This is a genomic window from Sellimonas sp., from assembly GCF_047234585.1.
In the GTDB taxonomy this organism is placed as follows: Bacteria; Bacillota; Clostridia; order Lachnospirales; family Lachnospiraceae; genus Sellimonas; species Sellimonas caecigallum.
On sequence record NZ_JBKSWG010000014.1, the window covers coordinates 1 to 57,671 of the forward strand.

The 57,671-nt window shown below is 43.9% G+C and carries 44 protein-coding genes and 1 pseudogene (1 of these 45 running past the window's edge); 41 read left to right on the top strand and 4 right to left on the bottom strand.

The genetic code is table 11. From position 1 onward, the window contains the following. Window positions 1–21: 21 nt before the first annotated feature. Entirely contained in the window at window positions 22–291 is a 270-nt protein-coding gene (locus ACLROL_RS07185) for a spore coat protein CotJB (RefSeq protein WP_087200145.1), read from the bottom strand. Then, window positions 288–527 carry a spore coat associated protein CotJA gene (locus tag ACLROL_RS07190; protein WP_087200147.1) on the bottom strand — a complete coding sequence of 80 codons (240 nt, stop codon included), beginning with the start codon at window positions 525–527 and terminating at the stop codon, window positions 288–290. Before ACLROL_RS07190 ends, ACLROL_RS07185 begins: the two co-directional genes overlap by 4 nt. A 148-nt stretch (window positions 528–675) precedes the next feature. Between ACLROL_RS07190 and ACLROL_RS07195 the strand changes: the two genes are divergently transcribed. The 24 genes from ACLROL_RS07195 (at window position 676) to ACLROL_RS07310 (ending at window position 28,938) form a co-directional block, all read left to right on the top strand. Then, the gene (locus tag ACLROL_RS07195) at window positions 676–1,860 is read left to right on the top strand and encodes an FtsW/RodA/SpoVE family cell cycle protein (protein ID WP_413067585.1); all 1,185 of its coding nucleotides are present in this window, start codon (window positions 676–678) and stop codon (window positions 1,858–1,860) included. A gap of 104 nt (window positions 1,861–1,964) precedes the next feature. Then, window positions 1,965–2,804 carry a DegV family protein gene (locus ACLROL_RS07200; RefSeq protein ID WP_087200152.1) on the top strand — a complete coding sequence of 280 codons (840 nt, stop codon included), beginning with the start codon at window positions 1,965–1,967 and terminating at the stop codon, window positions 2,802–2,804. Window positions 2,805–2,908: 104 nt separating this feature from the next. Beyond that, a complete protein-coding gene (locus tag ACLROL_RS07205) occupies window positions 2,909–3,148 on the top strand; it encodes a hypothetical protein (RefSeq protein ID WP_087200154.1) in 240 nt (79 codons plus the stop codon). Window positions 3,149–3,357: 209 nt separating this feature from the next. Next, on the top strand, window positions 3,358–3,795 hold the full coding sequence (gene mraZ / locus ACLROL_RS07210; protein WP_087200157.1) for a division/cell wall cluster transcriptional repressor MraZ: 438 nt from the start codon (window positions 3,358–3,360) through the stop codon (window positions 3,793–3,795). Between the two features lie 23 nt (window positions 3,796–3,818). Next, on the top strand, window positions 3,819–4,754 hold the full coding sequence (rsmH, locus tag ACLROL_RS07215; protein WP_087200159.1) for a 16S rRNA (cytosine(1402)-N(4))-methyltransferase RsmH: 936 nt from the start codon (window positions 3,819–3,821) through the stop codon (window positions 4,752–4,754). Window positions 4,755–4,807: 53 nt separating this feature from the next. Next, window positions 4,808–5,317, top strand: coding sequence for a hypothetical protein (locus tag ACLROL_RS07220; protein ID WP_144018234.1), 510 nt, complete (start codon window positions 4,808–4,810; stop codon window positions 5,315–5,317). 24 nt (window positions 5,318–5,341) lie between these two features. Then, window positions 5,342–7,207 (top strand): peptidoglycan D,D-transpeptidase FtsI family protein, encoded by a 1,866-nt coding sequence (locus ACLROL_RS07225; protein ID WP_087211927.1) that lies wholly within the window; start codon window positions 5,342–5,344, stop codon window positions 7,205–7,207. Window positions 7,208–7,269: 62 nt separating this feature from the next. After that, window positions 7,270–9,009 (top strand): peptidoglycan D,D-transpeptidase FtsI family protein, encoded by a 1,740-nt coding sequence (locus ACLROL_RS07230; RefSeq protein ID WP_087200167.1) that lies wholly within the window; start codon window positions 7,270–7,272, stop codon window positions 9,007–9,009. A gap of 99 nt (window positions 9,010–9,108) precedes the next feature. Then, complete coding sequence (gene mraY, locus ACLROL_RS07235; RefSeq protein WP_087200169.1) at window positions 9,109–10,065, top strand: phospho-N-acetylmuramoyl-pentapeptide-transferase; 957 nt, start codon at window positions 9,109–9,111, stop codon at window positions 10,063–10,065. Window positions 10,066–10,087: 22 nt separating this feature from the next. Further along, window positions 10,088–11,443, top strand: a complete 1,356-nt coding sequence (gene murD, locus ACLROL_RS07240; RefSeq protein WP_087200172.1) for a UDP-N-acetylmuramoyl-L-alanine--D-glutamate ligase — start codon at window positions 10,088–10,090, stop codon at window positions 11,441–11,443. A 12-nt stretch (window positions 11,444–11,455) separates the two neighbouring features. Then, on the top strand, window positions 11,456–12,541 hold the full coding sequence (locus tag ACLROL_RS07245; protein WP_087200174.1) for an FtsW/RodA/SpoVE family cell cycle protein: 1,086 nt from the start codon (window positions 11,456–11,458) through the stop codon (window positions 12,539–12,541). Between the two features lie 70 nt (window positions 12,542–12,611). Then, window positions 12,612–13,367, top strand: coding sequence for a cell division protein FtsQ/DivIB (locus ACLROL_RS07250; protein WP_221919227.1), 756 nt, complete (start codon window positions 12,612–12,614; stop codon window positions 13,365–13,367). 121 nt (window positions 13,368–13,488) lie between these two features. Then, window positions 13,489–14,706, top strand: a complete 1,218-nt coding sequence (gene ftsZ, locus ACLROL_RS07255) for a cell division protein FtsZ (protein ID WP_087200177.1) — start codon at window positions 13,489–13,491, stop codon at window positions 14,704–14,706. Between the two features lie 157 nt (window positions 14,707–14,863). Beyond that, window positions 14,864–17,017 (top strand): EAL domain-containing protein, encoded by a 2,154-nt coding sequence (locus ACLROL_RS07260; RefSeq protein WP_413067586.1) that lies wholly within the window; start codon window positions 14,864–14,866, stop codon window positions 17,015–17,017. A gap of 15 nt (window positions 17,018–17,032) precedes the next feature. After that, entirely contained in the window at window positions 17,033–18,754 is a 1,722-nt protein-coding gene (locus ACLROL_RS07265) for a diguanylate cyclase (protein WP_413067587.1), read from the top strand. 4 nt (window positions 18,755–18,758) lie between these two features. After that, window positions 18,759–19,838: a glycosyltransferase gene (locus ACLROL_RS07270; protein WP_158095380.1), complete on the top strand. Its 1,080-nt coding sequence runs from the start codon at window positions 18,759–18,761 to the stop codon at window positions 19,836–19,838. Next, a complete protein-coding gene (locus ACLROL_RS07275; RefSeq protein WP_087200185.1) occupies window positions 19,835–21,757 on the top strand; it encodes a glycosyltransferase family 2 protein in 1,923 nt (640 codons plus the stop codon). Before ACLROL_RS07270 ends, ACLROL_RS07275 begins: the two co-directional genes overlap by 4 nt. A 1-nt stretch (window position 21,758) precedes the next feature. Next, window positions 21,759–23,579: a hypothetical protein gene (locus tag ACLROL_RS07280; RefSeq protein ID WP_413067588.1), complete on the top strand. Its 1,821-nt coding sequence runs from the start codon at window positions 21,759–21,761 to the stop codon at window positions 23,577–23,579. Window positions 23,580–23,752: 173 nt separating this feature from the next. After that, window positions 23,753–24,547, top strand: coding sequence for a sigma-E processing peptidase SpoIIGA (locus ACLROL_RS07285; RefSeq protein WP_413067589.1), 795 nt, complete (start codon window positions 23,753–23,755; stop codon window positions 24,545–24,547). A gap of 5 nt (window positions 24,548–24,552) precedes the next feature. Beyond that, window positions 24,553–25,287, top strand: a complete 735-nt coding sequence (sigE, locus tag ACLROL_RS07290; RefSeq protein ID WP_405121552.1) for an RNA polymerase sporulation sigma factor SigE — start codon at window positions 24,553–24,555, stop codon at window positions 25,285–25,287. An 81-nt stretch (window positions 25,288–25,368) separates the two neighbouring features. After that, a complete protein-coding gene (locus ACLROL_RS07295; RefSeq protein WP_413067590.1) occupies window positions 25,369–26,982 on the top strand; it encodes an MBL fold metallo-hydrolase RNA specificity domain-containing protein in 1,614 nt (537 codons plus the stop codon). A gap of 120 nt (window positions 26,983–27,102) precedes the next feature. Continuing rightward, on the top strand, window positions 27,103–27,879 hold the full coding sequence (sigG, locus tag ACLROL_RS07300) for an RNA polymerase sporulation sigma factor SigG (RefSeq protein WP_087200195.1): 777 nt from the start codon (window positions 27,103–27,105) through the stop codon (window positions 27,877–27,879). A gap of 118 nt (window positions 27,880–27,997) precedes the next feature. Continuing rightward, window positions 27,998–28,663 (top strand): HAD family hydrolase, encoded by a 666-nt coding sequence (locus ACLROL_RS07305; protein ID WP_413067591.1) that lies wholly within the window; start codon window positions 27,998–28,000, stop codon window positions 28,661–28,663. Between the two features lie 11 nt (window positions 28,664–28,674). Then, window positions 28,675–28,938: a glyoxalase gene (locus tag ACLROL_RS07310; RefSeq protein ID WP_087200197.1), complete on the top strand. Its 264-nt coding sequence runs from the start codon at window positions 28,675–28,677 to the stop codon at window positions 28,936–28,938. A 34-nt stretch (window positions 28,939–28,972) separates the two neighbouring features. Here ACLROL_RS07310 and ACLROL_RS07315 read toward each other — a convergent pair whose 3' ends face one another. Beyond that, window positions 28,973–29,404, bottom strand: coding sequence for a hypothetical protein (locus tag ACLROL_RS07315; RefSeq protein ID WP_087200199.1), 432 nt, complete (start codon window positions 29,402–29,404; stop codon window positions 28,973–28,975). A gap of 180 nt (window positions 29,405–29,584) precedes the next feature. Between ACLROL_RS07315 and pth the strand changes: the two genes are divergently transcribed. The 16 genes from pth (at window position 29,585) to ACLROL_RS07395 (ending at window position 55,321) form a co-directional block, all read left to right on the top strand. Beyond that, entirely contained in the window at window positions 29,585–30,154 is a 570-nt protein-coding gene (pth, locus tag ACLROL_RS07320; protein ID WP_087200201.1) for an aminoacyl-tRNA hydrolase, read from the top strand. A gap of 16 nt (window positions 30,155–30,170) precedes the next feature. Further along, entirely contained in the window at window positions 30,171–33,524 is a 3,354-nt protein-coding gene (mfd, locus tag ACLROL_RS07325) for a transcription-repair coupling factor (RefSeq protein WP_413067592.1), read from the top strand. Window positions 33,525–33,577: 53 nt separating this feature from the next. After that, the gene (locus ACLROL_RS07330) at window positions 33,578–34,687 is read left to right on the top strand and encodes a peptidyl-prolyl cis-trans isomerase (protein ID WP_287449622.1); all 1,110 of its coding nucleotides are present in this window, start codon (window positions 33,578–33,580) and stop codon (window positions 34,685–34,687) included. Window positions 34,688–35,063: 376 nt separating this feature from the next. Then, window positions 35,064–35,282 carry a helix-turn-helix domain-containing protein gene (locus ACLROL_RS07335; RefSeq protein WP_087211896.1) on the top strand — a complete coding sequence of 73 codons (219 nt, stop codon included), beginning with the start codon at window positions 35,064–35,066 and terminating at the stop codon, window positions 35,280–35,282. Between the two features lie 11 nt (window positions 35,283–35,293). Further along, on the top strand, window positions 35,294–35,899 hold the full coding sequence (locus ACLROL_RS07340; RefSeq protein ID WP_087211893.1) for a DUF1819 family protein: 606 nt from the start codon (window positions 35,294–35,296) through the stop codon (window positions 35,897–35,899). Between the two features lie 15 nt (window positions 35,900–35,914). Beyond that, window positions 35,915–36,472, top strand: coding sequence for a DUF1788 domain-containing protein (locus ACLROL_RS07345; protein WP_413067593.1), 558 nt, complete (start codon window positions 35,915–35,917; stop codon window positions 36,470–36,472). 12 nt (window positions 36,473–36,484) lie between these two features. Next, window positions 36,485–40,021: a BREX system P-loop protein BrxC gene (gene brxC / locus ACLROL_RS07350; RefSeq protein WP_413067594.1), complete on the top strand. Its 3,537-nt coding sequence runs from the start codon at window positions 36,485–36,487 to the stop codon at window positions 40,019–40,021. Between the two features lie 18 nt (window positions 40,022–40,039). Beyond that, complete coding sequence (locus ACLROL_RS07355) at window positions 40,040–40,654, top strand: hypothetical protein (RefSeq protein ID WP_413067595.1); 615 nt, start codon at window positions 40,040–40,042, stop codon at window positions 40,652–40,654. After that, window positions 40,635–44,141, top strand: coding sequence for a BREX-1 system adenine-specific DNA-methyltransferase PglX (gene pglX, locus ACLROL_RS07360; RefSeq protein ID WP_413067596.1), 3,507 nt, complete (start codon window positions 40,635–40,637; stop codon window positions 44,139–44,141). The genes ACLROL_RS07355 and pglX overlap by 20 nt, the downstream gene beginning before the upstream one ends. Window positions 44,142–44,231: 90 nt before the next feature. Continuing rightward, window positions 44,232–46,631, top strand: coding sequence for an AAA family ATPase (locus ACLROL_RS07365; RefSeq protein ID WP_413067597.1), 2,400 nt, complete (start codon window positions 44,232–44,234; stop codon window positions 46,629–46,631). 125 nt (window positions 46,632–46,756) lie between these two features. Further along, window positions 46,757–48,274 (top strand): RNA-binding domain-containing protein, encoded by a 1,518-nt coding sequence (locus ACLROL_RS07370; protein WP_413067598.1) that lies wholly within the window; start codon window positions 46,757–46,759, stop codon window positions 48,272–48,274. A gap of 6 nt (window positions 48,275–48,280) precedes the next feature. Then, a complete protein-coding gene (pglZ, locus tag ACLROL_RS07375) occupies window positions 48,281–50,878 on the top strand; it encodes a BREX-1 system phosphatase PglZ type A (RefSeq protein WP_413067599.1) in 2,598 nt (865 codons plus the stop codon). Between the two features lie 21 nt (window positions 50,879–50,899). Continuing rightward, the gene (gene brxL, locus ACLROL_RS07380; protein WP_413067600.1) at window positions 50,900–52,963 is read left to right on the top strand and encodes a protease Lon-related BREX system protein BrxL; all 2,064 of its coding nucleotides are present in this window, start codon (window positions 50,900–50,902) and stop codon (window positions 52,961–52,963) included. 125 nt (window positions 52,964–53,088) lie between these two features. Beyond that, entirely contained in the window at window positions 53,089–53,847 is a 759-nt protein-coding gene (locus ACLROL_RS07385) for a DUF6414 family protein (protein WP_087211874.1), read from the top strand. Then, window positions 53,844–54,968 carry an AAA family ATPase gene (locus ACLROL_RS07390; protein WP_413067601.1) on the top strand — a complete coding sequence of 375 codons (1,125 nt, stop codon included), beginning with the start codon at window positions 53,844–53,846 and terminating at the stop codon, window positions 54,966–54,968. The genes ACLROL_RS07385 and ACLROL_RS07390 overlap by 4 nt, the downstream gene beginning before the upstream one ends. 2 nt (window positions 54,969–54,970) lie before the next feature. Then, entirely contained in the window at window positions 54,971–55,321 is a 351-nt protein-coding gene (locus ACLROL_RS07395; protein ID WP_413067602.1) for an MmcQ/YjbR family DNA-binding protein, read from the top strand. A 324-nt stretch (window positions 55,322–55,645) separates the two neighbouring features. On the opposite strand, the gene ACLROL_RS07400 is transcribed toward ACLROL_RS07395, so the two are convergent. Beyond that, window positions 55,646–57,121: a DDE-type integrase/transposase/recombinase gene (locus tag ACLROL_RS07400; RefSeq protein WP_413067603.1), complete on the bottom strand. Its 1,476-nt coding sequence runs from the start codon at window positions 57,119–57,121 to the stop codon at window positions 55,646–55,648. A 175-nt stretch (window positions 57,122–57,296) separates the two neighbouring features. Between ACLROL_RS07400 and ACLROL_RS07405 the strand changes: the two are divergent. After that, window positions 57,297–57,671: pseudogene (locus ACLROL_RS07405) on the top strand (DNA methylase) (it continues 1,137 nt past the right edge of the window).

Genomic DNA, 57,671 nt, shown 5'->3' on the forward strand with positions numbered 1-57,671 from the left:
GTTTTTCATAATTCCACATAATCAGCATCCTCCTTCCTGCCATGGCCACGGCTCGTTGACCCAGTTCCAACGGTCACATGCGGAAGCATCCACAGTGTCTATGGTCAGAGGGCCATAGCATGTGGCATATTCTTTCAAAGCCTTTACCCGTTTTTCTTTGTATTCGTGGAAATAGGCAAGAGCTTCCGTGTCCTCAGGATGGGTATTCAGGTAAAGCTGGATATCGTTAACGGCAAAACTTACGGTGTTAATATGGTTCAAGAGGTCTTTGCGGGAAGAAAATTCTTTCATGAGCGGCAGCCTCCTTTCCCAAGAAACGGTTTGTCAAGTTCTTCAAAAATCGTACCGCGAACAAAGGCTTTGCAGACCGGGTATGGTGCGGCAAATTTCTGCCAAGGTACGTAAGCCATTGCTACCGGAAATTCTTTTCTCAATTCTTCTGTACAGGATTTTTTTTGACAGCAGCCGGCAGGATTCTGATTTTGATACGGAGAACGCATCGGAGGGCGCTGGTAATAATTCTGCATAAGAAAACTCCTTTCATCAGTTTCTAAGATTATCATATGGGAAAATAGCGGGAAGGTTACAAGGCAATTACAAGGTTGTGGGTTGTTTTTCAAGGATAATCCGGCTATAATAAAACCATTATCGAAACAGACAGGGGAGTGTAGAAGAATGAACGGACGCCAGAAAGCAAGAAGACAAATACGGTTCCAGAGATCTTCCAGAACGGGGACGCAATACCAATATTTTGATTACGTACTTATGGCTGTACTGCTCTTTCTTGTTTGCTTTGGGCTTGTCATGCTGTATAGTACCAGTTCATATGACGCCCAGGTAAACATGGGAGGAGATGCTGCTTTCTATTTTAAGAGACAGATTCTATTCAGCAGTGTCAGTCTGGTGGGGATGTATTTTGTGACAAAGATCGATTACCATATTTATGCAAAGTTTGCAAAGGCTATTTACTTTGCTTCGCTCATTCTCATGGCACTTGTAAAGACGCCTCTTGGACTTGAACGAAATGGGGCAAGACGGTGGTTAAGGCTGCCGTTTGACCAGCAGCTTCAGCCGGCAGAATTCACGAAGGTTGCAGTCATCATTTTTATCCCTTTTGTCATATGTGCCATCGGCAAAAAAGCATACACAAAAAAAGGAATGATCAATGTCCTGACATGGGGAGTTATCGCAGCAGCGGGAGTATTTTTTCTCACAGACAATCTGAGCACAGCCATCATTGTCATGGGGATTACATGTATTGTATTTTTTGTCGTATATCCGAAGTCAAAAAAAATTGCCATTGCGTTTGGGATTCTGGTAGTAGGAGGATTGATAGCAGGACAGATTATTGGCCGGCTTCTGGAATCCAGCGGCAACTTCCGGCTTCAGAGGATCCTGTCATGGGTGGACCCGGAAAAATACGCGCAAAGTGGTGCGTTCCAGACGATGCAGGGACTGCTGGCTATCGGAAGCGGAGGACTTTTTGGAAAAGGGCTTGGCAGCAGTGCCCAGAAAATGATTATTCCAGAACCGCAGAATGATATGATTTTATCTGTCATCTGTGAAGAGCTTGGGATTTTTGGTTTGATCGTCGTCCTTGTGCTTTTTGGAATGCTTTTGTACCGGCTGATGTTTATTGCGCAGAACGCACCGGATCTCTACGGTTCTCTGATAGCTACCGGAATCTTTGCACATATCGCGATTCAGGTCGTTCTGAATGTGGCAGTTGTATTGAATGTTATTCCAACGACTGGGATCACGCTTCCTTTTATCAGTTATGGAGGAACATCTGTTGTATTTTTGATGGGAGAAATGGGGATCGCACTGAACATATCACGGCAAATCCGATTTCAGTCATAAAATCCTTTCTTTTCCGCAAGATTTGTGTTAAGATAAAGAAGTAGTATTAAAAACTACATATAATAGAAATAAACAACACACAATATCATGTGGGAGGAATAGATATGAGCTATAAAGTGATAGTTGACAGCTGCGGAGAACTGACTCAGAATATGAAGAAAACCGGAAGATTTTTTACCGCACCGCTTGTTCTGGAAGTGGACGGACATCAGATCGTCGATGACGAGAGTTTTGATCAGGCAGATTTTCTTCGGAGAGTGGCAAAAAGCAGTGAGTGTCCGAAATCATCCTGTCCGTCTCCGGAATCGTATATGGAAGCATTCAGAGGCGAGGAAGATCATGTCTATGCTGTAACACTTTCTGCCGAATTGAGTGGATCGTACAACAGTGCCGTGCTGGGAAAGAATCTGTATTATGAAGAGTACGGAGAAAAAAAGATTTATGTTTTTAATTCCCGTTCTGCTTCCGTGGGAGAGACATTGATCGCACAGAAGATTGCAGAATGCGAAGAGAAAGGGATGTCTTTCCAAGAGGTTATCGATACAGTCGAAGCTTATATCGACGGCCAAAATACGTATTTTGTGCTGGAATCACTGGAGACACTCAGAAAGAATGGACGACTTACAGGATTGAAGGCACTGGCGGCCACGGTCTTAAATATCAAACCGGTTATGGGAGCTACAAAGCAGGGAGTCATCATCCAGCACGGGCAGGCAAGAGGAATCAAAAAAGCGCTTGTGAAGATGGTAGATAAGGTAGTCGAGGAGCTGAAAAATCCAGAGGAAAAGGTACTTGCCATCTCACACTGTAATTGCCGGGAACGGGCAGAAGGGGTAAAAAAGATGCTTCTTGAAAAAGTAAATGTAAAAGAGATCATTATCCTTGACACAAGAGGAGTAAGCAGTCTCTACGCCAATGACGGGGGTGTCATCATCGCTGTCTAGATAAAGAAGTGTGTCGGAAGTGTGAAAAAAGGCTCTTTTTCTTGTATTTCATCGGGCAGTGTGGTATGATAAGTACCAGTCGAGTGCAAAAGGAGTTAGAGAATATGAGCCAGGCAAAAGTAGATTCCTATAAAAAATATAAAGGACAGATCCAGAAGCAGCAGAAGAGAAAAAAGTTTTTTAATTATCTGAAGCTTGCTGTCGCTCTGATCATCATTGCTCTGATCATCGTATGGATTGGTTACTCTGCATATGAGAAGATTGAAGAGAGCCGTCCGAGAGAAGAAGTGACAGTAGATTATACAGCATTTGATGAGTATCTCCAGGGCTTAAGTCAGGAGTAAATATTGTCGAAAAAACGGGAGAGATTGCGTGTTATACGCAGTCTCTTTTTTTTTCGCTTTTTTCCACCCTTAAAAAAATCTTAAATTCCAAAAAGGGCTTGAAATGACGAGGGAAGTGGGTTACAATGGTTTCAAGTGGTAGAAAGTGGAGAAAAGTGGTACGAAATGGTTTGAAAGAATCATGCCATTTTAAGAGAAGGTGATTCCTGATGTTAAACGGAGAATTCAATCACAGTATTGACGCAAAAGGCAGGTTGATCATTCCTTCAAAATTTCGCGAAAGTCTGGGAGAACATTTTGTGATAACGAAGGGGATGGATGGCTGCTTATTTGTGTATCCGGATAACGAATGGAGTGCTTTTGAAGAAAAACTCAGAAACTTGCCACTTACAAACAAAAAAGCCCGAGACTTTAAACGCTTTTTTCTTGGAAGCGCAGTTGACGGGGAACTCGACAAACAGGGTCGGGTACTTATCTCTTCTGCCCTTAGAGCATATGCCGGATTGGAAAAGGAAGTCGTTCTGGCAGGTGTCCTGGATAAAATAGAGATTTGGGACAAAAAGGCCTGGGATAAACATAATGCTGAAGTCGAGATGGATATCGAAGATATCGCAAGTGACATGGAAGAATTGGGCCTTAGCATTTAACAATGACACAAATGGAGGGAACCATGACATTTGAGCATAAGTCAGTATTATTGGAAGAGGTCGTAGATGGTCTGAACATCAAGCCAGACGGCATTTACGTAGATGGAACGCTTGGTGGAGGCGGACATGCTTATGAAGTGTGTAAGCGGTTAAACAACAAGGGGAGTTTTATCGGAATAGACCAGGATGAGGCGGCTATCGAGGCTGCCGGAATCCGATTACGTGACTTCGGGGAGAGAGTTACAATAGTCAGGAGCAACTATTGTGATATGAAGTTGCGGCTCCGGGAATCAGGCATTGACAAAGTAGATGGGATCGTCCTTGATCTGGGCGTATCTTCCTATCAGCTGGATACGGCGGAACGGGGATTCTCATATACAAAGGATGCGCCGTTGGATATGCGCATGGACACGCGTCAGACGATGACGGCGGCTGACATTGTCAATGGATATGGTGAGATGGACCTTTTTCGTATCATCCGTGATTACGGCGAAGACCGTTTTGCAAAGAATATAGCAAAACATATTGTGGCAGAACGGGAAAAAGGTCCGGTTAAAACCACCTTACAGCTTAGTGAAATCATAAAAAGTGCCATTCCGATGAAATATCAGAAAATGTCTGGGCATCCTGCGAAAAGAACCTTTCAGGCAATCCGGATTGAATTGAATCAGGAGCTGACTGTTCTTCGGGAATCGTTGGATGACATGATTGATATGTTAAATACAGGCGGACGGATCTGTATCATTACGTTCCATTCGCTGGAAGATAGGATTGTAAAAGAAGCATTCAGAAGAAATGAGAATCCATGCACATGTCCGAGCCATTTCCCGGTCTGTGTGTGCGGAAAAAAATCCAAAGGGAAGATTATTACCAGAAAACCGATACTGCCGGGCGAAAAAGAATTGGCGGAAAACAGCCGTTCCAAGAGTGCAAAACTTCGCATTTTTGAACATATTTAGGAGATATGCGGGGAAAGAACGACGAAGCTCGCAAAGGAAATGAGGTAACGCGTATGATAGAAAGAGAAAAAAGAAGAACAGCAAACATACGCGGACAGTTGTATGTTTATGATGGCAATACGATAAAGCAGGGGCAGGCGATACCGGAGGTAGATATTCCGGCAGCCCCAAAAAAGCAAGAGAAGAAGGTAAGTAGACAAACGAGAAAAAATCAGAAAAGAGCAATGAAACTAGGATTTGGATATGTATCTTTCCTGGGGGCAGCCGCAGCGATTGCACTGTTCGTCTGTTTTCAGTATATAGGAGTACGTGCGGATCTTAGCAGACAGTCAAGGACTATTGAAAAGCTTCGGACGGATATATCGGAAATCCGTGAGAGTAATGCGTCAGAGTATAATTTTATCACAAATTCCATCACGTTAGAGACAATACGGAAGAGAGCAGAAGAACTTGGAATGGTGTATGCAGATCCTTCCCAGGTAGTTACATACCAGAGTCCGGGGGATGACTACATCAAAAAATATGAAAATATCCCTGAAGATGGGATTGTAGATGAGAATTAATGCAAAATTGAAAAGGTGAAGTGCATGGCTAAGAGGAAAAGAAAGGGCAGATATCAAAATCTTTACAGAAAATTTCCTAAAAAAATGCAGATTAAGCTGGTAGGAGTGTTTGCGGCAATCATACTGGCTTTTGTTTTTTTTGTGGGAAGGGCTGCATTTATCAATATCGTTAACGGAAAAGAATATAAAAAACAGGTAATGAGTCAAATCCGTAATACAGGCCAGACGATCCCATTTAAACGGGGAGATATACTGGACACCAATGGGACAAAGATAGCTACCAGTGAGAGGACGTATAACGTGGTTCTGGATGTGAAAGGGCTGTTGGAAACAAAGAAACAGTATAAAAATCAGATGATCGATGCGACTGTCGATGCACTGTGTGAAGCGTTCGGCCTTGAGGAGACACAGCTTAGAGAGCAGATTCAGGAGGAGAAAGAAAACAGATATCTGACACTGATCAAAAATGCTGGCTATGAAGAAGGGCAGGCATTTAAAAAGCTGGAGAACGAAAATAAAATGATCGGAGCGGTTACCCTGGAAGATACATATGTAAGAAAATATCCATACAGCACACTTGCATCGGACGTGATCGGATATACATCTTCCGGAAATGTGGGAACCATTGGACTGGAGGCATATTATAACGAAGAACTTAACGGGACAGACGGAAGAAAAACGGGATATCTGAATTCAGATTCAGACTCCGAAAATGTGATTCAGAATGCGGTGGACGGAAATAACATTGTCACGACCATCGATGTGAATCTGCAGGCCATTGTGGAAAAGCATATCAAAGAACTGAATGATCGGCTCAAAGACAATGCGTACGAAGGAGAAGGCACGAAAAATACAGCTGTCATCATGATGGATCCAAATACAGGAGCGATTCTCGCAGAGGCGAGCTATCCGAATTTTGACCTGAACAATCCGAGAGATCTCAGCCAGTACTATACAAATGAGGAGCTGGAGGCAATGTCCAAAGAAGAAAAGTTGGATGCTATGAATGCTCTCTGGCGGAATTTCTGCATCAGTGATACGTTCGAACCGGGTTCCACTATGAAGCCTTTCACGATGGCAGCAGGATTTGAGACTGGGAAACTGACCGGGAATGAGACTTTTGTATGTGGTGGGTCGTACAAGTACGATGGCGTGCCGCAGCCGGTAGCATGTATTGCTACAAGCGGACATGGAACACAGACGCTGAAACAGGTGCTTGAGAACTCCTGCAATGTCGGTATGATGGAAATCGCCGAAAAACTGGGGGCTGAAGATTTCAGCAGATATCAGCATATTTTCGGGTTTGGCGAATATACCGGGATCGATCTCCCAGGAGAAGGGGATACATCGAGCCTTCTCTATTCTCCGGAAAATATGAAACCGATCGACCTTGGAACAAACTCTTTCGGACAGAACTTCAATGTGACGATGACACAGCTTGCAGCAGGTTTCTGCTCTCTCATAAACGGCGGAAACTATTATGAGCCATATGTGGTAAAAGAGATTCAGGATGCCAACGGAGATGTAGTCTACACAAAGACGCCTGTTCTGGCAAAGAAGACAATATCAAAAGAGGCAGGCGAGATACTGAAAGATTATATGCTGGGTGTTGTAGAGGAAGGTAGCGGAAAATCCGCTCAAGTGGCTGGATATGCGATCGGCGGAAAGACAGGGACTGCCGAAAAACATCCACGAAGCGAGGGGAAGAACTTAAACTCCTTTATCGGATACGCACCTCAGGAGAATCCGGAGATCATGATCTATGTTGTTGTAGATGAACCAAATCTGGAACAGCAGGCAGCCAGCTATCTGGCTACCGGTCTTGCGGCCGATATCATGAAAGAAGCGTTCCCGTATCTTAACATTACGAAAACAGAACAAACGCAATAAAAAAGAATAACCTCACAAAAGGATTAATAATCTGTATTAATCGCTTCTGTGAGGTTTTTTGTATGAAGAACAAAACATACAATAAAAGAAAAATCTGTATTGTATTTGCGCTGGCAGTCATCATGATCGTGGGGCTGATTGGAAGGCTTTGTTATCTTATGATTTTTGAAGCGGAATATTATCAGAAAAAAGCGGAGGCTCTCCACGAAAGAGAAAGAGATATTAAGGCGGCAAGAGGAGAGATTGTAGACAGAAACGGGAAAGTGTTAGCGACTAACAGGACGGTGTGTACGGTGTCTGTCATACACAGTCAGATCAAAGAGCCCGAGAAGGTCATAAAATTACTCTCGGATACACTTGGGATGGAAGAGAAAGAAGTAAGGAAAAGAGTGGAAAAAGTATCTTCCATGGAGCGGGTAAAAACGAATGTGGATAAGGAAACAGGAGACAAAATCCGGGAGATGGAGCTTGAAGGGGTAAAAGTCGATGAGGATTTCAAAAGGTATTATCCGTATGAAGAACTGGCAAGTAAGGTTCTGGGATTTACAGGGGGAGATAATCAGGGGATCATAGGGCTGGAAGTAAAATATGAAGATTACCTGAAAGGAGAGAATGGAAAGATCCTGGCTACGACAGACGCCAGAGGGATTGAACTTCCAGACATTGCGGAAGACCGGATTGAGCCCCGGGCAGGGAACACGCTCCGGATTAGTCTGGACTATAATATACAGGAATACGCTCAGCAGATGGCACAGAAAGTTATGGAAGAAAAGCAGGCAGACAAAGTGGCAATCCTTCTGATGAATCCGCAGAACGGAGAAATACTGGCTATGGTTAATTATCCGGAATTCAATTTAAATGAGCCGTTTGAGCTGAACACAGGAGGCGATGTGCAGATGGATGATGAAAAAAAGCAGGAACTTCTCAACCAAATGTGGAGAAACGGGTGTATCAACGATACATATGAACCCGGTTCTGTTTTTAAGATCATTACAGCAAGCGCCAGCCTGGAGGAGGGAGTTGTGGAGACGGACGACCAATTTTTCTGCCCTGGATATAAGATCGTGGAAGACCGCAGAATCCGCTGCCATAAAGCAGGAGGACACGGAAGCGAGACTTTTGTTCAAGGGGTTCAAAATTCCTGCAACCCGGTGTTTATGGAGGTTGGGCAAAGGCTTGGATCGGAACGGTTTTGTGATTATTTTGAACAGTTTGGCCTCATGGAAAAGACAGGGGTGGATCTGCCGGGGGAGGCAGGAACTATCATGCACCGAAGAGAAGACATTGGGGAAGTAGAGCTTGCAACCATGTCATTTGGACAGTCTTTTCAGGTTACGCCAATCCAGATGGCAGCTACGGTAAGTTCTCTCATTAATGGCGGAAAACGGATTACTCCTCATTTTGGTATGGAGGTAAAGAGTGCAGAAACAGGTAAGACGATAAAAGAATTTCCTTATAAAAAAGAAGAACGGATCGTGTCAGAAGAGACATCCGAGACAATGCAGAAAATTTTGGAAAGCGTGGTATCGGAAGGATCCGGAAAGAATGGCTATATCGAAGGATACAAGATTGGGGGAAAGACAGCCACATCCCAGACACTGCCGAGAAGCGCCAACAAATATATCTCCTCGTTTCTGGGATTTGCCCCGGCAGATGATCCGCAGGTGCTGGGAATGTGTATCATTTACAATCCGCAGGGAATCTATTATGGAGGGACGATAGCAGCTCCGGTCATGAGGCAGATTTTTGATGCAGTTCTCCCGTATCTTGGGATTGAGAAGACCGGAAACGGCAGAAAGTGAAAAATAAGGGGGAATTTCTTGTAAACAAAGCTTAAATACGGTATAATTGTACGCAGGCATTGTGCCTGTTTAGAAACAGAAGGATGAAGAGGTGTGGATATGGATTATACGTTTGTAATTCCGGTACTGGTAGCCTTTGGGTTAAGTGTTGTCATGGGACCGATTGTGATTCCGATACTCAGGAAGATGAAGATGAAACAGACTGAACGGGTAGAAGGGGTGGAGTCTCATCTGAAGAAAGCAGGGACGCCGACGATGGGGGGTGTCATGATACTTGCTTCGATCGTGATCACGTCTCTGCTCTATGTGAAAGATTATCCCAAAATTATCCCGATCCTGTTTGTGACACTTGGATTCGGACTCATCGGATTTCTGGATGATTATCTGAAGGTTGTGATGAAGCGTTCAGATGGACTTTATCCAAAGCAGAAATTTGCGCTTCAGATCGTAGTAACGGCAATTTTTGCCTATTATCTTGTGAAAGTGACGAATATTCCGCTTACACTTTTGATACCATTTTCAGGAGGAAAATACTGGGATATTGGTTGGGTAGCGATACCGCTGCTTTTTGTGGCCGTGATCGGTACGGTAAATGGAGTCAATTTCACAGACGGACTGGACGGACTTGCATCCAGTGTGACAGTTCTCGTAGCAACATTTTTTACTGTGGTAGCTGTTGGGACGAAGAGCGGGATTGAGCCAATCACATGCGCAGTTGTAGGAGCTTTGCTTGGGTTTCTTCTATTTAATGTATACCCGGCCAGTGTCTTTATGGGGGACACAGGTTCTCTGGCACTGGGAGGTTTTGTGGCGTCCACTGCATATATGCTGCAGATGCCGATTTTTATTATCATTGTAGGGCTTGTCTATCTTGTGGAAGTGGCCTCTGTTATGATACAGGTTACTTATTTTAAAAAGACAGGCGGCAAAAGAATCTTTAAAATGGCTCCTATCCATCATCATTTTGAACTGTGTGGATGGTCGGAGACGAGAGTAGTCGCAGTGTTTTCCATTGTGACCGCAATCTTATGTCTGATTGCTTTGATGGCGATCTAAGGTACGAAAGGACGGAGACGAAATGTTTGAATTTAAAGGAAAGACGGTACTTGTGTTCGGTTCTGGGAAAAGCGGGATCGGTGCGGCAACACTTTTGGACGCGAAAGGTGCCGCCACGATATTATATGACGGAAATGAGAATCTGAATGCGAAGGACATCAAAGAGCGTCTTCCGGAGTATGCAAAGACACAGATTCTCCTGGGAGAACTCCCGGAAGAAGTGATGGATACGCTGGATCTTGTTGTTATGAGTCCCGGAGTTCCGACGGACCTTGCGGTTGTTGAAAAGATGCGAGCAAGGAATATTCCGATCTGGGGCGAAGTGGAGCTTGCGTACTGCTGCGGAAAGGGAGATGTGCTTGCGATCACAGGTACCAATGGAAAGACGACGACAACGACACTTCTGGGCGAGATCATGAAAGCGTATGCAGACGAAGTGTATGTAGTGGGTAATATCGGGAACCCATACACGCTGGAAGCTATGAAGATGACGGAAAAGGCAATAACCGTTGCGGAGATCAGCAGTTTTCAGCTTGAGACGATCCATAGTTTCCGCCCGAAAGTGAGTGCTATATTGAATATCACGCCGGATCATTTGAACCGGCACCATACGATGGAAAATTATATCGCGGCAAAAAAAGCGATTGCATCCAACCAGACAGAGCAGGAAGCGTGTGTGCTGAATTATGAGGATGAAGTTCTGCGTGAGTTTGGGAAAAATCTGAGTGCAAAACCGTTCTTTTTCAGCAGCAAGCGAGAACTGGAAGAAGGAATCTATCTGAAAGATGGAGCCATCGTATATCGGAACCCTGAAACGGTCAAAGTGTGCGATGTACAGGAACTGAAACTGCTCGGAATACACAACTACGAAAATGTGATGGCTGCTGTAGCTATGGCGGCTCTCTACGGGGTACCGATGGAAACTATCCGCGTTGTCATCCGCAATTTCCAGGGTGTGGAACACCGGATTGAGTATGTGACAGAAAAATACGGGGTAGCTTACTACAATGATTCCAAAGGAACCAATCCGGATGCCGCGATCCGTGGAATCTGTGCGATGAATCGCCCGACTGTACTCATCGGAGGAGGATACGATAAGCAGTCGGAGTACAAAGAGTGGATTGAAAGTTTTCAGGGAAAAGTGAAAAAGCTGATTCTCATCGGGGAGACAAGACAGAAGATCGCAGAAGATGCCAAAGCATGTGGATTTTATGACTTTATCTTTGCAGATACCTTCGAGGAGGCGGTAAAGATGGCAAGTGAGATCGCAGAGTCCGGCGATGCCGTTTTGCTTTCTCCGGCATGTGCAAGCTGGGGCATGTTTAAGAATTATGAAGAACGGGGAGAGAAATTCAAAGAATTAGTAAAATCTCTGTAAGGAGTGGATAGAGTGGAACAAGAGGAAAGACGGAGCCAGGGAAAGACTGACAAAGTTCTCCTGGTCATAGTTTTCTTACTTGTGATAACAGGACTTGTCATCCTTTACAGTACAAGTGCCTATAATGGCAAGACAAAATTCGGCGACTCCTTTTACTATTTGAAAAAACAGCTGTTTGCCACATCACTCGGACTGGCAGGAATGTACGCAGTGGCAAAAACAGATTACCATATGTGGGAAAAACTGGCAGTGCCGGCATACATCGGAGCAGTGTTGCTCTGTGTGGCCGTAATGCTTGTCGGAGATGAATACAACGGATCCAAGAGATGGCTTTCTCTGGGTCCGTTTTCCTTTCAGCCGTCTGAGTATGCCAAAATTGCGCTGATCATCTTTCTTTCATGGATCGTAACGAAAAACGTAAAGAAGATAGGAAAGCTTGGCACACTTCTGAAAATCATGCTTTGGGTACTGCCGGTTGTGGGACTTGTGGGGGCAAGTAACCTCAGTACCGCAGTGATTATCCTTGGGATTGCTGTGATACTGATATTTGCGGCCAGTCCTAAATATGCCCAGTTTGTGTGGATGGCTGTACTTGGATGTGGATTTATGGGAATCTTTCTGGCACTGGAAAGCTACCGCCTGGAGCGGATTGCTATCTGGCAGAACCCGGAAAAGTACGAAAAAGGGTATCAGACACTCCAGGGACTTTATGCTATCGGTTCAGGAGGGCTTTTTGGAAAAGGGCTCGGAAGCAGTATACAGAAACTGGGATTTGTACCTGAGGCGCAAAATGACATGATATTTTCTATTATATGTGAAGAATTAGGTCTTGTAGGCGCCTCCTTTATTGTCATTTTGTTTCTTTTGCTCATATGGCGTTTCTTTGTGATCTCCACCCATGCGAAAGATCTGTTCGGCGCCCTTATTGCGGCGGGAGCTATGGCGCATATGATGATCCAGGTCATTTTGAATATTGCTGTTGTGACCAATACGATCCCGAATACTGGGATCACACTGCCGTTTATCAGCTACGGAGGTACTTCTGTTGTGTTTCTTCTCGTGGAAATGGGGCTTGTATTCAGTGTAGCCAGTTGGTAAAATAAGAGTTATCATTGGTCTACAATGTACAATATGGATGTAAAACAGTACAAAATAAGGAGGAACAGCCATGAGCGATCGTATCGCACAGAGGGACGGGACGAGGAAAAGACTGAAAAAAGCCCGGAGAAAACAGCTTTTGATAAGACTTGGAACCGCCGTTGGAGTGGTGGCTCTTTTGATTGCCCTGGCACTGATTTTTCAGGTCAGGACGATCCATATTACAGGAAATTCATTTCTTACGAAAGAAGAAATACTGCAGTATATAGAGAAGCAGGGGGGAGCAGACAATTCCCTGATTCTTCTTGCCAGGACCAAATTTGGATCATTTCCGGTTCCGGATACGGCAGAGTCGATACAGTTTACCATGAAAAATCCGTGGACGATCCAGGTAAAGGTGACAGAGAAGACGCCTATCGGCTATGTGGAATCAGATGGAAAATATGTGTATTTTGATGAGGAAGGATATGTTCTTGGAATACTGGAGGAACTAAGGGAAGACGTCACAAAGATTGAAGGACTGGATGTAAAGAAGGCGTCCAAGGGAAAAAAACTTTCGGTAAAAGATGACGCTGTGTTCGGATATCTTGTCCAGGTAATCGACCTTCTGGAAAGGAAAGAGCTCGCCAGTGACAGGATTCTCTGTGACGGGGAAAATATCACACTGTATTTTGGAGAAATCTGCGTTGAGCTTGGGAGCGGGAATCCGGAGGAAAAAATAGCACAACTTCCAACGATACTTCCTATGCTGGAAGGACAAAAAGGGACGCTTCATCTCGAACATTTTGGAGATAGTACAGACACGATCAGCTTTGAAAAAAAGTAGAAAATTCGTAAAAATTCTATTGAAATTTGCTGTGAAAGACTATATTATATTGTATATATGGCAGAAATATATATACTTGTGGGTGTATAAATAATAAAGCATGACAAAGGAGGAGACACTCTTGTTAGAAATCAAGACAAATGAATCAGAAGCTGCAGCAAAAATTATCGTTGTTGGTGTAGGCGGAGGCGGTAATAATGCTGTAAACCGTATGATAGATGAACAGATTGCCGGAGTAGAGTTTATTGCGATCAATACTGATAAGCAGGCACTTCAATACTGCAAAGCACCAACACTGATGCAGATTGGAGACAAGATCACAAAAGGTCTTGGCGCTGGAGCAAAGCCGGAAGTTGGGGAAAAAGCAGCAGAAGAAAGTGCAGACGAGATTGCATCCGCATTGAAAGGTGCAGACATGGTGTTTGTCACATGCGGTATGGGAGGCGGAACAGGGACAGGAGCGACGCCGGTTGTAGCACGTATTGCAAAAGAACAGGGTTCTCTTACAGTAGGTGTTGTTACAAAACCGTTCCGTTTTGAATCCAGGACACGTATGAACAATGCACTTGCAGGAATTGAAAAATTAAAGGAAAATGTAGACACACTTATTGTGATCCCGAATGATAAACTGCTTGAAGTTGTCGATAGAAGGACAACAATGCCGGATGCTCTGAAGAAAGCGGATGAAGTTCTTCAGCAGGGTATCCAGGGTATCACAGACTTGATCAATGTACCGTCACTGATCAACCTTGACTTTGCAGACATCCAGACTGTCATGACAGATAAGGGTATCGCTCACATCGGTATCGGTCACGGAAGAGGAGATGACAAGGCGCTGGAGGCAGTAAAACAGGCTGTTGCAAGCCCGCTGCTTGAAACGACGATTTCCGGTGCTTCTCATGTGATTATCAATATTTCCGGAGATATCACTTTGATGGATGCAAGCGATGCAGCAGAATATGTACAGGAACTTGCAGGAGAAGAGGCAAACATTATCTTCGGTGCGATGTACGATGAATCAAGAACGGATGAGGCTACTATCACAGTCATTGCGACAGGGTTACATAATGCGGAGAATTCCGGATCCAGACTGAAATCCAGAATAGAAAGCGCAAAACAGAACAGTTCTATGTTTGCGGAGACAAACGAGACACATTCCCAGGCATCTTCTCCGAAGACAGACATGGGAAGAGTAACACGCATGCCACAGCAGCCAAGAACTGCAAGAACATCTGACAATATCACACGGACAGTACCGACACAGACAACTTCCCAGACAGCGACAGGAGGAAGGGTAAAAGAGCAGTCCATCAAGATTCCAGATTTCTTCAAGAGATAGATAAAAAAGAAAAGTGAAATTATTTAGGCGTGCCCGCCAAAAGTGGGCGCGCTTTTTTGTTGTCTTAAATCAGAGATTCTCTTTTTTCTGTATAGACGAACTTCCTCTGAGACATTCTAAATGTGAAAAGGAGCAGATTTTATGGAGGATATCAATTATGAAGGAAATAAAAGAAGATGCGGTCCGGATTTCAAGAAAAGCAAAGATCCTGATGGCGTTTGTTCTTTTGCTTGTCGTTTTGGCTGGTGCATTTACGTATTTTCATTTTCAGAGAAGAATATTGTCAGCGGTTAAACAACAGGCAGACTATACACTGCAAAATGTGAGCATACAAAATGCCAAGCTTGTGGAGACCAGGTTTTATGATCTGAAGAATCTGCTCCGCTCCATTGCTGAAGAAATCGGAAGGACAGAAAACGAAAATACGGAAAGTATCGTGGATACATTGAAAAGTTATGCCCGGCATATGGGAATGTACAATATGGGGATCATTGACAGAGAAGGAATGTGCCGTACAACAAAAGGAGAAGTGCTTGATTTGAGCGGACAAGCTTACTTTAAGGAAAACATGGAAGGCAAGGAGGTTGTGACAGATAAACGCCTTTCCCAGGGAGGGAAAGAAGAAGGCCATATTTTTACTGTGCCGGTACGAAAAGATGGAGAGGTAAAGATGGTTGTTTCTGCGGTCTACCGTGCTTCGGACTTTTTACGCCTCATAAATATTCAGTCTTTTGACGGAAAAGGCGGAAGCCTTATCCTGACGGAAGAAACGGATAACGGAGAAACCAAAGAGGGAACATTGTTTCGGTTTCAGAAGGGAAAAGAGTCCTATATGGCTTGTGAGCATGACCTTTCGATCAACAACTGGAGACTGCTCTCATACGTACAGGAAGATTACCTGTATCGGCACACAAAGACTCTGAAGGAAAATATATTTGTGCTTGTCTTGCTTTTGTATTTACTTCTCGTAGTGGTTTCTGTCATGTATATGACAGTATATCAGAAATTTCAGAAAAGGATTCTGGATATCGTATTTCGGGACAGACTGCTGGGAGAGTGGAATTATCGTTATTTTCGGCAGCAGTTTAGCAAATTGAGCAGTGAGGATAAGAAGGACAGGTATCTGGTCAATTTTGATGTGGACAAATTCAAGATGATGAATCTTCTGTATGGAAAAGAAAAAAGCGATGATGTTCTGAGAAAGATTTATCAGATTTTCCGGAATACATTGCCGGAGGAAGCACTTTATCGCTATCACAGCGATATATTTGTGGCTGTCATAAAAGGAAATAAAAAAGAAGAAGTATGCTGTAAACTGGAATGTTTTTGGAAAAAAGTGCAAAAAGAGATGGATGAAGGAAGGATTGTACAGTGTACAATGTCGTTTGGTATTTGTCCACTCTGTGAATTTGGGGATATTGGGATCATCTACAGCAACGCAGTTTTAGCAAAGCACAAAGCAAAAAGGAGTATAACTGAAAAATATAGTTTCTATGAAGATGTGGTAAAAGAAGAGATTGAATCCAAAAATATTGAGATGGATTTTAAGGAAGCGCTGAAGGAAAAACAATTCCACGTAGTCTATCAACCCCAAGTGGATATGCGCACAGGCATGATTTGTGGTGCCGAGGCCCTTGTGCGATGGAAGAAAAAGGATGGCACCCAGGTTTCTCCGGCAAAATTCATTCCGGTTTTCGAGGCGACAGGACAGATTGTGGAGCTAGATGAGGAGGTTGTCCGTCTCGTCTGCGCTGATATCTGCGAGGCAAAAAATCAAGGACTTTCTATGGGAATTGTATCGGTAAATCTTTCCAAACTCCACATTATAAAAGAAGGAATTGCTGACAGGATCAGTCAACTGACAAAATTATATGGGGTAGATGCGGCGGAACTATCTTTTGAAATTACGGAAAGTGCTGAAAAATGCCATGGTAAGAAAGAGATGGACAAACTGGTTGACAGCCTGCACCAAATGGGATTTCAGGTGGAAATGGACGACTACGGGACAGGAAGTTCGACTTTACAGTCGCTTGCGGATACACATTTCGATGTTCTGAAACTCGACAGGTCTTTTGTAAACCTGATTGGTATAAGAAAAATGAATATCATTTTGCAGTCTACGATCAGGATGGCAAAGGAGCTTCGGATGATAGTTGTGGCGGAAGGTGTTGAGACGAAGGAGCAGGCTTGCTTTTTGGTGCGTAATCATTGTTTCATAGCTCAGGGATATTACTTTTACCGGCCTCTTTCTAAAGAACAGTATTTGGAAAAGCGAAAAAAGCAGACGTGGAAGGAACACGAAGAGAACTGACAGGAGGTAAAATTTATGAAAAAATTATATCGAAGACTGGCCATCATCCTTCTGTTTTCCACAGTCCTGATTCTTCTATTTTTTACGATAAGCCTGTATGAGAGGAGCAGAAGAGGAAACTATCAGTATTTGAGCCAACTTTTGGGAAGTGTAGAGACGAATATCCGCAATGCATCGAATGAGTATGAAGAGCGTCTGGAACTTTTAAAAGATGATTACCTCAATCGTGCTCTGGCCGTAGAATATATCCTTTCCAGTGATTCCCAGATGATTTCCGACCGTGGGCTTGATATAGTAAAAGGGCTCATGGAAATCAAGTCCATAAGCGTATATGATAGTTCGGGAAAAATGATAGGCAGTACAGAAGATAGTATGAAGGAGAGAAGCGCAAAACAGGTAAAATCGGAGGAATTTTGGCAGGAAAAAGACGGAAAGCCCTACCATATTCACATTGATCAGGCAGAATTTGACACAATCCCCTCTTCTTTCTACGTCATCGTGCAATCAGATTCCCCATATTTTTCATTCGTACGGATTGATATGGATACAGAAAATCTGGAGTTTTTAAGCCGAAAGGAACTGATTGAGAAGACACTTAAGCAGGCGACGACAGAATATGATACAAGTGTCATTGCTATTGGAAGAGACAGCGGAAAGATCGTGGGAATGACAAAAAACAATCAGCAGGTAATCAGGATCAGTGGAGGAGAAAATGCGAAAGATCTGCTTTCACTCCTGGAATCGTTGGAGGAAGATAAACCCATTCTTCTGCGGATCAATGGAAAGTACCAGAGAACGGTCATCACAAAACAGGAAGGAATGTTTCTTGCCGCATTTACCGATTTAAGTCAGCTGTACGGCGATATTGCATGGACTTTTTTTGAAGGTCTTATTGGAATCGGCACGATCAGCGTTCTTACGATTGTGATCGTGAGAGTTTATTTGAAAAAATATTTGTTTGGACATTTTGAACTCGTAAAGACGAGTATCCGGGGAATACTGGAAGGTGGAAATGATACGGATATCGAGGAGGCTGGCATACCGGAACTGAAGGCTCTTGTGGAGACGATACTGGAGCTGGAAAAAGGATATATCAGTAAGTCGGAAGGCATCAGCCGAATGGAAGATCAGCTTTCCGTCGCTCAAAGTGAGGCAAAATCCGACAGGCTGACCGGACTTTACAACCGAAATGGTTTTGAACGCCATGTGGAGGAATATCTGCTGCAGCCGAATCCGTCAGGGGTACTTGTACTTTTTGATCTGGACAATTTTAAGCGTGTCAACGATATGGAAGGACATCCGGAAGGCGACAGGATATTGGAACGGTTTGCTGAATGTTTGAGCGCAGGGTTTCGCAAGACAGACTGTATCGCGAGACTTGGTGGGGATGAGTTTATCGTACTCGTGCAGAACCGGGTATCCCAAGGGATATTGGAAGATAAATTTGAAGGAATCCTGACGTCTGTGAGGGCTGCGCTTGGAAATTATTATGCAAAATATGGGGTGTCGGTCAGTATCGGTGCCGTACCTGTAGATGGAACGATAAAAAGCTATGAAAAACTGTACCGCTGTGCGGATACGGCTTTGTATATTGCAAAACATCTCGGGAAAGACCGGTTTTATGTCAATTACAAAAAGATTTCGTGTATGAAAAGAAAATGCATTCAGTGCAGAAAGGACTGTCCAAGAAGTAAAGTGTTGGAGCTGAAAAATGAGAAAAAAGCAGAAGAGGAGTAGGAAAATGGAAGGAATTTATATCATCATACCGGCTCTGGAACCGGAGGAGAGACTGTGCAGTTACGTTTCTGAGCTTTGCAGGAAAATACAGGGACATATCATTGTAGTGGATGACGGATCAGGAGACAGGTATCAGCCGATTTTTGACAGGATTCGGGCAAAGCAAAAATGTACGGTACTAACTCACAGCGAAAACAAGGGAAAAGGAAGAGCGCTGAAGACAGCCTTTGGTTACGTAAAAGAAAAAGGCGGTAAGGGGAGCAGAATCCTCTGTGTGGACAGTGACGGTCAACATGCAGCTGTGGATGTGTTCCGGATACTGGGAAAAATGTGTGACGAGCCGAAGGGAGTTATCCTTGGAGAGAGGGATTTTTCGCGTGGAGGAATTCCCTTTCGTTCCTGGATTGGAAACCGGGTGATCTCTCTTATGTTCTGGCTGGAAAGCGGTAAGTGGCTGCGGGATACACAGACTGGGCTGCGCGCCTTTGATGGAGAGTATCTGGATGTCATGCTGGAAGTGCCAGGTGAGCGGTTTGAATATGAGATGCAGGCACTGCTGACCTGTATCCGGGAGAAGATACCGATAAGGACAGAGAGAATCTGTACCATTTATGAGAACGGAAATGCAGGTTCCCATTTCCGTCCTATACGGGACAGTGTCCGTGTAGTAAAGGTATTGTGTCCTACGCTGTTTCGTTTTATCTTCTCTTCCATATTTTGTACCTTTCTGGATCTTTTATTGTTCTGTGTCAGTTTGCAGATATTGAAGAGGACATCCCTTGCGGTAGTTTTACAGATTACGGTTGCTACATATGTTGCAAGGGCCGGATCTGCAATGTCCAACTACATCTTAAACAGGATTGGAGTTTTTGGATGTAAAGACGAGGGGGCTTCTTTTCTGCGATATTTGTTGCTTTGCTTGTTTTTGGGAGCTGGTTCTGCGGCATTTGTGTCTGCAGTAACTACATTTTTCTCGGTAAATCCGGTTTGCGGGAAAATACTATGCGACACGATCCTTTTTTTCCTGTCCTATCGGATGCAGAAAAGCTGGGTATTTCAGAAAGGAACGAGGGGAAATAGATGAAGAAGGAGACCAAAAGAAAGCTCTTGTTTTTATGCACTATGGTATTTTCCGCCAATTATTTAATCTGGAGGTTTTTCTGTACGATTCCGTGGTCGGAGGGAAAGGTACAGGTGGCGGCAGGTATCCTTCTTGCAGCAGCAGAAGCTGTCACGATCCTTGGTATGTTTGAGTTGATGGTCAGCAAGATGGGGACGGAGGGGAGTGAACTGTGCCTACCGTCTTTACCGTACACAGAATATCCAGATGTGGATGTGCTGATCGCTACACATAATGAGCCGGCGCGTCTCCTGTACAAGACCGTCAACGCATGTACTTTCCTGGAATATCCGGATAAGAAGAAAGTCCACATTTACATCTGCGATGACGGAAACAGAGCCGAGATACGCAAGCTTGCCGAAAGTATGGGAGTCGGTTATCTGGGACTTTCGGACAATCGGCACGCAAAGTCCGGAAATTACAATCATGCCCTCTCAAAGACGGGCTCTCCTCTTGTTGCAACGTTCGATGCGGACATGATACCACGCAGGAAATTTCTTCTGAAGACAGTGCCTTATTTTTTCATTCCGGATAAAAAAATCGGACTTATTCAGACTCCTCAAAGTTTTTATAATCAGGATCTGTTTCAGTTCAATCTGTTTTCAGAGAAAGATATACCAAATGAACAGGACTTTTTTTCCAGAGAGATCAATATTATGAGAAATGCTTCCAACTCAGCCGCCTACACAGGAAGCAATACTGTGATTTCACGGGAAGCATTGCAAGAAATCGGCGGCTTTCCATATGGGACCATTACGGAGGATTTCGAGACAAGTCTGCGTATGCAAAAAGCCGGCTATATCACGTACGCCACATCCGAGGCGCTGGCTTCCGGACTTTCCACAACCACGGTAGAAAGCATGATTGCCCAGAGGAGACGCTGGGCCAGGGGAGTGATTCAAAGTATACGAAATACCAATGCGGTGTTCACGACAAAACTTTCTTTGGCAGGGAGGCTTTCCTATTTGAACGCATATCTGTACTGGTGGTCATTTTTTAACCGGATGGTATTCATCATGGCTCCCATCATGTTTGCCCTATTTGATATAAAGCTTGTGGAATGTGGATTCCTGGAATTATTATGTTTCTGGCTCCCATATTACCTGACTTACAATATGTCCGTAAGATATTTAAGCACCAATATAAGAAATATGCGTTGGAGTCAGGTTATTGATACGATTTTGGCCCCTTATCTGATTGTTCCGGTATTTCTCGAATCTATAGGCATCCGGCAGCAGAAATTTAGAGTTACGGAAAAGAGAAAAACAAGTGGGAGGACGACATCGGCTGCTTATATCATTCCTCACGGGATACTGATCGTTCTTACGCTGGCGGCCATTTTCCGATATGTGCACGGAAAATATGGTATGGCACTTGTATACAGCAGCGTTATTTTATTTTGGCTCTTCCACAATATGATTACCCTTGTCTATGCGGCATTTTTTATGCTTGGGAGGGATTCGAAAAGAAAATACGAACGGATCCGGGCAGAAGAAGAGGTCCGCATTGAAATACGGGGAGATGTATTGTACGGAAAAAGCGAAGATGTCTCAGAAGAAGGAATCGCGTTTCGCATGGAAAAGATGCGAAAAATAGCCTCTGGAGAACGATTCCGGATCCGTGTGAGGACAGAATTTTATGAGACGTCTCTGTCGGCCAGGCTGGTATACCAAAAAGAAACGGAAGGGGAATATCTGTATGCGGCGATGGTGGAGCCGGAAGAAGAAAAAAGCAGGAAAAACTGGATGCAGATCATTCATGACAGAGAACATTCCTTGCCAAAAGAGATCGATCCGTGGATGACTGTCTACGATGAAATAAGCCGAAATATCCGGATGCGGATGAAAGACTGGAAAAAAAATCAGGAGAAGGGGGTGCGATAAAATGGAATGGATAAAAGGAGCGGGATTTCTGTTATCATTTTTAGGGTATTTGTATATCGGACTTCAAAAACAGAAGAAAGAGACGTTCTTTGTTCCCATATCGGTTATTGCGGCTCTGGGACTTGTCTTGTATGCGGGAGCGCTTTTAGGGTTCCTTAAAACAACGGCCTCGATTTTGTATGTGGGAGGTTTGGGATGCTTTGGATGGCAGATGATACACGGAAAGGTCTGTCTGCCAAAATGGAATACATTTGGGGTTTGTTTTTTTGCCGGAACGATCGTTTTCGGAAGTTTGATCCTGAGCATGAGGCTTCTCCACTATGACAATTTTTCCCACTGGGCTTTGATAGTAAAATATTTGCTCTCTGTAGATGCGCTGCCGGAGGCAGACAGCGTACTTGTCTCCTTTCGCGATTATCCGCCTGGATGTTCACTTTTTATTTACTATGTGTGCCGCTTTCTCGGCCGCTCTCAGTCAGTCATGCTTCTTGCACAGAACAGCATTCTCTTTTCGTGTTTTCTGGCAGTATTCGGAATTGTCAGGGAAAAGAGGAGATTTCTTTGTTATTCTTTTCTTGGGATGGGGTGCTGCATGCTGTCGTATCTGAACCTGACAATACGGATCAACAATCTTTTGGTTGATTTCCTCCTTCCGCTTCTTTCCATGGCAGCGATGGCGGCTGTCTGGCGTTTTGGCGAACAATGTATGAGAGCGTCCGTGACTGTGGGGCTGATTCTTGGATTTACAGTCATCGTGAAAGATACAGGAATTCTGTTTGCTTTGGTTCCGCTTCTTTTTTATCTGTCTGTTTATTGGAAAAAGGAAAAACGAAGTGTAAAAACGGTCACTGCTTCCAGTCTTACAGCCGCTTTTTCCTTGCTCCCTTTTTTTTTGTGGCAGCTGCATGTGAATGAGCGTTTGGCCGGGGTAAACCGGAAGTTTGGCGCTTCTTTTGGGCAGCAGACGACAGGTGCAGTTCCGAAAAAGCTTTATGGACAGGTCATCCAAGAGTTTGTGGAAGAGGCGTTTGACTTGTCAGACCGGGCGTTTCAGGTGTTCGTATTATGTAATCTGGCCGCTGCTATAGCTATTATCCTTGTGAAGACTTTGCTGAAAAAGAAATGGAAACTTGGGAAAGTATTGATTTTTGCAGATATTCTGGTCCTGATATACTATTTGGGAATTTTATGGCTGTATCTGTATGACATGCCGGAGAAAGAAGCACTCAGACTGGCGGGATTTGAGCGATACGCCTGCAGTATCATGACCCTTTTTGCAGGGATTCTCCTCCTGTGTGCAGAACAGGATCTGGAGAACTCGTTTTCAGTGGGAATCGATGAAAGGGGCCCTTACCGGGCGTTTTTTTCCCCGGAGACGAAGCGATATTATCAATATGGTGTGCTTGCAACTCTTCTGATAGGAATCAATTTTTTGTATTCGGAATGGAATGGGCTTGTGTTTATCAGAGAGTCTTACACAACTTCTCTTCCTGGGATAATGGAATCTGTCACAGGAGACAGATGGTATGAGGGCAGTCAGGGAGATACGGGAACATATCTGATAGCTGCTTCAGATGAGAGCGGAAAGGTATCGGACTGGAGTGTACAGTATGTGGGAAGATATTTCCTCTATTCGGATAACGTGGATGTGACGGAACAGATTGATTCGGGGAATATTGAACAGATCGTGGACGCTTACGACTGTATCATAGTTCTGGATAGAGAGACGGTACAGCTTGGACGCAAGGATCCCGGATATGAGATTTTACAAGAACCTGGGATGTATCCGACGAAATCGATCGCGTCAGACTTCATGCCTTGAAAAAGCAAAAATACAGCAGACAAATCCGGAATGCAGAGAGTATTTCGGATTTTTTTGTCGAAAGAAAAATCATTTCTCTGTCAGCTTCTGACAAATTTTCAAAATCACATTTTTTATAATATGGGTTGTTCGCACAGAATCGATTTGGCAGCGAAAGGAAAAGAGGGTAAGACGTGTATTACGAAGTGTACATCGATCTGTTGTTCCTGATCAATTTTATGATGGACTATCTCCTTCTTCTTGCAGTCAGGAAGATAGCAGTCTTTGACTCGCCACGCGTACGGATTTTACCGGGGGCGCTTGTGGGAGCCTTTCTGACTTGCCTTACGGTGGCGGTCCCGCTCCCTGCTGTTGTAAAGATGGTCTGCTTTCATCTGCTTATAAACAGCGCTATGATTCTGACAGGGCTCCGCATCCGTTCCCTTCGACAATTTGTGCGTGTGTACCTGATGCTTTATGCAGGTGGATTTTTGCTTGGAGGAATTTTTGGATTTTTCCGGCAATATATTCGTACAGGAAGTCTCTTCTTTCTCTTTGCAGTCATCAGTTATGAGCTGCTTGGAATCATCTGGAAGCTTATGAGGCATATGCAGAGAATGGGGACATATACATGCAGGATCCAGCTTCGGATAGGAGACAAAATGACAGAGATTACAGGACTTTTTGATACGGGAAACAACCTGGAAGATCCCCAGACAGGTAATCCTGTCTGTGTGGTTGAGAAAGAAGCGGTCAAGGATCTGCTGACAGAAAAGGGAGAACGGCCGGTCCGGTATATATGTTGTCGGTCTATAGGGGACGAAAAGGGGCTTCTCCCTCTGGTAAAGTTTGATTCTCTACATATTTCAGGAGAAGAAGACCGAACGATAGAGGACGTATGGATCGGAATTTCCGACACGAAGATCTCAGCGAATGGAATTTACAAAATGATTTTAAATCCAGATATTTTAGTAGGAGGGGTAAAATAATGATAATGAATCTTGCAATTGCATATCCGTTTCGGCAGAAAATACTGCCTGCGGTCCGGACATGGCTTTTTCCGGAAAAACTGGATATTCACTACATAGGAGGTTCAGACATCCTTCCGGCTCCGCTGGAACTGGAAGAAGAGACGAAAGCCATTGAAAAGCTTGGATCCGAGCAGAACGAGTATGCAAGAAAACAGCTGATCGAGCATAATCTCCGGCTAGTCGTATACATCGCCAAGAAATTTGACAATACAGGGGTAGGAGTGGAAGATCTTATTTCCATAGGGACGATCGGTCTGATCAAAGCCATCAATACATTCAATCCGGAGAAAAATATCAAGCTTGCCACGTATGCATCCCGGTGTATTGAAAATGAGATTTTGATGTATCTCAGACGAAACAGCAAGACGAAGCTGGAAGTGTCAATCGATGAGCCGTTGAATGTAGACTGGGACGGAAATGAGCTTCTTTTATCCGATATCCTTGGAACAGAAGAGGATACAATATATAAAGATATGGAGACAGAGGCGGAGAAGACGATGCTCATAAGAGCCGTGGGGCGGCTGTCGAAGAGGGAGAGGATGATCGTGAAGATGCGTTTTGGACTTGGCAGAGCAGACGGAGAAGAGATGACGCAAAAAGAAGTGGCCGATGTACTTGGGATATCACAGTCTTATATTTCCAGACTGGAAAAAAAGATCATGGTAAGATTGAAAAAAGAAATTGCAAAATTCGAATAAAATTTCAGAAAAATAAGGAAAATCAATCCGAAAAGTGGTACAATATCTACAAATACCAATGACAGGAAGTGGGGCGATTTTATGAAACTGAAGTTTATCGGCGCGGCACATGAGGTGACAGGAAGCTGCCATGTTCTGGAAGCATGCGGCAGGAATATTCTGGTAGACTGCGGAATGGAGCAGGGACCTGATCTTTATGAAAATCAGGAACTTCCGGTATCCGCGTCTGAGGTTGATTTTGTCCTTTTGACTCATGCACATATCGATCATTCCGGCAACCTCCCTCTGCTTGTAAAAAAAGGATTCAAAGGGGAGATTGTAACTACGTTTGCCACAGCAGATCTCTGCAGCATCATGCTCCGTGACAGTGCTCATATACAGGAGTTTGAAGCAGAATGGAGAAACAGAAAGGCAAGGAGGAGCGGGGCGCCGCTTTATGAGCCTGTTTACACTATGCAGGATGCTGTCGATACGATGGAATTGTTCGCTCCCTGTGACTATGGACAGAGAATTACGCTGTGCCAAGGTGTGGATGTAAGATTCAATGATGTGGGACATCTTCTTGGATCGGCAAGCATAGAGGTATGGATTACGGAAGAAGGAGAGACAAGAAAAATCGTATTTTCCGGAGATGTGGGAAATATCAATCAACCAATCATCAAAGATCCGTCCAATGTATCGGAAGCAGATTATGTTGTGATCGAATCCACTTACGGCAACCGGATCCACGGAGAAGGGATACCGGATTACATAGGAGAGTTCACAAAGATCGTGAGGGAGACATTTGCCGTAGGAGGCAATGTTGTGATTCCGTCGTTTGCTGTGGGACGTACCCAGGAAATACTGTATTTTCTCCGGGAGATCAAGGAGAAAGGACTGATACCGGAAAATCCGGATTTTGAAGTATATGTGGACAGTCCGCTTGCCATCGAGGCGACGAACGTATTTAACAAAAATATGTACGGGTGCTTTGATGAGGAGGCGCTGGCACTTGTGAAGCAAGGGATTAATCCACTGCGCTTTCCAGGTCTTAAGCTTGCAACTTCGACGGAGGAATCTAAGCAGATTAATTTTGACGACCGCCCGAAGATCATCATTTCGGCATCCGGAATGTGTGAGGCGGGCAGGATCCGACATCATCTGAAGCATAATCTCTGGAGAAACGAATGCACCATCCTCTTCGTTGGATATCAGGCCGCAGGGACACTTGGCCGCAAGCTGATCGAAGGAGCCGAGTGTGTCAAACTTTTCGGAGAAAACGTGGAAGTGAATGCAAGAATCTGTTCTCTGAAAGGGATCAGCGGACATGCGGACAAGAACGGACTTTTAAACTGGCTGTCCGCCTTCGAGACGCCAATTCGTCACGTATTTGTCGTTCACGGCGAAGATCAAGTTACAGATGAATTTGCAAAAACGATCACAGAGACATTAGGGTACCCTGCTTTTGCGCCTTATTCCGGAGGCTGTGTGGATCTTTTGAAGGATGAAGTTATAAGCGAAGGAATCCGGATACCGAAGAAAGCAGCTGAGAAGCCGGCAAGGATCCGGGCAAACATGGTATTTAACCGTGTTGTGGCAGCAGCCAAACGTCTGATGGAAGTGGTCATGAAAAACGAAGGCCTTGCCAACAAAGATTTGGCAAAATTGGAAAGTCAGATCTTAAACCTGGCCGACAAGTGGGACAGAAACGACTAGAGAAAGAAGAATTGTCAAGGGTAAAAACTTTTTTTATTTTTTCGAAAATCGAATAAGAGACCGTGCGTATGTACATCATTCTAAGTAGAACGGCAGTATGCCGATGCAGGAGGATGTACAATGGTGCCAAACAAGGTAGAAATATGCGGGGTCAATACATCAAAGCTCCCGCTTCTGAAAGAAGAGGATAAAGAGGCGTTGTTTGCCAGGATCAAAGCGGGAGATGAGCAGGCGAAAGAAGAATATATCAAAGGCAACCTGAGACTTGTGCTTAGTGTGATCAAACGTTTTTCGGGAAGCAATGAAAATCCGGATGATCTATTTCAGATCGGATGTATTGGCCTTATCAAGGCTGTCAACAATTTCAATACGGAACTGGACGTAAAGTTTTCTACTTATGCGGTTCCGATGATCATCGGCGAGATTCGGCGCTACATGAGGGACAACAATTCCATCCGGGTAAGCCGCTCTTTGAGAGATACGGCCTACAAGGCCATATACGCAAAGGAAAACTATGTGAAGAAAAATTTGAAAGAGCCAACGGTTCAGGAAATCGCGGAGGAAATCGGAATCTCCAAAGAAGATATCGTTTTTGCATTGGATGCCATTCAGGCTCCGGTAAGTCTGAATGAGCCGGTCTATAACGACAGCGGAGACGCACTTTATGTCATGGATCAGATCAGTGACAAGAAGAACAAAGAGGAGAGATGGGTGGAAGACCTGTCTTTGGAAGCCGCGATGGAGCACTTGAATGAGCGGGAAAAATACATCATCCGGCTTCGGTTTTTTGAAGGTAAGACGCAGATGGAGGTGGCAAAAGAAGTTCATATTTCCCAGGCGCAGGTAAGTCGTCTGGAAAAAAATGCCCTGAAAACGATGAAGCAGTATCTTGTGTAAAAAGGAAGAGGAGACAGAGTATAAGAATACTGTCTCTTCTTTTTTTGTTGAAATTTTTCTTGTGTTATATTATGCTTTATGTGTACAGAAAATCCAAAACAGGAATGAGGCGACAGAGATGATTAAGACTTGTATATTTGATCTGGATGGAACGCTGACGGACACACTGGAGTCCATTACCTATTCGGTCAATCTGACTTTGAAAGAGATGAAGTTACCTGCCATTACGATGGAACAATGCCGTATGTTTGTAGGCAACGGTGCAAGAGTACTGATGGAAAATGCGATGAAGGCGTGTGGGGATACCGATCTTTTGCGGATTGAAGAGGCAATGCAAATATACGGGAGAGTGTTTTCTGAAAACTGCACTTACCGCGTAAGGCCATACGACGGAATAACGGAGACTTTAATGAAGCTCAAAGAAGAAGGAGTCCATCTGGCGGTACTGTCCAATAAGCCGGACGGACAGGCGGTGGATGTCGTACATACCTTTTTTGGCAGAGAGTTGTTTGATTACGTACAGGGACAAAGAGAAGGGATACCAAGGAAGCCGGATCCGGCAGGAGTTTTTCTGATCATGGACAGAACAGGATCAAAAGCATCGGAATGCCTTTATATCGGGGATTCCGATGTGGACATGCATACGGGCAAAAATGCCGGAATGAAAACGATTGGTGTAAGCTGGGGCTTTCGTTCCAGAGATGTACTGACAGGAGCGGGGGCGGATGTGATCATAGACCGTCCGCAGGAACTTCTCTCGTTTACAGAAGAAAAAAAGGAATAGGAGGGATTTGCATGTACGAGTACAGCGAAGAATGTCTGCAGACGTTTTTAAAAAAGCAATCTCAGCTTTTTGATGAGCCGGTGGCAGAGACACAGGAAGAAGCAGAAGCATTTTTGGAAGACTGTATGGCGGTTGTTCTGGATTCACTGGAAGAAGTAAAAGAATATCTGGAAGAGTCCGGAGCCGATGTGGATGGAATGACACTGGATGAGATCGAGGATGCATCGGAAGTATTTTCACTGCCTGGCGGACAGTACCTGGTAGTAGAAGGGTAGTATGACAAAGTAAAGAAAGCAAAAAAAGCCGGGATCACTTCTCCTCGGCTTTTTTTAATGCATCGTTTATGGCATCTGTGATGAGTTTGGAAGTATAAGAATCTTCCGAACTGGATGTGATATTGTCGGTGGACTGGTTCTTTACTACCTGATCTGCGACGTCCTCCATGGCAGGCTGGATCAGAGGGTACATGGTTGTTACCGTCTCATCAAGATTGGAAAATCGTACGGAGTTGATGTGATGCTTATCTACCGAGACTTCCACCTGGAGTGGTGTGTTGTTCAATGTAATGCTGGATGTATAGATGCCTGGCATATACTCTTTGGAAGAAGATTTCTCCTTGGAATCATCGGGGAGAAACATGAAAAGCAGGATGAGTATGAGCAGGATGCCAAGCAGCGCAAACACTGCGGTGTAGATTATTTCTTTCATGTGAAGTACAACGATCTTTGTTTTGGAACTCATGGGATAGATTGCCTCCTTTGGTAAAATGATTTCCGCTTGTTTGGATTTCCCTTTTTATACTATATGATGGGAAAAGGATCCTCATGCAAAAATGTACATAAATACGTAGGGAAACGCCGTTGCCAAAGAGATGGTTTTGGTTTACAATAGAAAGACAGCAAAAAAGGAGAGATGAGAAAGATGTTTATAATTGTAGGGTTGGGGAATCCATCCTCCCGCTATGAAGGCACGAGACATAACATTGGGTTCGATGTCATAGACAGGATTTCGGAGGAATACCATATACCAGTTGACACAAGAAAACACCGGGCGCTGATCGGAAAAGGTGTGATAGACGGGACGAAAGTCATCCTGGCAAAACCTCAGACATTCATGAATCTGAGCGGGGAAAGCGTGCGGGAACTTGTGGATTACTATAAGATCGATGAGGAGAACGAACTGATCGTGGTCTACGATGATATCAGCCTGGATGTGGGAAAAATCCGCATTCGCAAAAAAGGGAGTGCCGGCGGACACAACGGCATCAAAAATATTATTGCGCATTTGGGACATGATGTATTTATGAGAGTGAAGGTCGGCGTGGGAGAAAAACCAAAAGGGTATGATCTTGCAGACTATGTGCTTGGACATTTCTCAAAAGAAGAAAGGGAAGCCATGGATGAAGCCTGCGAAAATGCGGTTCAGGCAGTAAGCATGGCAGGCCGCGGCGAAGTGGACGAGGCCATGAATAGGTTTAACCGAAAAGGATAAGGAAGGAGAACGTTCGATGAAAGCTTTTACGGAACCTCTTCTGGAACTGGCAGAATTTGAGACCATTCAGAAAACAAAAAAGCAAAAAGCGGGATTGATGCAGATTGCGGGCTGTACAGGTTCCCAGAAGACGCATCTTGCTTACGCCCTGGCTGAGGATGGAACACGCAGCCTCTATGTTCTTTCCAATGAAGAACGTGCAAAAGAGGTGTACGAGGAATATCGCTTTCTGGATCCGGATGTGTACTTTTATCCAGCCAGAGATTTTTTGTTTTATCAGGCAGACATCAGAGGTATTTTTCTGACAAAGCAGCGCATGGAAGTAATGCGCGCACTTCTTGAAGAAGAACGCGCTACAGTCATCACCACCATTGACGCTTTGATGGATGCCGTCGACTCTCTGGAGGCTATCCGGGCAAAGGTGTTTTGCATGGAAGTAGGACAGACTATGGATTTCGAAAAGCTGAAAGAGACGATGGTCTCCATGGGGTACCGCAGAGAGGAACAGATTGAAGGGCCAGGGCAGTTTGCGGTTCGAGGCGGAATTTTGGATTTCTTTCCGCTTACAGAGGATCTGCCTGTCCGGATTGAATTTTGGGATGATGAGATCGATTCCATCCGTTCCTTCGACACGGATACGCAGCGATCTGTAGAAAATATGGAGAGAATCACTGTCTTCCCGGCTGGAGAAATGTCAGATGATAAGGATAAAGTATCGTTTTTGTCTTGTTTTGAAAGGGAAGAAACTCTTATTTTTCTGGATGAACCTCTCCGCCTCTCAGAGCGTGGAAGTGAAGTGGAGGAAGAAGTGCGCCAGGCGGAGGAAAACCGGAAAAATGCAGAACAGACAAAGGCTCAAAGTAAGAGAGAACCAATCTGTATCTTCCGGATAAAGGATGTCATACAGGAGCTGAATCTTTTCCCGTCCATCGGATTTACAGCCCTTGAAGTAAAAATAAAAGAATTTCAGATGCGTGCGGCATATAGTATCCAGGCGAAAAATGTCAATCCGTATAACAGTAGTTTTGAGGTGCTCACGAAGGACCTTGCGAGGCTGAAACGCAGCGGATACCGGGTCATTTTGCTTTCCGGATCGCGTACGAGAGCCAGACGTCTGGCAGAAGATTTGAGAGATTATGGACTCAACAGTTTCTACGATGAAAATCTGGATCGGCTCGTGAAACCAGGAGAGATCATGGTCTCTTACGGACATGTGACGACCGGATATGAGTACCCGCTTCTGAAATTCAGTGTGATATCGGACACGGATATTTTCGGAAAAATCCGGAAAAAAAAGAGGCATAAAGTATATGAAGGGGAAAAGATCCACAGTTTTACAGAATTAAAGCCCGGAGATTACGTCGTACATGAGAATCATGGTATCGGCGTATACCAGGGGATAGAGAAAGTGGAAGTGGATCGTGTTGAGAAAGACTATATGAAGATCTCATACGCGGGAGGCGGGAATCTCTACATTCCGGCAACACAGATGGATCTGATCCAGAAGTATGCAAGTGCGGATGCAAAAAAGCCGAAGCTCAACCGTCTTGGAGGACAGGACTGGGGACGGACAAAGACGAGAGTAAAAAAGGCGGTTCAGGAGATCGCAAAAGATCTCGTGAAGCTGTACGCAGCGCGGCAGCAGAAAGAAGGGTATTCTTATGAGCCGGATACCGTCTGGCAGAAGGAATTTGAGGAAATGTTCCCGTTTGAGGAGACAGATGATCAGATTCTTGCTATCGAAGCAACAAAAAAGGATATGGAAAGCCATAAGATCATGGATCGTCTGATCTGTGGGGATGTGGGATTCGGAAAGACGGAGGTGGCTATAAGGGCTGCCTTCAAAGCGGTGCAGGAGAATAAGCAGGTGGCTTTTCTTGTGCCGACTACGATTTTGGCCCAGCAGCACTACAATACACTCATCCAGAGGATGAAAGACTTTCCTGTCAGAGTAGACCTTCTGTGTAGGTTCCGTACGCCTTCTCAGCAAAAGAAAACCCTCTCGGATCTGGAGAAAGGGCAGGTGGACATTCTTGTCGGGACACACCGGATCCTAAGTCAGGATGTCCGTTTTAAAGACCTGGGACTTTTGATCATTGACGAGGAACAGAGATTTGGAGTCCAACATAAAGAAAAGATCAAAAAACTGCGGGAAAATGTGGATGTTCTGACACTCACAGCCACACCGATCCCAAGGACACTCCACATGAGTCTCATCGGAATCCGTGATATGAGTGTCTTGGAGGAAGCTCCTATGGACAGAATGCCGATTCAGACGTATGTCATGGAGTATCAGGATGAGATGGTGCGGGAAGCTATCACAAGAGAATTGTCGCGACAGGGACAAGTGTATTATGTGTACAATAAAGTCAAAGATATTGCCGAGATCGCCGCAAAGATCCAGAACCTTGTGCCGGAGGCGAGTGTGGCGTATGCCCACGGACAGATGAAAGAACATCAGCTGGAGCGGATCATGTACGATTTCATCAACGGAGATATCGATGTTCTTGTGTCTACCACAATTATTGAGACCGGGCTTGACATCTCTAACGCAAACACAATGATCATTCACGATTCCGACAAGCTGGGGCTTGCCCAGCTTTATCAGCTGCGGGGAAGAGTCGGACGATCCAACCGGATGGCCTACGCCTTTCTTCTGTACCGGAGAGACCAGCTTTTGAGAGAGGTGGCGGAGAAGCGTCTCGCAGCAATCCGGGAATTCACGGATCTCGGATCCGGGTTCAAGATCGCCATGAGGGATCTGGAGATCCGGGGAGCGGGGAATCTTCTTGGAGAAGCACAGCATGGGCATATGGAGGCCGTTGGGTATGACTTGTACTGTAAGATGCTGAACGCGGCAGTCAAGAGCATGAAAAACGGGGAAGAGGAGGACGAGATCGAAAGCTACACTACCACGATTGATCTGAATGTCGATGCTTTCATTCCGGCATCCTATGTGCCGAATGAATATCAGAAGCTGGATATCTACAAGCGGATCGCCGCCATCGAGACAGACGAGGAGATGGACGATATGATGGAAGAACTCATCGACAGGTTCGGAGATATCCCGAAAAAAGTCCAGAAGCTGATTCTGATCGCGAGGCTTAAAGCACTTGCACACTCTGTCTATGTCACGTCAGTGGAACAAAAAGGCAATGTGCTGAAACTTGTCATGTACGAAAAAGCAAAGGTAAAGGTAGAAGAGATACCGAAACTCCTGGAAAGAAGAAAAGGAGAGCTTGTGTTTAAGACGGATTTGGCACCTTATTTTCTCTATGAAAAGAAAAATAAGAACAGAAAAGAAAAAGATCCGGATATTCTGGAAGTCGTGAAAAATCTGTTAAATGATATAAAAACATTGATTGTATAGAGGAAAAAAGATATAATAAGAAGGCTAAATATACGAAGGAGGCTTTTGGAATTATGAAAAAGCGTTTTGCAGCACTTCTGCTTGCGGGTACTCTCGCGATGAGTACACTTGCCGGATGTGGAGGGCTTGAAGATAGTGATGTTATGGCTACGGTAGGAAAAGAAGAGATCACAGGAAATGTGGCGAATTTTTTTGCAAGATACCAGCAAGCCATGTACGAGGCCACCTATTCATCCATGCTTGGCGATAATATGTGGGAAACACAGATTGAGGCGGGAAAGAGCTACGAAGAAACTACAAAGAAAAATATCATGCAGTCTCTGGAAGAGCTCTATCTCATCGATCAGCATAAAGAAGACTACAATGTAAGCCTTACGGATGAGGAGAAGAAGAAAATTTCTGATGCGGCCGATGCTTTTGTGAAAGGCAACAGCGAAGAGGCAAGGGAAATGATCTCAGGAGACAAAGAGACGATCGAAAAGATTTTGACACTTTTGACAGTCCAGAATAAAATGCAGCCGGAAATGATCAAAGATGTGGATCAGAACGTATCTGACGAGGAGGCGGCACAAAAAAAGATGCAGTATGTCTATTTCCCTTATTCCGAGGATGCATCTGCAGAAGACTCTTCTGAAGAAGGCGAGACAGACACCGATACTAAGGATGAGGCAAAGACAAAAGCCGATACTTTCTTAAAAGCAGTCAAAGAAGGAAAAGATTTCAGCAAGGCTGCCGAAGAACAGGGAGCCAATGCTTCGGAACTCACATTTGATTCTTCCTCACAGTCTCTGGACGAAAAGGTTATAAAAGCGGCAGATGCGCTGAAGGCTGGAGAAATGACAGATGTTATCGAAACAGATACCGGATTTTATGTGGTAAGATTGATTTCCGACTTTGATCGGGAAGCAACGGACAGCAAGAAACAGCAGATCATTGATCAGAGAGAGCAGGACAGATACGACGAACTTCTGAAAGAATGGAAAGAAGACACAGAGATCAAAGAATACGAGAAAGAATGGAAAAAGATCGATTTTGTGAAACAGGGAGTGAACGTAAAGGCCGCTGAGACGACGGAAGATACGTCTGAGAACACAGAGGAAACTACGGAAGAAAACACGGAAGATACAACGCAGGAAAACTCTGAGAACACAGATGCAGAATAAAGATCAAGTCTATGGATATAAAGGGTATCGATGGATAGAGAAGTATCCCAAAGTTTGTGTAAACCTTCAAACTGATGTAAGATAACGTATCAGTTTGGAGGTTTATTTTATGGAAAGATTAAAAATGCAGTGTTCAAGCTTTTTTGTACCACTACGTGGCTATGCCATTGACAAAACCCGCCATCCTCGACCGATTCTCTATTAATCTCGTATATAGATAAAAGATTTATCTAAACTAAAGAATTTGATTTGGCTTTTAGGGAAATAATTCCCTGATTGGCAAAATTTATTGAGTGTTTTTGAAAATCTGTGCTATGATGTAGATTAGAACACTCTCAATATGCGTAAAGTAGATAGAGTCGTAGGAGGAAATAACATGGATGTAACCTACAATAAACTTTTCAAGATGTTGATTGATAAAGAATGGAATAAAACTGAATTTGCGAAAGAAGTCGGAATCAGCACAAATACTCTGGCGAAACTTTCAAGAAATGAATTTGTCTCGATGGAGATTCTCGTGAGAATTTGCCGGAAGCTGAACTGCACGCCAGATGACATCATGGAGATTCTTCCTGAAACAAGAGAACGGTCATGAGGAGGAGTGGCATGGATCATACATATCCGTATATCGCATCTTTGACAAGAGAGCCTTTTTTGTTTTATGAGATGCGAACAACGGCAAAATTATTGACCAGTGGATTAAGCGATGAAGAAACTGTGGTACAGATTACCGCAGATAATCTTTTTCAATATCCGACCGAAAAGTCGATTGCCCGTATGGCAAAGGCTTGCATTAAACGGCTTCAAGCAATGGAAGATGCGGACTTGATCCATGCGATTGCTACACAGCCGACAGAGATCGCAAAACAGATTTGTTTGTATGCGATGATGAAACAAAGCCGTTTGGTTTGGGAATTTATGCTGACCGTTATCGGGGAGAAATACCGATTAAGGGATAGCTCCTTTGGCAGAATTGATTTGAATACATATTTTATTCGCTTGCAGGAACAGGACGATACGGTAGCATCCTGGAGCGAAGGAACGGTTACGAAGTTGAAGCAGGTGCTTGCTAAAATTCTGGTTGAAACGGAGTATCTGGATGATGTCCGTGCAGACCATCTGAATCCGGTGTACTTACATCCGATTTTAGAAAATGCAATCAGAAGTCATGGCGATTTGGCGGTTCTGCCAGCGTTTAACTGTTTTTCATAAGGGAGGTGCAGCGAGATGAGTCATATTGAAGAACGTTTAGATCATGTCAGGACTTTAATTCAGGAACCTGAATTTTTAGAAGGAAAAGGATTGAGCAACGAGGTCAATATCCGCATTTTCTGTTATGAGCCAGAGGATGAGATGGCGGTTCGCCATTTTGTCGATCAGCTTGAAACAGACCATTCCCTTTCCTGCCGGTTGAAAATCTGCAACCTGTACCAGACCTTCCTTTCGGTTTGCGAGGATATGGATATTATAGATGCGATTCCAGATATGGAGGTGGAAGATGGAAGTATTTTTCTCCTGGAGCAGCTTCATTCTGCCATTGGCGAAGGAGAGTTTATTGATAAAATCCAGTATGAGCCGCACGAAAGCGGTGATGTGCTGATGCTTACTGGTGTAGGGGAAGTTTTCCCGTTTATGAGAATCCACGCTCTGCTGGAAGCATTGCAACCGCATTTTTCGGACGTCCCCATTCTGGTGATGTATCCTGGTGAGTTTGACGGACGTCATGTGAAATTGTTTAACCGATTGCAGCCCAATGATTATTACAGGGCGTTCAATGTTGTATAAGGGGGTACGATTGTGATTATTCGTGATATGTTTGCCGATGACATCAACCGTAAAATCAATGGTGTCATCAAAGTCGATCAGGCTGCTGATGAAGTGATTGAGCAGGAATTAAATGAGTATGTCATTACCAAAGAACTGAAAAAACACTTCATCACCTTTTTCAACTATTATAGTGATGCTTTGGATGAGCCTACCGCTGATACCGGCGTGTGGATTTCCGGATTCTTTGGAAGTGGTAAATCTCATTTTCTGAAAATGCTCTCCTATCTGCTGGAGAACAAAGAGGTAAATGGCATTCGCAGTGTGGAGCGTTTTCGCAAAAAATTTGAGGACGATCCGGCAACCTATATGATGATTGACCGTTCCACAAAGGTAGAAACGGAAACCATCCTGTTCAATATCGACATTGAAGGGTCTATCAACAAAGACAAAACTGCCGTCCTTCGTGTTTTTGCCAAGACTTTCTACAATCATTTAGGCTTTTTCGGGGATAACCTGAAAGTTGCAAAGCTGGAGCAATACATTGACCAGCAGGGGAAAACGGAACAGTTCCGTCGTACCTTTGAAGAAAAGAAAGGAATGTCTTGGCTGGAATCCCGCAAGGCGTTTGCGTTCAACGGAAAGTATATTATCCCTACCCTGATGGAAGTTCTGGATATGAGTGAAGAAGATGCCAGGGCGTGGTTTAATGACAAGTCTGCCATTGAATTTTCCATTGCTCAGCTCGTAGAGGACATCAAAGATTATCTGAAAACAAAGCCAAACAACTTCCGTCTGCTATTCATGGTGGACGAAGTTGGTCAGTACGTTGGTACAGATACCGATATGCTTTTGAACCTTCAGTCGCTGGTTGAGAAAATCGGAAGCGAATGCGGCGGCAAGGTGTGGGTTGTCTGCACCGGACAGGAAGCGATTGATGAGATCATCAAAGTTCGTGCAGATGAGTTTTCCCGTATCCAGGCTCGTTTCAAAACCCGCCTGAGCCTTTCTTCTTCCTCTGTGGATGAAGTGATCCAGAAGCGTATTCTGAAAAAGAACAAAGACGCAGAAGCAGAACTGGAAAGCGTTTATAATAAGAACGACTCTGTTCTCCGCAATCTGTTCAGCTTCACTGACTCGATCCTGGATATTAAGGGCTACTCTGGTTCCGGAGAATTTGCGGCAAACTTCCCGTTTGTACCGTACCAGTTTATCATTATGCAGAAAGTATTTGCTGAAATCCGGAAGCACGGCAACTCCGGCAAGCACCTTTCCGGTGGTGAACGTTCCATGCTTTCCGGCTTCCAGGAAGCAACACAGAAAATACAGCAGAAGGACGAGTATGCCCTTGTACCGTTCTTCCGTTTTTACGATACCGTACATACTTTCCTGGATGGTTCTATCCGCCGTGTCATTGAACGCTGCCAGAGGGCTGCGGACAATGGGGATGGCATTGAAGCACTGGATGTGGATGTGCTGAAACTTTTGTACCTGATCCGGTATATTGATGACATTCCCGCCAACCTGGATAATATCGTGATTTTGATGGCGGACGATATTCGCATGGACAAAATCACCATGCGTGAAACCATCCGTGACTGCCTGAACCGTCTGATGAGCCAGAACTACATTGGCAGAACAGGCGAAGTTTATAATTTCCTGACCGATGAGGAACAGGATATTCAGAGAGAAATCAAAAGCACTCCTGTGGATACCGCCTCTATTGTAGACCGTATCGGGCAGATGATTTTCGCAGATATTTTTACTACAAAGAAATACCGCTATGGAAAATACGATTTTGCCTTTGATCAGATGGTGGACGGTATTACCATTGGAAATATTACAGGCGGGATGCGTCTGCGTTTCCTGACAGTTGCCACAGATACTGCGGAAAAATCGGAGCTGCGCCTGATGACGGAATCCAAAGGCAAAGAAGCGATTGTTGTGCTTGCTGAAACGCCGTACTATGAATCTCTGGAAAGTGCTATGAAGATTCGTAAGTATGTCAAGCAGCGAAATGTGAATCAGCTTCCGAAGTCGGTTCAGGACATTATCCGTGACCAGCAGGAAGAAGCGACCAAGTATGAACAGACGGCAATGGAGGATTTGGTAAAAGCCATTGAATCTGCACAGTTCTATGTGGACGGAGAACACATTGAAATCAAAGGCGGCAATGCAAAAAGCAAGATTGAGCAGTCTTTGGAATACCTGGTTTCTCATGTATATAGTGAGTTGTCGTTGATTGAGAAAAATGCGGATACTGATGCAGACATTATTGAAATTCTGACCGGTGCGGATAATATGATGCCTGGTATGGAACCGAACCGTGGTGCTGCTACCAAAATCGAAGAATATCTGGAAATGCAGGCAATGAAAAATCTTCCGACTTCGATGGCAGATATTCAAAGCCGATACAGTGCAATTCCATACGGCTGGAAAGAAATTGACATTGCGGCAGTGGTTGCCCGATTGATCTATGACCAGAAAGTTACCATCAAATATGCAGGCTCCACCATTCAGCCGGACAATCCGAAACTGCCGGATATGCTCCGTAAAAAGAGTGAAATCGGCAAAACCAGCATCAGCAAGCGCCAGATGATTACTGCCACCAAGATGCGGGCTGTAAAAGAACTGCTCCGGGAATACTTTGACGTGATGGATGTGCCGGACGATGAGGACGGTCTGGTTGCATTTGTTGTGCAGAAATTTACCATTCTGAAAGACCATTATCTTGAACTGAAAGGCAGATACGAGGGTCATAAGTATCCGGAACAGAATCTTGTCCTTACTTCCATCGAGCAGATGGACAAAATCCTTTCTCAGAGAAAAGATAACATCGCCCTGATTGAGGCGATTTTGAAAGAGGAAGATAACCTCTTTGACAATAAAGAAAAAATGCAGCGTGTGGAAGGCTTCTTTAAGAATCAGGTTCAGGTGTTTGATGCCGCAGTTAAAACGGAGGAAGACCTGAAAAATGACCTGAACTATCTCAGAAAAGAGGAGGAAGCAAACGAAGCACTGAACCAGATACGTTTGATTACTGTGGTGCAGAGCGACCCGAAAAGCATTTACCGCAGAATCCCAGAACTGAACGGGTTGATGGATAAAGTACGGGAGGGACATGGCAGGCTGCTGGACGGCAAGCGAGCTGAGCTTCTGGAAATCATCCGGCAGTGTATGGCGGAGGTTCATATCATTTCGGATGGAAATAGGGACTGCGCCGAACTTGTGAAAAAGGCGGATACTTATTTCGATCAGCAGAAAACAAAAATCAATGAGCTTCAGAGCCTTGCCCTGCTGGATGGTCTGGTACCTCAGATTTGGTCTTACAAGGATGATATCTGTGAGCGCATTGAAACCGCAAAACAGCCGCCGGTTATTGCCGAAGAAAAAGTAGCTTATGGCGAGAAAAAAACAGTTCCGAAAAAAGTGATTAAGACAGTATATCGCCAGATGGCGTTTCCAGCAAAGATGCTGGAAAGCCAGGCGGATATTGATGCTTATGTGGAGCGCATGAGAAGATATCTGACGGATATGTTGAGGGACTGTGATGGGATTAAGCTGAATTAAGTAGTGAAGGGTTAATATATGAATGAATTAGAAAATCTACTTGCTGAGCCTATTCTAAAAAGAAATGTTGAATTCGCTGCACTTTTTGTATTAAATTATGAATCTTTGAAGCAATATGTTGTAGATCAAGTCAGAGGTTTTTATGCGGAAGCAATAACTTTTGATGGAGATGAGATAAAATATAAAGAATCTGATGAATACAAGAAACAAGTACGTAAGCTGGACACACAAATAGACACTGCTTCTATGAAGTGGTTTATGAATGCAGGAGCTATTACAGAACAAGAACTTGATTTGTATCATACATGTAGAAAAAGACGAAATGATATAATACATGAACTGTTGAAAAACCTGAGTTCGGGTTTCCATGAAAATGATGTAGCACTTTTTAGTAATATGGTTCATTTATATCAAAAAATTGATAATTGGTGGATAAACGAAATAGAAATCCCTACATCGGCTGACGAAATTCCTGCTGACTATAATCGTGATCAGGTGTTTAGCGGACAAGCATTTATTCTATCAGCCATTAACGATATTATACTATTGAATGGTTCAGATAATTACAGTGAGATTTTAAAATTGTTCAGAAAAATAAAGAAGGAAAAAACTAATGGACAAGAATGCAATTAAAAAATTCGCTGTCTGGGCACGCAGGGAATTGATTGAGCGTGTGTCCCAGAAGGCGATGCAATATGGAATTGAAAAGGATAATATCATTGATGCTGCAGCTGACAGCATCAATGATACAGTCCTGACAGATGTTCAGAAAAATCAGCGCAGAGCGTTAATTTCGCAAATCAACCATAAAGGTTTTGAAGAAGTGATGGAGGAGGTTGCCTACACCTGGTTCAACCGCCTGATTGCTCTACGGTTTATGGAGGTCAATGGTTACCTCCCTACCCGTGTGCGTATATTCACGGACGAGGAAAACAACTTTAAGCCGCAGATTATTGACGAAGCCCTGCATCTGGATTTGGATGGCTTGAACATGGAGAAAGTCTATGAGTTCAAGAACGCCAACCAGACAGAAGAACTCTACAAATACCTGCTGATTACCCAGTGCAATGCCCTGAATAGCGTTCTGCCGGGAATGTTTCAGCGTATTTCCGACTACACTGAGCTGCTTCTTCCGGACAACCTGCTTCGTGAAGGCAGCGTTATCGAGCAGATGATTTCCACCATCCCAGAGGAAGATTGGCGGGATGCGGTGCAGATTATTGGCTGGTTATATCAGTATTACAATGCTGAGAAAAAAGACGAAGTTTTTGCGGCGCTGAAAAAGAACGTCAAAATCACAAAAGAAAATATTCCGGCTGCAACCCAGCTGTTTACTCCGGACTGGATCGTCCGCTATATGGTGGAGAACTCCCTTGGTCGCCTGTGGGTGGAGGGACACCCTAATGATGAGCTGAAATCCACTTGGAAGTATTATCTGGAGGAAGCCGAGCAGGAACCGGAGGTACAGGATCAGCTTGCAGAAATCCGCAAGGAATATGCTGCAATGAATCCGGAGCAGATCAAGTGTATTGACCCTTGCTGCGGTTCCGGTCATATCCTCGCCTACCTGTTTGACGTGTTGGTGCAGATTTACGAAAGTTATGGCTACACCACCCGTGAAGCGGTGGAGAGCATCGTGAAAAATAATCTGTATGGTTTGGACATTGATGACCGTGCCGCCCAGCTTGCCTATTTTGCGGTGATGATGAAAGCCCGCCAGTACGACCGCCGCTTCTTTAGCCGTCAGATTCAGCCAAACGTCTATGCGATTCAGGAAAGCAACGGTATTGATTGCTATGCGCTGGAATACTTCTGTAATGGCGATACCAGGCTGAAAGCAGCGATGGACAGCATTATCAAGGAAATGCAGGATGCCAAGGAGTACGGTTCGATTTTGAACATTACTCCTGTGGATTTTGGTGCCCTTTATGCCCGTTTTGACGAAGTACGGGACGATATTAATATGAGCCGTGAGGTGGTTCTGAACAATCTGTTGCCGCTGGTGCAGGTGGCGGTTGCTCTGGCACAGAAGTATGATGTGGTAGTGACGAATCCGCCGTATATGGGCAGTTCCAGTATGGGAGGAAAGCTGACAGATTATGTAAAAAAGAATTATCCAAACAGCAAAAGCGATCTCTATGCTATCTTTATTCAGGCTTGTGGAAACTTTGGAAAAAAATCTTCTTATCAGGCAATGATAACTCAGCATTCTTGGATGTTTTTGGGAAGTTACGAAAAGCTTCGAGAAGATGTTTACCGAAAAACGCTTGTTAATATGGCGCATCTTGGTGCAAGGGCGTTCGAAGAAATTGCTGGCGAGGTAGTTCAAACAACAGCATTTATTCTGTGTAATGTGGATATACCAGGATACACTGGAGCTTATGTGAGATTGGTATCGGAAAATTCTCAAAATGATAAGGAACTAAGTTTCCTTGAAAGGAAACAGGTGTACTATAAAAGTCAATCAAATTATACCAGCTTACCAGCTGCCCCGGTTGCTTATTGGGTTGGAGATCCAGTCTTTAAGGCTTTCTCAAAGAACCCTCATGTTTCTGATATTGGAGAAGCAAAGGCGGGTATGACAACAGGCGATAATGATCGCTTTTTAAGGCTGTGGTTTGAAGTAAAACAATCGGGTATCGGTCTTGGATACCACAATTCAGATGAAGCAAAACAATCAGGAAAGAAATGGTTTCCATACAACAAGGGAGGCGGATTCAGAAAATGGTATGGCTTAAATGATTATGTCGTACTTTGGGAAAATGATGGTTATGCCATAAAAAATGCAACAAAGCAGGGAAGAAAAATTGCAAGTGTCAGGAGTGAACGCTTGTATTTTCATAAGTCGATTACATGGGCAACACTAACTACTGGAATGATTTCTTGCAGAAATTCAGAATATGGACATTTGTTTGATGATAAAGGATCGAGTTGTTTCATGCCCGAAAAAGCACATAACTATGTGCTTGCGATGATAAATTCGGTAGTTGGCGATTACTTTCTTCATGTATTGAATCCTACGATGTCTTTCCAGTCTGGAAATATTGGGGCTTTGCCAGTTGTAAAGGAAAAGGAAAGTGATTCCAGGATTGTTGAGCTTTCTAATGCAGATGTAGAACTATGCAAGAGAGATTGGGATTCATTTGAAACCTCTTGGGACTTTGCAAAGCATCCCCTTGTCCGTCTGAAAGACAGTATGAAATTTACTGATACAGATGGTGATAGAAAAATAGAATCCTATTTCTTGCAGGGTGCATATCGTGCATGGGAAAATGAATGTGAAGAACATTTTGCTCAGTTAAAAGCCAACGAGGAAGAACTGAACCGTATCTTCATCGACATTTACGGCTTGCAGGACGAGCTTACTCCGGAAGTCGAAGACAAAGATGTGACCGTCCGCAAAGCTGACTTGCAGCGTGATGTAAGAAGCCTGATTTCTTATGCTGTGGGCTGTATGTTTGGTAGATACTCTCTGGATGTGGAAGGGCTTGCCTACGCTGGCGATGAATGGGATGCCAGCAAATATACCACCTATCCTGCGGACAAGGACAATATTATTCCGATCTGCGACGATGAATACTTTGATGATGACATGGTTAGTCGTTTTGTAAAATTTATCGAAACGGTTTACGGCAGCGATACTCTGGAAGAAAATCTCAAGTTTATCGCTGATGCTTTGGGTGGAAAAGGTCAGCCGAGAGAGATCATCCGCAATTATTTCCTGAATGATTTCTATGCCGACCACTGCAAGATTTATCAGAAGCGCCCGATTTACTGGCTGTTTGACAGCGGCAAAAAGAACGGTTTCAAGGCGCTCATCTATATGCACCGCTATCAGCCGGATACCATTGCCCGCATCCGCACTGACTATGTGCATGAGCAGCAGAGCCGCTACCGTACCGCCATTGCGGACATGGAAAACCGCATTGCCAATGCGTCTACTAGCGAGCGTGTGAAACTGAACAGAGCACTGAGCCGCCTGAAAGACCAGGACACTGAACTGCGGACTTATGAGGAAAAGATTCACCATCTGGCAGACCAGATGATTTCCATTGATCTGGATGATGGTGTGAAGGTAAACTATGCAAAGTTTCAGGATGTTTTGGCGAAAATAAAGTAAGGAAGCAGATAGATGACTCTTAAAAGAATTACGGATCGTTTGCCGAATACCATAATCCCCATATGGATAGAGTGAAAGGAGGAGTAGTTTTTGTTTGAAATAACTAGGAATCTTGTTTTTAGTGGAGCAGCATTTTCAGAAAAGACATCGTTTCCACTTTTTCCGTCGATGGATCATAGACTATGCTTAATCTATGGTAAAAACGGCACGGGAAAAAGCACAATATCCAAAGCCTTTTTAAAAATATCAGGTGTTGATTTGCCGGAGATTACAGATGCTTTTTTGGAAGATTTTTCTGGGAAAGCTATAGCGTACCCGGTTGATGGACAGTCCGGCAAAGTGTTTGTTTTCAATGAAGAATATATTCAGAGTAAAGTTCGGCTTAAAGAGGATGGTTTGGGTACAATAGTGATGTTCGGCAAACAAGCTGAATTAGAAACGTTGATTGAGGCTGCTCAAAAGGCATATGATGATGCATTAGCTGAACGGGAAAAAGCAGAAGCTATGGTAAAACCTTTTAATGACAGAACTTCGCTTGTTTCTCCAGATTATTATCTCTCAAAAATGAACCTTGCGTTGTCTGGTGACCAAAATTGGGCCGGAAGAGAACGAGTAATTATCGGTGGTCGGAGGAATGCCTCTGTAAACAATGCAACATATGAAACTATTGTACGAACTAAACCGGAGAAAAATTTTGAGGAAACAAAGGTCGAGTATCAGAGACAATATGATTTGCTTTCTGCCGCTAGGAGCGGAAATGCTAAAATAACTACTTCCGCAAACTTGAGAATTGTTGTTCCGGATAATGAAGATTCTGCGAGAAGCTTATTAGCCCAATGCATTGAAAAACCGGAATTATCTGAGCGTGAAACTTATTTGCTTTCGCTGTTATCGAAAGGGAAAACTCAGCAAATTGAAAAGATGCAAGTAATATTTGAAAATTCAGAGACTGCAGTTTGTCCATTTTGCCTACAACCTGTATCTGAAGAATACAAAAACTCACTTGTTCAGAGCATTAAAAAGATCCTGTCAAAAATTGTTGAGGAACATAAAGCAGCTCTGTTAGCGTTGAAAATATCTCCTGTTGTAATTGATTTATCGCCATTTCAAAAGTTGGAAAAAAAAGTTCTTGAAAAATGTGAGATTGCCCTGTCTGCATTGAATATGGCTATTGAGGAATTCAACGCAACATTAGAGGCAAAAATTGAAAATCCCTATTCTTCGATTGAACTGAAGCAGTTAAGTATCAGTGATAAGGCATTAGCACTCAAGACAGCCCTTGAACAACTTGAAGCTGCCCGAATTGAGTATAATAAGCCACTGAACAATATTCCAGAGCTTCAGAGGAAGCTTCAGAAATTAAATGCTTCAAGGGCATATTATGAAATTGAAGAATATTATACCACGTATCTTAAGCAAAAAGAGGAAAAGACAAAGATTGAATCTGCACTATCAGCAAGAATATCAGTAGAGAAGGAAAAAAAGAAGGTCTTAGATAAACTTCAGGCTCAAAGAAAAAGCATAAAAATTGCCATAGATATGATTAATGCTAGATTGAGATATGTGTTCTTTGCTACTGGACGGTTAGAAATCGAGTCAGATGACAGTGGAACCGTGTATACGCTGAAATCAAACGGTGCAAGTGTGAAACCATCGGATATTTCTGTGGGAGAACGAAATATCCTTGCATTATGTTATTTTTTTGTGGAAATGCTGGATAACACAGAGGCAGAGAAAGCATTTTCGAAAGAAGCATTTGTTGTTATTGATGATCCCATTTCTAGCTTTGATCATGAGAATCGAATCGGAATAATGTCATTACTTCGAAGAGATTTGGAGAAGATTGTTGTTGGAAATAGCAACTCGAGAATTGTTCTTCTTACACACGATTTGCAGTCTGCTTTTGATTTACAAAAAGCTTTTGACGAGATAGTGAAGGTGGTTAAAAATCAGACGCCGGGAAAATGTAATTCTGGTATTTTTGAATTGAAGAACCGAATGCTTTCGGACTTTCGATATCATAAGCGTCACGAGTATAGTGAATTACTTGCAGATGTATATCGCTTTGGTGTTAATGCCTCTGAAGATGCTGAGACAACCATTGGGAATGTTATGAGAAGAACTCTGGAAGCATTTTCGACATTTGTTTACAAGAAAGGTATCGATGAAATCTCTATTAGCTGCGAAATATTGGGGACTATTGGAAATGAACAATACTCTGAATATTTCCGTCATCTGATGTATCGCCTTGTTCTTAACGGCGAAAGTCATAGTGAAGAGCGCATTCGTTCGTTAACGGATGATAATGATTTTCTTGAGATGCTTTCAAAAGCAGAAAAACAAAGAACTGCTAGAGATATTATATGTTTTATATATCTTTTAAACCCAAGCCATGTAAGGGCGCACTTAGGAAGTTCTGGACTCTCTGATTTTGAAAATGTAATAGAGACATGGTGCAAAGATATATTATTTTTTGCTGAAGGAGTATAATCTCTATTGCTCTGCAAAGACTGTGCCTCTGGTACCATCGTGAGGGCTGAGATACGTTGAATTAGCTACTCTTACATTACAGCTTTACAATACAAGCTATAGTAAATTGAAAGTGAGGTGTTAAGATGACCATAGAAGAAATCCTCACCGGGGAATCTAAAAATGTGGAATTTAAGGAAAACTTGCCAGAGAAAAGTATCAAATATATGAAGTCTGTGGTTGCCTTTGCAAATGGAACCGGGGGAAAGATTATTTTTGGAATTGCTGATAAAACCAGAGAAGTGATTGGCTTTGACAAGGAAGATGTGTTCCGAAAAATGGATGCCATTGCCAATGCAGTGTCAGATAGCTGTGAACCGGCGATCATTCCGGATATTACTCTACAGACGGTTGACAGTAAAACGATCATTGTAGTAGAGGTTTCCGGGGGCAGACAGCGACCGTATTATATCAAAGCGCTCGGCAAAGAGGCTGGCGTATATGTCCGTGTTGCCGGAACGACCCGCCCCGCCGATGAGTACATGATAAAAGAGTTGATGTTTGAGGGCAGCAACCGCTACTTCGACCAGGCTCTGTGTACCGGGCTGAATGTCACAGATGAAGATATTGACGCTCTTTGTAAAGCCATGAAGGAGCAGGCAATCAAGAACGCCCATAATGAGGAGCAGAAAGCAGCTGTCAAAGATGTTGGAAGACAGCAGCTTCGTTCCTGGGGAGTTCTGATTGAACGTGATGGAAAGGATTATCCGTCCAATGCCTATACTATTTTAACCGGATGCGGAGGACTTCATGTTGCAACGCAATGTGGCGTGTTCAAGGGAACGACTAAAGAAGTTTTTGTTGATCGTCGGGAGTATACCGGTCCGATTTGGGAACAAATTGAGGAAGCATTTCAGTTTGTTCTACGGAATATTCATCTGGGTGCTACCATTGTGGGTATCTATCGTCAGGATGTTTATGAAATTCCGCCGGACGCTATTCGTGAGCTGATCATCAACGCAGCGGTGCACCGCAGTTATCTGGATCATGGCAATATACAGGTTGCGGTGTATGACAACCGGTTAGAAATCACTTCCCCTGGGAAATTGCCAATGGGACAAACTTTGGAGCGTATGAAAGAGGGCTATTCCCAGATTCGTAACGAAGCTCTTGCGTATGCGTTTTTATATATGAATTTAATCGAGCATTGGGGAAGCGGTATTCCGAGAATCATCGGTAAGGTAAAAGCGGCTGGTCTGCGGGAACCGGAGTTCATTGGCGGTGAAGTTGATTTGCGCATCAATATCTATCGGGAACAGATTGACAATGCCAGTGGCGATAATAATACTGACAAAGTGCCGGATAGTGCTGATACAGTGCCAGATAGTGCCAGTATGATGCCGGATAGTGTTGGTAAAGTGCCGGATATCAACCAAAAAATGCCGGATACTATCGAAAGACTGCCGGATAATGAGCAGGAACGGAAGATTTATCAATATGTATTGGAAAATGGCTACATTACAACCTCTATGGTTGCAGAACTTTTAGAAGTAAAACAGCGCAGAGCAAGAGCTATTTTACAGGATATGGTTGAAGGCAATTATCTGAGAAAAGAAGGTGCGGCACGTAGTACAATTTATGTAAACAATATGGAAGGGAGGTAACGCAGCATGGACATAGAAAAAGTAATACAGGAATTAAACGGCAGGTTTGCGTTGCCGTTGCCGGAATATTATCACCGCCGCATTATCTTCTGGCATGACGAGGATCGGGAGTTTGAGGATAAGCTGGATGAGATTCAGCTGAATAATGCGAAGATGGTTGCTTTGACAGGAAACAATACTTTCATGGTGAAAAAGCTGCTTTCCCATGATGATCTGACTTCCAATTATCTGATCTATAATCCCCTGTCTTTTGACAGACCGGACGATGACTGGCTCATAGATATAAAACTGTACAGCGAGGAGTTCCGTGCTGACCTCATTTCCATTTGGATGGATGAAATGGGGCTGGTATCGAGCCTTGCGATGCGGAAACAGGTAAAACATTACCGCAAATTTTTTAATGCAAAAGACCGCCGTGCAAGGATTGTGGCACAGACCAAAGTGCCTTCCAATCCGGCACAGCTGCACCTGGCAGTGATGGCGGCAATCTGTGGTTTGAAAGAAGCTCAGCCGAATCAGATCATACAGAGCATCTTCCGTGCTGGTTTTGATAAAAACAGCAATGCTTTGTATCAAGAGTTCGTGAACTATGGAGCAAACGATGCATTCTGGGCAATGGTTCGCCAGGGAAGCGGTTATTGCGAGGTGGACGGGGATATTGGTCAGCTTGCGATCCATTTGCTGCTGACTGCATCTACCCGCACGTTGTTCCAGGAACATCTGGAAGGGCTGGACAAATTCCTCTCCCTTCCCCATCAGGCATACTGCTATGATTTTGTATCGGACTGGCTGAGGAGTGACGATGACCGCCAGCTTTATGAAATCGCCCGTTATGTGGAAGAAGAAGCCCATCTGCCCCAGCGTTTTGGACAGCTGCCGTTAGAGGATCTGGTGGATACGGAATGTTTCCCTTGCATCAATGAAATCATCCTGATAAAGCTGATGACGGAAATCAGCAATCAGATCATTGATGCAGATTTGATTACGAAAGTAGTGGAAAAACGCCGTACCTGTGCCTGGTATGAAGGCTTTGCCAACTTCTATGATGGTATTTTGCAGGTGGCGAAGATGCAGGAGTTCTTCAAAGAACATTCTGCCGGATTCCATTTGGCACAGGCTCGTGAAATCTGGAAGAACTATACGGAAGATTATTATCAGATGGATCGTTATTACCGGCAGTTCCACCTTTGCTTCCAGAGAAGTCTGGAAACCTCCAATATCCTGCTGGACGATCTGTTTAAGCACGTCGTAGACCAGGTGGAAGGGCTGTATTCCCACTGGTTCCTGGGCGAACTTGGGAATAACTGGTCGGATGTCTGTGCGGAGGAATTGGCTGAATATGGGAAAATCATGGAAATTCCTCATCAGGAAGATTTCTACCGCAGCCGTGTGAAAAATGCAGATTCCAGAGTGTTTGTGATTATTTCTGATGCGATGCGGTATGAAGTGGCGGCTACTCTTGCTGAAGAACTGCAAAGAGAGAACCAGAGCCAGGTGAAGCTCCAGAATATGCAGAGCATTTTCCCGTCTATCACCAAGTTCGGGATGGCGGCTCTGCTTCCGCACTCCAATCTGTCTGTCGAAGTGAAAAACGAATTGCTTTCCGTACTGGCAGATGGGCAATCCACTGCCAGCACCAACCGTGACAAAGTTTTGAAAGCTGCCAACCCGGCAAGTGTGGCATTGCAGTACAAGAACATCATCGGCATGAAACGGGCTGACAGAAGTGCTCTGGTAAAAGGCATGGAAGTGGTCTACATTTATCATGATACCATTGATGAAGCGAGCCATACCTCCGATACCGCTGTCTTTTCGGCTTGCGAAAAGGCAATTTCTGAGCTGAAAAATATGGTACGCATTATTGTCAATGAGTTTGGCGGAGCCAACATTCTGATTACTGCCGATCATGGTTTCTTATATACATACAGTCCTTTGACTGAGGACAGCAAAGCAGATAAGACCAGCTTTAACAGCCTGGATGTGGAATACGGCAGACGGTATGCCATCATGCAGAAAGGTGCGTCGCCAGATTATCTGATGCCGGTGAAGTTCCTGGATGGTGAAACTGATTTTGATGGATTCACACCGAGAGGAAGCATCCGGATCAAGATGAACGGCGGCGGTTTGAACTTCGTTCATGGTGGTATCAGCTTGCAGGAAATGGTAGTTCCAGTGATCGACTATCACCATTTGAGAAACGACTCGATGGAATACAAGCGAAACAAACAGAAATACGATACAAAGCCGGTTACAGTGAGCCTGCTGTCCGCAAGCAGGAAAATCAGTAACATGATTTTTAACCTGAACTTCTATCAAAAGGATGCGGTGGGAGCGAACCGAGAAGCTGCAACTTATCAGGCTTACTTTGTGGATTCTAACGGCAAGCAGATCAGCGACGTTCAGAAGATCATTGCGGATAAAACAAGTGAGAATGGAACAGAGCGTACATTCCGGTGTACCTTCAATTTGAAACCGTTAAAATACAGCAATACCGAAACCTACTACCTCGTGATTGCGGATGAACAGGGACTTCAGCTTCCGCAGCGTGAGGAATTTCAGATTGATATTGCTTTTGCGGTGGATGAGTTCGACTTCTTCAGTTAAACATCGCAGGAGGAATAGAGAATGGAACAGATGAATGAGTGTGAAAGCACCCGTGAAGAAATAAAAGAAAAACTCCGCCAATATTTTGACGGAAAGATCGTCCGCAAGGACTTGACGAAAAAAATAAAAGAAGGTGCAAATGTCCCGGTTTATGTTCTGGAGTTTCTACTGGGACAGTATTGCAGCTCCGATGATGAAGAAGTGATCGAGGACGGCGTTCAGAAGGTCAAACGGATTCTTGCTGACAATTTCGTCCGTCCGGATGAAGCACAGAAGATTCTGACTAAACTGCGGCAGAAAGGCAGCCATACGGTTATAGATATGATTACCGTCCATCTGGATATTAAGAGGAACTGCTTTTTTGCTTCTTTCTCCAACCTTGGTCTGACCAGTGTACCGATTGAAGATGAATATCCGGAGAAATATGACCGTCTGCTTTGCGGCGGTATCTGGTGTATCGTCCAGCTGGATTATGAGTATGTGGAGGAAGAAAAGCAGAATGGTTATCCCATTCAGATTCGCAAACTGACGCCGATTCAAATGCCTCACATTGATATAGCGGAACTGAAACAGGGACGAAAAGCGTTCTCAAAAGACGAATGGATCGACATTTTGCTCCGTTCTATCGGTATGGAGCCAGATGCACTTTCCTATCGTGAAAAGTGGCTACTCTTGACCCGTATGATTCCATTGGTGGAAAATAACTTTAATCTCTGCGAACTCGGTCCCCGCAGCACCGGTAAATCTCATCTGTATAAAGAGATTTCTCCGAACAGCATCCTGGTTTCCGGCGGTCAGACGACCGTTGCCAATCTTTTCTACAATATGGGAAGGAAAACGGTTGGTCTGGTCGGTCTGTGGGACTGTGTTGCTTTTGATGAGGTGGCAGGCATCCGATTTAAGGATAAAGACGGCATTCAGATCATGAAAGATTACATGGCATCCGGTTCTTTTGCCCGTGGCAAAGAGGAAAAAGCGACTTCTGCTTCTATGGTATTTGTCGGAAACATCAATCAGAGCGTGGATGTTCTTCTGAAGACTTCCAGCCTGTTTGACCCATTCCCGCCAGAAATGGGAACAGACACAGCCTTTTTAGACCGTATGCACTGCTATCTGCCTGGATGGGAAATCCCGAAATTCAGACCGGAGCATTTTACCAACGATTACGGATTTATCAGCGATTATCTGGCAGAGTTTATCCGGGAGCTGCGTAAGGAACAGTATGGCGATGCCATTGACCACTACTTCCGCCTTGGCAAGAATTTGAACCAGAGAGATACTATTGCAGTCCGCAGAATGGTAGATGGATATTTGAAGCTGGTTTATCCTGATGGGGAGTTTACGAAAGAAGAACTAGAAGAAGTTCTCAAACTTTCTCTGGAAATGCGTCGCCGGGTAAAGGAGCAGCTGAAAAAGCTGGGCGGCATGGAATTTTACGATGTCAACTTCTCTTACATTGACATGGATGATATGTCCGAGCATTATGTATCTGTTCCGGAACAGGGCGGCGGAAAATTGATTCCGGAAGGAATGTGCAATTCTGGTCAGGTATATACAGTTTCTCAAGGGAAAAGCGGTATGATTGGAGTATTCCGGTTGGAATCCCAGATGCTTCCCGGAAATGGGAAATTTGAGCGAACTGGTATTGGAATAGACCGTGACGCAAAAGAGTCCACCAATACGGCTTTTAACTTCCTGAAGGCAAATGCGAACCGGATCAGCGGCAGCATCAGCACTACGATGAAGGACTACATCATCAATTATCAGGATTTGCAAGGTATCGGCATGACCGGTAAATTGGCATTGCCTACTTTGATTGCACTGTGTTCTATTGCATTGGGGAAACCGGTGCAGAGTTCTCTTGTTGTATTGGGGGAAATCAGTATCAGTGGCACGATGATAAAGGTGGACGAACTTGCAAGTACATTGCAGGTCTGTCTGGATAGCGGTGCAAAGAGAGTGCTGATACCGAGCACTTCTTTCGTTGATTTTGCGACAGTTCCGCCGGATTTGATGAGCGCATTTCAGCTGATTCCGTATCAAAGTGCGGAAGATGCGGTATTTAAGGCTTTGGGGGTGGAGTGATTACACGGAAGAGACAAAAGTGTCTCTCCGGTTGCTGGAGGCATTGTTCGTACTGAATACTGAAAGGGAAAATAAATCTCCCAAAAAAGAAATGATAAACTAAAAATTACAAGGAGAAGGGCAGAATGGGAAAAAATAGTCCAAGTTTTCTCAAAATTGCATATTTCGATGAAGCGGCTGCACAGGATTATTTGGATATTACAAATGGTGGAAGGCTTGACTGGAGCAAAGAAGAAAATAAGCAGCGTGTAGCGCAAATTTTAGCCGAAATCGAAGCTCAGGCAAAGGGAGGATTTAATATTATCAGCTTTTTGAAGGGAAGCATCTCCGGGAATCTTGATGCAACGGGAAAAGGAGAAGTTTCAAAATTATTGGATACAACGATAAAAAATACATTGCTGACAGATTATATATCTGTGGCTTGCACAGATGATAAAATCATAAAATTTGAAGATTCCGGAGTTTATGCTCCTCAAAATTCAGTGACACTATACAAGATGTATAGTTCTTATCTTTCTGTCATCCCAAAGGAGCAATTACCATTTGATATCGAAAAATTAAATGAAGCTGTGCTCAGTGAACGAGGATATTATGCTATGTTATTGAAAAAGGAAAGTACACCTGCTTCTGTGCTTAGATTTAACATCAATGCATTCAAAAATGACTATAGCCTTGCAGATTTAAGCAAAATGAATCTTACATATTACGGTGTTCAAGTTGGGACATGTAAACAGAGAGAATTAGGTATAGATAAAGAATTCGAGTTTCAAAATAAACCAGCAGAAGTGACGGCTGAGAGTATCTTAGGTGCAAATGGGGAAACTCCAAAGCAGGAAGATAGCCTTGCAGTGTATGACATCGTACTGGCGGGGGTTAAAGTATGAAGCAAATTGTTATGTTTTACGGATCAGCCAGAGCTTTTGCAGAGATAATCCCCAAGGGGCACAGAAACTTGTTAAGTGTTGCCATGCAAATGGATGATGAAAGCAAGAAATTTGTAATGGAAATAAAAGGATTACCTAAACAAGATACTGAGACGGAAAAACCTAAAAAAAAGAAACCTCGTATTTCTAATTTAGTAATATATGCGAATGAATACAATAGTGTCAAAGAGCATGTTATAACAAATTTTGTTGATTTTATGGCGCAGATCAATGTGACCAATATGTATATTCAAAATCCACCGGCATTATTAAGAGATCAGGTCGAAAGGATATACGGCGAAAGGAACATAATCAAGGTCGATGAGCAAAAGTATAATATCATAAGCGAAGACATTGTTAAACGAATATATCTCGGATTTGATAATAGAATTATCGGTCAGGAATCTGTCAAAATGAAATTGTTAAAAGCGCTCTATCCCATTATGGATAATCGGCAGTGCAAACCTGTCGTAATATTATTCTATGGAGATTCCGGACTTGGAAAGACTGAAACGGTTCAATATTTGACAGAGCTGCTTGGCGGTGTTTTGCTCAGAAAACAATTTTCTATGTATCAGAATAATGAATTTTCGAATTATCTTTTTGGTGGAAAGTATAATCAAAAGAGTTTTGCAAAAGACTTATTAGCAAGAGATTCTAATGTTATTCTGCTTGATGAATTTGATAAAGCTAATCCTGTTTTTCATAGTGCGTTTTACCAACTGTTTGATGAGGGAACTTTTGAAGATCAAAACTATAAAGTAGACGTTAGACATGCTGTTATTTTTTGTACATCCAATTATCATTCGGAAGATGAAATTAAAGATAAACTGGGACTCCCGATATATAATAGATTTGATGCAATCATAGAATTTAAGCAACTTTCCCAAGATGCTAAGATGAAAATTGCAGAAGTAGCTTTGATGAATACGGATCATAGTGACATTTTGCCAAGTGAAATTAGGGAAAAACTTGTTTTAGCATCAGCTGGATTAAGTAATGCCAGAGAAATTCAGAGATTGATCAAGGATACTATCTCCCTGTATGAAATAAACAGAATTTGTAGTGGATTGAAAACTTAAAAATGGAACGAAGCAAATTATTTGAGTGGGTAAAAGAGACCAATGGTACAGAGCCTGATTATCCTTGGAATGACTGGAACGCAGTTCTTCGCCACGCTGAAAGTAAAAAATGGTATGCTGTTATCTTGGAAGTGCCTGTTCAAAAATTAGGGTTAACAGGCAATCAGATCATAGATATTTTAAATGTCAAAAGCGATCCCCTTTTGATTGGCTCTCTTCGCAGCAAACAAGGATATTTTCCAGCATATCATATGAATAAAGAAAAATGGATCAGTATTGCTCTGGATGGAAGTGTTCCGGATGATGAAATTAAAAATCTTCTGGATATGAGTTATAAACTTACTCGAAAATAAAGTATGTGCCAGACCGGGGGTAGTGTAAAGTAATCTATGAAAAACTGAGCCGAAAAAAATAGGCTCAATAGAACCTTGAAAATTGCAGATATCGATGCTGAAAAGCTCTCCGAGGGCTTAGGGCGTTGCCCTAAGAACCCGCAAGGGACCAGTCCCTTGACCCAATATCGGGCGCTGCCCGAACCCGTCCTCGCCGGAAGGCAGGAAAAGGGCGCAATTGCCCCCTTTTCTGCTGGAGAGGATGCTCCGCGAGCCTTATATCAATAGACTTTCGCGGCATATCCTCACAGCCGGCTGCGCCGCCTGCTCCGGTATTCCACGGTTCTATTGACAACAGCTCCGCTCCAATCCGGCAGTTCCGGTTTTCTGCATGTTCAGGATGGTCTGCTGGCCAAGGAAGATAAGCAGCTGCCACTTGCCCGGCATGTTGTCAGCACCCTGGAGCATTTCCACTTCGTTAAGAACTTTGTATTTATTGTGTTTGTGCGGGCGCAGGAAGTTGTAGTAGGCAACCCAGAGAGCCAGGTCATAGTTGGCACCTTCGATGTTGTCAAAGCCGTTTGTTTTCCGGTAAGAAGCCTTATAGGTCCGGTTCAGTCGTTCTACGATCTGTTTGAACGGACGGTGTTCCTTAGACACAGCATCGTCGTTGGTAAGTCCGATCACCTGGGTGATCTGGAAGGTAAAGTCTTTGCCAAACTTTTTTGCGAATTCCATGGCGGCAAGCGGGTAGGCGCTGTAGCCGTCAGCAATGAATTTGAAGTTTTCAGGGAGCTTCTTAAGCCCCTGGAAGGCCATGCGCATGGCAAGGATACAGGGCCCAACCCCGCGGTTATCGGACACCTGGTAACCGATGATGGAACGGCAGGCGGCGTTCATGATAAGCCAGACGTAGGTTTTTATGCCACGGACTTTGATGTAGGTTTCATCGGCCACAAAGGCTTCTCCTTTGCGATAGGGATACTGATCGACGAAGGGTTTGATGCAGATGGCCGCGGTCTTGCAGTAGTTGGCGATCTGCTGATGAGAGATCTGGATGTTATAGAGATCTTTCAGTGCCTGACTGGTTTTGCGCAGTGACAGGCCAAGGTTGATATGCAGCGTTAGACACAGAGACATAACGTGGGCGTTATGCTTACTGAATTTCAGGGAAGAAGCGTTCTTAGGAAGGGTGCTTACATCCATGCTGAAAAAATCTATCGTGAACTGACGGTAGATATAGTGGAGCTTGTATTTATTTTTGCCGTAATCCTCTTCCAGGTCTTCCTTATCCACCTTTTTGAGATTGTGGAGATAATAAGGACATTTGGGATTGACGCACTTGTGGATGATAAAGTGCTTCCGTTCTTTTTTCGCAGCGAGTGCCTTGCCACAGTGGGGACACCGCAGGGTGAACTGCTTGGCAAAGCGGTTTTCATCTGGCGAAAAATTTGTATTGCATACCTTGCATTTCAGCTGTCCGGCTTTACCGTTATTACGATAAAGATAAGGCTGTGGGGCACCGCAGGAAGGGCAGGAGCAGTCTTCCGGGATGTCGCATTCCTTACGTCGGGAGATAGGTTTTATCCTGAGATTGTATCGGTGTTCAAAGTAAGGGATCAGGAGACGCCAGTCCCATTCCTGCTGGATGATCTGAACTTTTGGGAGTTCGTCCACTCTGAACTTCTGATATTTGGGGGAATGAGAATCATCGAAAGCCCACTGCTTAAGAGGTATATATCTGCAGATGAAATTGATTAACCAGCAATTCTGCTGGTAGAGATATTGAATAACAGAGAGTAAGTATTGTATAATGTCCATGAGCATTGGCTCCTTTCTTTATAATGGATGTTTGGTCACTGACATTATACATGAAAAGGGAGGTCAATGCTCTTTTTATTGCAGATTTCCCTTGAAATCAAGGTTTTTATTATATTTTGAAACAAAAAAACAGGTAGTATTTGACACTACCAGACCGGGAAAGGAGGCATAGATTATGACAACTGAAAACCATATTTACGTAGCGATAGACCTGAAGTCCTTCTACGCCTCCGTTGAATGTATGTAGAGGAATTTAGATCCGATGACTACCAACCTGGTAGTAGCGGATGCCAGCAGAACAGAGAAAACCATTTGTCTTGCTGTTTCGCCTGCGCTTAAATCTTATGGCATCCCAGGACGTCCAAGACTCTTTGAAGTGATTCAGGCAGTGAATCGAGTCAATGCTTTGCGTAAAAGTAAAGCTCCTGGGCGTACTCTCATTGGCAGTTCTTATAATTTGCCGGAATTGAACAGAAATCTTTCCCTAGCAGTAGATTATATTGTATCACCTCCGCAGATGGCAAAATACATGGAGATCAGTACTCAAATT

Bases quoted from the DNA above. Each gene is read 5' to 3' on its own strand.
- ACLROL_RS07185 (WP_087200145.1), bottom strand. From the start codon at position 291: ATGAAAGAATTTTCTTCCCGCAAAGACCTCTTGAACCATATTAACACC.
- ACLROL_RS07190 (WP_087200147.1), bottom strand. From the start codon at position 527: ATGCAGAATTATTACCAGCGCCCTCCGATGCGTTCTCCGTATCAAAAT.
- ACLROL_RS07195 (WP_413067585.1), top strand. From the start codon at position 676: ATGAACGGACGCCAGAAAGCAAGAAGACAAATACGGTTCCAGAGATCT.
- ACLROL_RS07200 (WP_087200152.1), top strand. From the start codon at position 1,965: ATGAGCTATAAAGTGATAGTTGACAGCTGCGGAGAACTGACTCAGAAT.
- ACLROL_RS07205 (WP_087200154.1), top strand. From the start codon at position 2,909: ATGAGCCAGGCAAAAGTAGATTCCTATAAAAAATATAAAGGACAGATC.
- mraZ (WP_087200157.1), top strand. From the start codon at position 3,358: ATGTTAAACGGAGAATTCAATCACAGTATTGACGCAAAAGGCAGGTTG.
- rsmH (WP_087200159.1), top strand. From the start codon at position 3,819: ATGACATTTGAGCATAAGTCAGTATTATTGGAAGAGGTCGTAGATGGT.
- ACLROL_RS07220 (WP_144018234.1), top strand. From the start codon at position 4,808: ATGATAGAAAGAGAAAAAAGAAGAACAGCAAACATACGCGGACAGTTG.
- ACLROL_RS07225 (WP_087211927.1), top strand. From the start codon at position 5,342: ATGGCTAAGAGGAAAAGAAAGGGCAGATATCAAAATCTTTACAGAAAA.
- ACLROL_RS07230 (WP_087200167.1), top strand. From the start codon at position 7,270: ATGAAGAACAAAACATACAATAAAAGAAAAATCTGTATTGTATTTGCG.
- mraY (WP_087200169.1), top strand. From the start codon at position 9,109: ATGGATTATACGTTTGTAATTCCGGTACTGGTAGCCTTTGGGTTAAGT.
- murD (WP_087200172.1), top strand. From the start codon at position 10,088: ATGTTTGAATTTAAAGGAAAGACGGTACTTGTGTTCGGTTCTGGGAAA.
- ACLROL_RS07250 (WP_221919227.1), top strand. From the start codon at position 12,612: ATGAGCGATCGTATCGCACAGAGGGACGGGACGAGGAAAAGACTGAAA.
- ACLROL_RS07260 (WP_413067586.1), top strand. From the start codon at position 14,864: ATGAAGGAAATAAAAGAAGATGCGGTCCGGATTTCAAGAAAAGCAAAG.
- ACLROL_RS07265 (WP_413067587.1), top strand. From the start codon at position 17,033: ATGAAAAAATTATATCGAAGACTGGCCATCATCCTTCTGTTTTCCACA.
- ACLROL_RS07270 (WP_158095380.1), top strand. From the start codon at position 18,759: ATGGAAGGAATTTATATCATCATACCGGCTCTGGAACCGGAGGAGAGA.
- ACLROL_RS07275 (WP_087200185.1), top strand. From the start codon at position 19,835: ATGAAGAAGGAGACCAAAAGAAAGCTCTTGTTTTTATGCACTATGGTA.
- ACLROL_RS07280 (WP_413067588.1), top strand. From the start codon at position 21,759: ATGGAATGGATAAAAGGAGCGGGATTTCTGTTATCATTTTTAGGGTAT.
- sigE (WP_405121552.1), top strand. From the start codon at position 24,553: ATGAATCTTGCAATTGCATATCCGTTTCGGCAGAAAATACTGCCTGCG.
- ACLROL_RS07295 (WP_413067590.1), top strand. From the start codon at position 25,369: ATGAAACTGAAGTTTATCGGCGCGGCACATGAGGTGACAGGAAGCTGC.
- sigG (WP_087200195.1), top strand. From the start codon at position 27,103: ATGGTGCCAAACAAGGTAGAAATATGCGGGGTCAATACATCAAAGCTC.
- ACLROL_RS07305 (WP_413067591.1), top strand. From the start codon at position 27,998: ATGATTAAGACTTGTATATTTGATCTGGATGGAACGCTGACGGACACA.
- ACLROL_RS07310 (WP_087200197.1), top strand. From the start codon at position 28,675: ATGTACGAGTACAGCGAAGAATGTCTGCAGACGTTTTTAAAAAAGCAA.
- ACLROL_RS07315 (WP_087200199.1), bottom strand. From the start codon at position 29,404: ATGAGTTCCAAAACAAAGATCGTTGTACTTCACATGAAAGAAATAATC.
- pth (WP_087200201.1), top strand. From the start codon at position 29,585: ATGTTTATAATTGTAGGGTTGGGGAATCCATCCTCCCGCTATGAAGGC.
- mfd (WP_413067592.1), top strand. From the start codon at position 30,171: ATGAAAGCTTTTACGGAACCTCTTCTGGAACTGGCAGAATTTGAGACC.
- ACLROL_RS07330 (WP_287449622.1), top strand. From the start codon at position 33,578: ATGAAAAAGCGTTTTGCAGCACTTCTGCTTGCGGGTACTCTCGCGATG.
- ACLROL_RS07335 (WP_087211896.1), top strand. From the start codon at position 35,064: ATGGATGTAACCTACAATAAACTTTTCAAGATGTTGATTGATAAAGAA.
- ACLROL_RS07340 (WP_087211893.1), top strand. From the start codon at position 35,294: ATGGATCATACATATCCGTATATCGCATCTTTGACAAGAGAGCCTTTT.
- ACLROL_RS07345 (WP_413067593.1), top strand. From the start codon at position 35,915: ATGAGTCATATTGAAGAACGTTTAGATCATGTCAGGACTTTAATTCAG.
- ACLROL_RS07355 (WP_413067595.1), top strand. From the start codon at position 40,040: ATGAATGAATTAGAAAATCTACTTGCTGAGCCTATTCTAAAAAGAAAT.
- pglX (WP_413067596.1), top strand. From the start codon at position 40,635: ATGGACAAGAATGCAATTAAAAAATTCGCTGTCTGGGCACGCAGGGAA.
- ACLROL_RS07370 (WP_413067598.1), top strand. From the start codon at position 46,757: ATGACCATAGAAGAAATCCTCACCGGGGAATCTAAAAATGTGGAATTT.
- pglZ (WP_413067599.1), top strand. From the start codon at position 48,281: ATGGACATAGAAAAAGTAATACAGGAATTAAACGGCAGGTTTGCGTTG.
- brxL (WP_413067600.1), top strand. From the start codon at position 50,900: ATGGAACAGATGAATGAGTGTGAAAGCACCCGTGAAGAAATAAAAGAA.
- ACLROL_RS07385 (WP_087211874.1), top strand. From the start codon at position 53,089: ATGGGAAAAAATAGTCCAAGTTTTCTCAAAATTGCATATTTCGATGAA.
- ACLROL_RS07390 (WP_413067601.1), top strand. From the start codon at position 53,844: ATGAAGCAAATTGTTATGTTTTACGGATCAGCCAGAGCTTTTGCAGAG.
- ACLROL_RS07395 (WP_413067602.1), top strand. From the start codon at position 54,971: ATGGAACGAAGCAAATTATTTGAGTGGGTAAAAGAGACCAATGGTACA.
- ACLROL_RS07400 (WP_413067603.1), bottom strand. From the start codon at position 57,121: ATGGACATTATACAATACTTACTCTCTGTTATTCAATATCTCTACCAG.